We start from the raw sequence: 55,505 nt of genomic DNA, 5'->3' as shown, positions 1-55,505 counted from the left end.
ATCTCAGGTTCATTCGTTTGCATATTTTGTGTATCAACGACATCTATCTCAGGTACGTCCGTTTGCATGTGTTGTGGATCAACGATATCTATCTCCGGTTCATCCGTTTGCATGTTTTGTTGTTCAACAACATCTATCTCCGGTTCATCCGTTTGCATGTGTTGTGGATCAGCTACGTTTACCTCCTCTACAATATGGTGAGTCTGTTCACTATTTTCAACATGATCTATTTCGTTTTCCTGTGTTTCAGCCGTTTGTTCTGTCTGTTTCACAATCACACTCCGCTGCACATGGCGCTGAAGTTTAAATAAATCCAAACGATGAGTATATAATAACGGTTGATTTTTCCCTTCCTTTATTTGTTTGTCCGCCATCCCCAATCCCCCTCTTTACTGAAACGTACGTTATTACAGTTATATTCATACTGGGCGGAGAAGTTTCATTAAAAATCTATTCTTTATCTATCTACATAAGGTACATTCCCTATTTTTTATAAAGTAAAACTTCCATCAGTGGGGGTTTCCTTCATTCCCACTGATGATTAGTTGAACCAATCGACCACATGCCAGCAGTTATCCCCTACCTATCTTCCTTGCTTCTCTCTGAATCTTGAGGTGGGGGTCTTACTGCCCGCGAATAGCGGGATAAACAAGAGGATTAAAAGCTAAGAAAATACCCATATTATGAAAAAGAACACGAAAGAAAAGCTTAATCTATTTACGATATAAGCTTTTCTTCCTAATTTAAGTTATATGTTATAGATATGGTGAACTACTTTTTGAAAGTACAGGTGTTCAACAAGTGTATGCTTCACATGCAGTTTCCGGTTCTCCCTATTGATAACAAATCTAAGGAATTATAGAAAGCAGATATTTCTGTAATTAATAAACAACTCTGACTCTAGGATCATTTTTAAAAGCATTCGTAATGTTTTATAGAGAATATAATAATTTCCAATTTTAGTGTATTGCATGCGATCGCTTTATTTTTTACGGAAGAAGGAAATCGTCTCTTCCAATCCTTGAAGTAATGAAAACTTTGGATCCCAATTTAAGTATTTTCTAGCTTTATTATTTAATAGATAGCTATGAACAATATCCCCTGGTCTTTCCTCTTTGTATATTCTTTTATTTTCTATTTTCATTAAGCTATAGATTATATCCAGCAGTTCATTGACTGAAGTTTGTTGATTCGAGCTAATATTACATATTTGATTGTCAGCATTCCTAAGAGCCAAAAAGTTAGCATATGCTACATCTTTAACAAAGATAAAATCTCTTGTTTGATTTCCATCACCATATATAATTGGACTATCATTCTTTAATAAACGGTCAATAAAAACGGAAATAACACCAGCTTCTCCATTTGTATCCTGCCTTGTACCATACACATTGGAATATCTAAGAATTGTGTACTTTAAACCCGAAAGTTTTGCAAATAATTGAATATATGTTTCACTGGTCAATTTCGATAAACCATAAAATGATACAGGATTACGATCATGATTCTCATCAATAGGTAAATATTTAGGATTACCGTATACAGCAGCAGTTGATGCGTGGATAATTTTTTTCACGTTATACTTTATACAAGATTGTAGAATATTTACAGTCGCCATGATATTTTCACTACAATCGTAAAGTGGCTGTTTTACAGATTCCTGCACAGAAACCTGCGCCGCTTGATGTATTACAAAGTCTGGTTTTTCTATCATAAAAATTTTATCAATATCAGGATCTCGTACATCAAAATGATAAAAAGCAACTCCCGATGGAATATGATACTTATGCCCAGTAGCTAAATTATCAATAACTACTGTCTCTATATTGTTTTCCAATAAGGATTCAACAATATGTGAACCAATAAAACCTGCCCCGCCTGTGACTAAAACTTTCAAATATTTACCCTCCCCAAAAACTATATTTCTTTACATATAAGACAAGTAAAAATCTCTGTTTTTTAATTAATGAAGTTATCATTTCTATAAAATCAATATTGTTACAATTTATGTAAACTTTTTCTACAGTATGCTCTATAGTTCATTAATATCAGCTTAAAGCAGCTAACAAACAATGATGCTTTTGTTTTCCTGTGTTTCAGCAGTTTGTTCTATCTATTTCACAATCACACTTTTCTGCATATGAAGCTGAAGTTTATATAAAGTGAAACTTCCATCAGCGGGGGATTCTTCATCCCCTACTGATGGAAATCTCCCACCAATCGGGCTTTTACGGGCAGTTATCCCCCACCTAGCTTCTTCGCTTCTCTCTAAATCTTGAGGTGGGGGTCTTACTGCCCACGAATAGCGGGATAAATCCGAATGATGACTGTATAATAACGGTTGATTTTTTCCTTCTTTTATTTGTTTACCTGCCAACTTAATAGCCTTATCCGAAAGTCACAGATGTCTATATCGTCTAGTTCATGATGGTGCCTAAACTGGCAATCAAAGCTTTGTTCTGTCTTTGCATATAAAAAGACCTCAATAATCATAAAGAGTCGAGAGGTCTCTATGTTTTCTTATTGCTTACTTAGAGAGACTAGTCAGAAAATGAGGTTGGGTGACAAGGTGAGATCGGATTACAATCGTTGCAATCATTCTTTCTAATACAAACCTTGACAATGTCTTTTTCAATAACTTTCCAGAATACCTCAACAGTGCTTCCTGCTTTATATCCTGGGCGTGTTCCGAAATTTTGTGGTCTTGGTGTACCGTTACATAAAACGGCAAATCCACAAACTTCGAAATGGTCTCCTTCGTTTGCATCATCACGGTCAATGATACATTGGAATGCTCTTTCGTCACAAATGACTTTCTTACATCGTTTTCCTTTTTCATCCACAGCTATGAACGTAATTTTTTTCGCTAGCGAGCCGCAAATGATGACTTTTTCAGGGCAAACATCTTCAACAACAGGCGGTTGTGTGAAAAACACCTCAGTTTTAACGTCATGCCCAACTAATGCAGGCGGAACGAGCTTTGTTTTAAATTCAACGACTACTTGACAGCAAGTTTGCGGGTTTGGAATCGTGCATACAGTTGGCGTTGTTGTTACAGGACCAAAAGAGCCACTTAAACAGATACTATCCTTTCCCTCGATACCTTTGAAATGTAATCCAATGCTTTGGAACTGTGCCTCCGTAAACGATGTAGTGGAACAAATAACAAATGTACCCGAATTACCCGGATTAATTCTTTGTGATTGCGTTTTAAACTTTTGTACAATATCGGAATTCGGGAGACAACCTCTAAGACATTTCCCGCCACTTAAAGATCCTTCATTTCCTGGGCCTGACACCTGGGTAAATGGACCCGGGTTATTCACAGTTAAACCTAAAGAATCTATGAAACCTTTACTGCTCGGACTATTGGTTACTATAATTTCTGCGCACCCAGCATTTGGTCCGCTATTTATGATATTTACTGTAACGGTTGCTCGTAAAAGGGGAGCAGCTGAACATGGACCATTTCCCGTAATAATTGCAACTACTGACATATCAGTTTTACACTCCTTTTTAATAAATTTGAATGTAAAAAAAGAAAAAAATCTATTTCTGTCGAATTCCCCTCTTTTTCAAACTATAGTATGTGTTTACAATAATAATGGTTTGGATAAATTCATCATTGTGAGTCTTTTATTTGGTCCTTCATGATTCTTTCATTCATAATGAACGGGTCTGTTATAAGATGAATTAGTTTTTTCATCTTTCGTTGTTACACTTCGTCGTTCAGTTGCTGATTCTATCCCGTAAAACAAAATAAAACCCCCATCAGTCGAATACTGATGGGGGTTTCTGTCAATAGTTGGTTTATCTTACTTTTTCAATACATACCTTAACAATATCTTTTTCTACAAAATTAAAGGCGACTGAATGATCTTGTCCGCCAAAATTTGCTTCATGCGCGAAAACCTCGCACAAAATACCCTGATGGATAATACGGAATTGATCCCCTTCCTTGATGCCATCCTGTTGAGTAATACCGCATTGATCATCCCCTTCCTTCTTATCATTTTGTTCAATCAGACATTGAAATGGGACATCGTCTTTAATTACATGGTTCTCAACCTCACAACCATCTATTACTGCCGTATAGGTTATGGTTTTATGAATCACACCACAAATAACAACCACTTCCGGACATACCTTTTCAATGTTAGCTACTACCGTTTTAGTGGCACGGGCAGTTCCCCTTTTTGCAGGAGGCACCAGTTGCGTCTTATGCTCCACTATAATTTTACAACATAATTCTTTCCGAGGAATACGGGGTGAAAACGCACAAATACAATGACAACTTAATGTTCTAATAGCTCCATTACAATCTTTCCCTGTAATACACCCATCCTCAGGATCAAATTTTATAAAAGTCAGGGTAATCATTCTAGAGGCTCCCCTTAATAAGAAATCAACCTCAATTCCTGGTATTAAGTTACATAATTGATTACAAAAACCATTCATTTCGAGCACCTCCTTCACTTAAATTTCGGTACTATATTATTTTATGTCATTATCATTGTTGTTGTATGGGCATGCAAATAGGCGGATAAGCCTTGATATAACTAAATGGATCCGCCAATCATTTCTGTAATTGTGCTGACGACTTGTGATGACTTTTTTGATCTTACTGTTTGTATGTTCTAAGGTATGTTAAAGAATCTCAATGGGTTACTGTAACGCTATAGTCGATTTTTACAGTGCGGGAATTGAGAACATTCTTATTAAATTCGCGGAGCAGGAAATACTCTATAACTTTATCTTTAAAAATGTAACATTTGAATTTATAATTTTAATCATTGGATAAAGTGAAACTTCCATTAGTGGGGGTTTTCTTCAGCCCCCACTGATGGTTAGTTGAACCAATCGAGCTTTTACGGGCAGTTATCCCCCACCTATCTTCTTCGCTTCTCTCAATCTTGAGGTGGGAGTCTTACTGCCCGCGAATAGCGGGATAAGTGATAATCTAACTCTTTCCTCCCTACTCTTATTCTCGATGCCAACCGTTATCATTGCCTAGTTTGGTCCTACTAATGAGAAACTGTAACAGAAGTGTACCGTATAACCGATATGAAGGTGCTCTGTATGACATCGGGAACGCCGTAGTACTCCTCTGTTAGAATACAAATTAGCCAATGGAATCAGCATCGCTGCACTGGTTCCATTCCTATTGTCTAATCCCATTCCTTTTGCTACATTAGTAATATTAATATTCAACTGATTACACAACTTTGCTAGTTCATTAATATAAGAGACTTTCAAATTCAAAAATGAGTTCGCTTCATATTTAATCGACTCTACTGCTCTTTGTGTCGTTTCCTTTAAACTTTACATTTAAAAAGCCCTCCTGAATCGTATTTTTTACAATTCAAGAGGGCTTTTTATTTTATAAATATAGTTAATTTATCTTTTCGTACTAACCTAAAATATGATATCCAGAATCCACATGAATATTCTCACCAGTAACACCGCTTGCTAGGTCACTGAATAAGAATAACGCTGTATTTCCTACTTCTTCTTGCGTTACGTTACGACGAAGTGGTGCGCGTTCTTCAATTTGTTTTAAAATGCTGTTGAAATCGCCAACACCTTTTGCTGATAATGTGCGAATTGGTCCTGCAGATACTGAGTTGACACGGATATTATGCTTTCCTAAGTCGTTCGCTAAATATTTTACGCTCGCGTCTAATGATGCTTTTGCAACACCCATTACGTTGTAGTTCGATACAACACGCTCGCCGCCTAGATATGTTAGCGTTACGATGCTTCCACCTTCTGTCATCACTTCTTTCGCTGCTCTTGCTACAGCTGTTAATGAGAATGAGCTAATATTTTGAGCTAACAAGAAGCCATTACGAGATGTATCAACGAACTCACCTTTTAAATCATCACGTTCTGCGAATGCAATGCAATGAGCCAGTCCATGAATAACTCCAACCTCTTCCTTAATCGTTTGGAAGCAGCTTGCAATATCTTCGTCGCTTGTTACATCACATGGTAATACAAGTGATTTTTGTCCTTCTAATGATTCCGCTAAATCACGTACATTTTTTTCTAAACGTTCACCTGCGTAAGTGAAGATTAAGTTTGCTCCTGCATTATGTAATGAACGCGCGATTCCCCAAGCGATGCTTCGTTGGTTTGCAACGCCCATTACGACAATATTTTTTCCTTTTACATTGAGAAGATTCATGTATTTATCCTCCTATATTCATAAATTATAGTTGTTATTAGAACCTGGTACTATTTTTATATTAACATAAAATACTCTAAAGGCAAACAAAAATCACTAGCCCAAATTCACTAGTGATTCTTTGTTTCGCTAAAGAAGCGTTCTAATCCTTCTTCCCAAGATGGCATCTGTGAGAAATCATTTAATTTTAACATTTTATGCTTTAAAGTTGAATATTTGTGAGCCCCTTATTTTTCTTTTAATGGTCGCCACCACTGCACGTTTTGTTTATACCAATGAACTGTTTCTTCGATTCCTTGCTTAAACGTATACATCGGCTGCCATCCTAATTCTTGTTTTACTTTTTTCGCATCAATTACATAGCGGCGGTCGTGTCCTAAGCGATCCGTAACATGATGAATATCATCTTTTCCTTTTTTCAGCAACGCCAAAATCTGCTCAACAACTTCTACATTTGTTTTTTCATTATCTCCGCCAATGTTATACACTTCCCCAATTTTCCCTTTATGCAGTACAGCATCAATTGCACTACAATGGTCATTAACATGAAGCCAATCTCTTATATTCAATCCATCTCCGTATAACGGCAATTTCTTCCCTTCAAGTGCATTTGTAATCATAAGTGGAATTAATTTCTCTGGATATTGATATGGTCCATAGTTATTGGAACAACGTGTGACAATAATAGGTAATTGATACGTTTTGTAATACGATAAAGCAATCATATCCGCACTCGCCTTACTAGAAGAATACGGACTGCTCGGATCTAACGGTGTTTGTTCTGTAAATTTCCCTACTTCTCCTAATGAGCCATACACTTCATCTGTTGAGACTTGCACCATTTTTATATGAGGGTATTTTTTGACCAGCTCTAATAACGTTACCGTTCCAATTATATTCGTATCATAGAAAGGAATAGGATTTTCAATGCTACGATCAACATGTGATTCCGCTGCAAAGTTAACAATGGCATCTACCTTATACTTCTGAACAACATATTCTAAAAGTTCACGATTTTGAATCATGCCTTTTAGAAAAACATAGCGAGGGTCTTGCTCAACAGAACGTAAATTTTCAAGATTACCACTATATGTTAACGCGTCATAATTAATAACATGGTAATTTTCGTATACTTTCAATATATAATGAACAAAATTACTACCAATGAATCCAGCTCCGCCTGTTACTAATATATTCATAGACAACTCTCCTACTAAAAAACAATCTTTACACTCAATAAGCAATGGCAGTAACCGATCTTTTTTTGACAAAATGGGCTCTTTTACCGGCCACGAATGTTCAAATCTTTATCGCTCCAACGCACACCGCTATCGTGTACAGCACTATAATACTCATCAACTTTATACATAACAACTGTATAATGAAGACACCATGTCCGCATTTGGTTAGAAGCACCTACAAAATAACCTGCTTTACGAAATTCAAATGAATGTGAAACATCATAAAGTAAAACTTCCATCAGTGGGGGGGCTTTATCCCCCCACTGATGGTTAACCAACCGGTCTTTTACGGGCAGTTATCCCCCACCTATCTTCTTCACTTTTCTCTGAATCTTGAGGTGGGGGTCTTACTGCCCACGAATAGCGGGATAAAAATTTTATGTTATAACACTCCACACATCTGACATTCCCAACTTAAATCTAAACAACATATTTGCAAACAACAAAAAATCGGCTAAGATGGTAATAGTGTCTTTTTTAATAACAATGAGTCATAGAAAGGAATACAGTACGGTGAAAGATAAAAATTCTCGATATCAAATAGATTACGTCTTGATAATGATTGTACTTGCAATCGCTATAGTAAGTTGCTTTGCCATCGCCAGTGCACAGCCATCCTTGCCACCAAATTTACAAAAGGTTAACTTCGTTGCGCAGCAAATCAAATGGTATATAATTGGGATTATTGCAGTTGTTGCAGTTATGATTATCGACTTCGATCGCTATAAACAAATTTGTTGGTATTTATACGGATTCGCAATGGTTCTTCTTCTTGGACTTGAGTTTCATTTTCCGGGCGCGGTAACAATTAAAGGGGCAACAGCTTGGTACGCAATTCCAGGTATCGGTAATTTCCAACCCTCAGAAATCATGAAACTCTTTTTAATTCTTGTAGTTGGACGCATTATCGTAGACCATAATGAAAAATATACGATTCGAACGTCACGAGAAGATCTACTCTTACTTGGAAAAATATTTGCAGCGAGTTTACCACCATTACTGTTAATCGCAAAAGAACCAGATTTAGGGAATACAATGGTAATTTCAGCAATGCTTGCAGCCATGATTTTAGTATCCGGTATACGTTGGCGCTTTATTTTCGGTTTAGCTGGCATTGTCGCTGGAGTTGCTGCACTACTCGTTTATATTTACTTTGCACACACAGCATTTTTTAAAGCACATATTTTAAAAGAGTATCAGCTAGATCGTTTCTACGGCTGGTTAGCACCTTATGAATACCCAACACAGGGTTATCAATTAACTCAAGCCCTTTTAGCTACCGGATCAGGCGAGTTATACGGAAAAGGTTGGGACGGTGCAGAAGTATACTTCCCTGAACCTCATACCGATTTTATTTTTACAAATATTGCTGAGAAATTCGGATTTTTAGGAGGAAGCGTCGTTATTTCACTCTACTTCCTACTCATTTATCGCATGATTCATATTGCGTTAGAAAGCAATGATCCATACGGAAGTTATATATGTGCGGGAACCGTCGGGATGTTTACATTCCAAGTGTTCCAAAATATTGGCATGACAATCGGGCTACTTCCTATTACCGGGATTACATTACCGCTTTTAAGTTACGGTGGTAGTTCCTTGCTCACCTATATGATTGCGATTGGCTTCATTCTGAATGTACAGTCACGAACAAAGAAATTTATGTTTGATTAAACCATATCCTAGTGGATATGGTTTTTTTCTTGCCCTTGTAGCGGTATACTAATCAAAAAAAGAGTAGGTGATCCAATATGAAGTATGATGTTATCGGAGATATTCATGGCTGTTTAGAGGAGTTTCAATCATTAACAAAACAACTTGGCTATAAATGGGATAGCGGGTTACCTGTTCATCCACAAAAACGACAACTTGCTTTCGTCGGTGATATTACAGACCGTGGTCCTCATTCTCTTCGCATGATTGAAATTGTGTGGGACCTTGTCCTACATAAAAAAGAAGCATATTATGCCCCCGGTAATCATTGTAATAAATTATATCGTTACTTCCTTGGGCGCAAAGTGCAAGTAGCGCACGGCCTAGAAACAACCGTTGCAGAATACGAAGCATTAAGTACACGTGAGCAAAAAATCATACAGAAAAAGTTTATTGATCTTTACGAACAGTCGCCTCTCTATCACGTGCTGGATAACGGAAAACTCGTTGTTTGTCACGCTGGTATTCGCCAAGATTATATCGGGAGAAGTGATAAAAAAGTCCAAACTTTCGTCTTGTACGGTGATATTACAGGTGAAAAGCACCCTGACGGTTCTCCTGTCCGCCGTGACTGGGCGAAACATTATACTGGAGATGCTTGGATTGTATACGGACATACACCCGTACCAGAACCTCGATTCGTCAATCATACTGTGAATATCGATACTGGATCAGTATTTGGCGGAAAATTAACAGGACTTCGTTATCCGGAAATGGAAACGGTGTCCGTTCCTTCTTCAATGCCGTTTGTACCGGAGAAATTTCGTTCTATTGACTAAAAAAAGCTGATGGAATCATTATTCCATCAGCTTTCTCATATCTTCCGGCAACTCCGCATGAAATGTAAGCTGCTTTTCTAATACAGGATGATAAAATGTTAAATTTGTACTATGCAATGCTTGTCTCTTTATTTCATCCGTTTTCCCACCATACAAATCATCACCAAGTAATGCATGGCCGAGATGCGCCATATGTACTCTAATTTGATGCGTCCGTCCTGTTTCTAGTTGAAGTGCCACATGCGTCTTACCTTTCAATCTCTTTTGCACATCGAAGTGAGTAACTGCTCGCTGCCCATCTTCACGGACCATGCGCTCAATAATACTATCATCTTTTCGTGCAATGGGAGCATCAATTGTTCCGCTGTCCTCCGCTATCGTTCCATGAACAATCGCTTCATATGTTCTTTTCACTTGTTTTTGCTGATGCTGCTTTGATAGCAAATGGTGAATAAAACGATTTTTTGCAATTAACATTAAACCAGATGTATCCCGGTCGAGCCTTGTTACAATATGTACTGTACTTGCAAGGTTTTGCTGATCATAATAATGCAAAAGAGCATTAGCTACACTCCCGCTTGGATGCTCTCTTGATGGAATTGTTGACATATACGGCCGCTTATTAATAACAAGAACAGAATCGTCTTCATACACAATCGAAAGTGGGATATTCTCGCTTAGCATTCCTTCACTTCTTTGCTCAGGTGGGAAGTATACTGCTAACTTCTCTCCCTCTTGCAAAACATGACGTACATTTACAGAATGTCCGTTCACTTCAATAGCTCCGCCATGAAACTTTATATCTGTTAACGCTGCTTTAGAAATACTCTTCGCTTTCAAAAACTCTCGAATAAGCATTCCATCATCTGTTTCTGTTATACACCAAGTTAAAGTAAACCTTCTCAACTGCATAACTCTATTCTATTCCTCTCTACCAGTGTTCTTTAAGTGTTCCCAATGTATCCTGAGCCCGATTGGCTCAACTAACTAGCAACGGGAAAAACGTCCGCTGCTAGTTAGTTAAGCTTTACTGATCTGCCACAAAGGAATCACGCACTCGTTTCCAAAATGGAAATGGACGAAACCGCACAAATCGAACCCTTTGATTTGCCACCCGGTATTGAATCGATTTAACATCTTGATGATCCATCGTCAAATGATCAATTGTAATTTGCAAGTTCATTCCAGTAGCTGGTTTTAACACACACGTATGATGCTTCGGTAATACGAGCGGAGATCCAACTGTACGAAAAACTCGATTGTTAATAGACGCCATTTCTGTAATTTGAATGGCTTCCAAGGATGGATGAATAATCGCTCCGCCCAGTGCTTTATTATACGCGGTACTCCCAGAAGGTGTTGAAATACAAAGACCGTCACCGCGAAATGTTTCAAAGTATTCACCGCGAATTTCTACATCCATAACAAGCGTTCCTTCGTTGCTTTTTACCGTCGCTTCATTTAGCGCTAAAAATTGTGATTCTTTACTTCCATTCATGTAACGAATAATGACCTCTAATAATGGATATTCAACAACTTGAAAAGGCGTTTTCGCAATCGCAATGACAAGCTTCTCAACTTCTGTTGGTAACCAATCTGCATAAAATCCTAAATGCCCGGTATGCACACCGACAAACGCTGTTTTGTCTAACCGATTCTGATAGCGATGAAACGCATGCAGCAGTGTTCCATCTCCTCCAACAGAAATTACAATATCTGGCTCTATTTCATCCATTGTAAATTCAAAATTGCATAAGTACTCTGTCATCGTACTTGTAAGCTCATTTGATGATTGATCTCCCTTTGACATAATTGCAAATTTCATCGCCCAACACCCTTTAGATTATTATTCTGTTTCTTTCGCCTCTTGCTTGCGCGAAAAAATCTTTTGTGCTTCTTTGATTTCAAGACGAATCGAAGACATTTCTTCGTCTAATAGATAAGCTGCTTCAGCTGCGCGCTGCAAACGCACTTTAATATCTTCTGGAAAGCGCCCACGATATTTATAATTTAAAGAATGCTCGATTGTTGCCCAAAAATTCATTGCTAACGTTCGAATTTGAATTTCAACTAACACTTTTTTCTCCCCACGAATCGTTTGCACAGGATAACTAATGACAACGTGATAGGAACGATAGCCACTTTCCTTCTTTTGCGTCACATAATCGCGTTCTTCCACAATTTCAAAATCGTTACGTTTTCGTAAAAATTCTACAACTGGCTTAATATCATCAACAAATTGACACATCATGCGAAGCCCAGCAATATCTTGCATTTCTTCCTGCAAACGATCGAGTGGAATATTGCGTTTTGCTGCTTTATCAATAATACTTGCGACGGATTTGACTCTACCTGTTACAAACTCAATGGGCGAATGTTCAGCCAACATTTCAAACTGAGAACGCATTCCTTTTAATTTTACTTTCAACTCTCCTACAGCTTGATGATAGGGAGCTAAAAATTCTTCCCAATTTCGATCCAATGTAACCACCACCAAAACAAATCAGTTTCTTCTATCCCGCTCTAATGGGCAGTATCTTTAGGTGTTTCACGATGCAAAACTGCCCATATGAGCCCGATTGGTTCAACTAACCGTCAGTACGATAATGCCTCCACTGACAGAAGTTTCACTTTACAGAAACACTTTTTCTACTGCATTTACGAGTTCCTCACCGTAATTCGCATTTCCTTCGATATTTTCAATTAAATATTCCAATTCTTCTTTCATTTGTTCTAACTCGATTTCAACGTCATGAATACGAACAAACATTGTTTCATCGTTCTTCATTGCATTTTTTAAATCTTCCCAGCACGTATGCGGGATACTCACGTAAATAAAAGAGGTTTCATTCTCTAAAATATATAAAAATGATAAATTGTCTGAATCTACAAGTACGTGACTACGTGCCTTTAAACCGTCTACACGTAGCTCTGTATTTTCCGCACAAAAAATAAGAGCATCTTCTCTTTTTTCTACGCTCTTAACTTGAATTTTATTTTGCATGCTTTAACTCCTCCATATCATACTTCCTGTCATAATCAACACTTTTATTGTAACATAACATACAACGAAACAAATAAAACATTGAATGAAATTTAGGAAAAAGCGATAATGAGTACCAGATATTTCACAAAAGGAGAGCGCATATGCAACAAGAAATTGAAATCGAATTTAAAAACATGGTCACAAAAGAGGAATTCCATTCTTTATGTCAGGCATTTTCTATTACAACATTCGCAAAACAAGTAAATCACTATTTCGAAACGCCTACATTTTCATTAAAAAATGCTGGCTCTGCACTTCGTATTCGTTGTAAAAATAATACTTATACACTAACACTAAAACAACCGGCAGAGATTGGATTGTTAGAGACGCATCAAGCTTTAACAGAAGAAGAAGCTAAAACAATGATTGAAACAAATAGGTTAATCAAGGGAGCTGTTTCCAAGCAATTAGAAACCCTACAAATTCCTGTTTCTTCATTACAATACATGGGAAGCTTAACAACAGAGCGAGCAGAAACAACATTTGAAGGCGGTACCCTCGTATTCGATCATAGTTTTTATTACGAACATGATGATTATGAACTTGAATACGAAGTAAGCGATGAACAGTTTGGCCAAGCAGCATTTGCTTCTTTATTAAAAGAACATAATATTCCTATCAGACATACAAAAAACAAAGTGCAACGCTTTTTTCTTGCCAAAGGCCAAAAAGAACAATAAACTAGCAAAGGATTGATTAAGAGCTATTTATTTGCTCTTCGTGACAATCCGTTGCTACAATAAAGTAAGTGAAACTTCCATCAGTGGACGTTGTCGCACTGATGGTTACATTCGGGCACAGGTCAGCAGTTAGCCCCCTATCTCCTTTGAATGATTTCTCATGAAGTTGAGGTGGAGATCTTACTGCCTACAAGTAGCGGGATAGATATACATTTGATGGAAAAAGGAGTTACAAGGATGAACAAGCAACCAACGACACCATTTGAAGCAATTGGCGGTGAACAAGGCATTGCAAAATTAGTCGATACATTTTATTCCTATGTCAGTAAACACCCTGACTTATCTCCCATCTTCCCAGACGATTTAACAGAAACTGCTAGGAAGCAAAAACAATTTTTAACACAATATTTAGGAGGACCAAGCCTTTATACAGAAGAGCATGGTCACCCAATGTTACGTGCTCGTCATCTGCCGTTCGAAATTACACCAAAACGCGCGAAAGCTTGGCTCTCTTGTATGGAACAAGCGATGGATGATACCGATGTACACGGACCGATTCGTGATTTTGTATTTGAACGTTTGACGTTAACGGCGCAGCACATGGTCAATACTCCCGAAACAGGTGAAGCTTAATGGAAAAACAGGAAGCAAAACATATTGCATCAATCTCGCCTTCCAAATGTGAGCCTAAGTCTGTAGAAGCATATTTATTTATTGATCCACTTTGCAAAGATTGTTGGGACATCGAGCCATTGATGATTAAACTATGGCTCGAATATGGAAAATATTTTTCACTCCGTCACATTGTTACCGGTAAGGTAGAAGGGGCCATCTCCCCATCACACAAATGGAATAAACCTGCTAATATTCGATTTGTGTGGGAAAAAACAACAAGTTTACACGGATTTTCTTGCGACGGAAAAGTATATACGCACGGGGCTTCATCAACTCCGTATATAACTTCGCTTGCCATTAAGGCGGCAGAATTACAAGGTCGAAAAGCAGGTTCGAAATTTTTACGAAAACTTCAAGAATCCATTTTGCTTGAAAATATATCAAAGCCAGATATGGATATGCTGCTTATATGCGCGAAACAAAGCGGAATTGATATTGAAGAATTTAAACAGGATTTACATTCTGTCAGTGCCGCAAAAGCATTTCAATGTGATTTGAAATTTACAAATGAAATGCACATTACAGAAATTCCTTCTCTCGTTTTCTTTCATGCTAATTCAAATGAAGAAGGAATTAAAATTGCTGGTATTTATTCTTACGATGTATATGTACAAGTATTAAAAGAAATTGTAAAAGAAGAAATTGAACCACAACCACTTCCTTCTCTAGAGGTATTACTAGAGCACGTTCAGTTTATGTCAACAAAAGAAATTGCCTTTATTTATAATTACTCTCAAAATGAAATCGAACGAGAAATGAAAAAATTGCTACTGAAAAGAAAAGTACGTATGATTGATACAAAACGAGAGCGTTATTGGAAATGGATTACAAAAGAAAACGACCTGGTGTAAAACACCAGGTCGTTTTCTTTACGGCTTATAAAAATATTAAAGGGGATGGGAGAAATTTCACGTTCAAACAAAGGGGTATATGTTTGTATGTGAATTCGTTCACATCTATTATATTACAAGATTCGACGTCAGATGACAACCTTTTTTGTCGAATTTCACATTTCTGTCACATTCTAAACGTTTTCATTTCGGAATATAGTATATAAAGAGTATTTGTCCCGCTATTCGCGGGCAGTAAGACCCCCACCTCAAGATTGTGAGGAACTCGAAGAAGATAGGTGGGGGATAACTGCTGGCATGCGCCCGATTGGTTCAACTAACTATCAGTGGGAATGAAAAAAACCCACTGATGGAAGTTTCACTTTATAGGAGGGTTTCCATTGAAAACATCCCATCTTTTATTATTTATTTGTATCGTTTTCCTCTTCTTTTGTTTATACGTCCTATCATTGTTACAAGTATTCCCACTAATTTTATCACTTCCCCTTTTATTTGGAGCAATCGTATTGGCTGTATCATACTTCAATAACAAAAAGCGATTTAAAGGATTTTAAACAAAAACGAGAGTCATACGACTCTCGTTTTTCTTCTACTTCTCTTCAAATAGAAGTGCTTCTAATTCATTTAATTTCTCTTCAAATACTTGCATTGCTTCTTTTACAGGCTCTGATGAAGTCATATCAACACCAGCTTTTTTCAATACTTCAATCGGATAGTCAGAGCTTCCCGCTTTCAAGAACTCATTAATGTAACGTTCTACTGCTGGCTGACCTTCTTCTAAAATTTGTTTTGATAAGGCAGTTGCTGCACTAAAGCCTGTTGCATATTGATATACATAATAATTGTAGTAGAAATGCGGAATACGAGACCACTCTAAACCAATTTCTTTATCGATGACTAAACTATCACCGAAATACTTTTTATTTAGCTCATAGTAAATTTCCGTTAACATATCTGGTGTTACTGCATGACCTTCTTGCACTTTTTGATGAATAACGTGTTCAAACTCAGCAAACATTGTTTGACGGAATACTGTACCTCGGAAACCTTCTAAATAATGATTTAATAAGTATAGACGCTTCTTCTTATCATCTGTCGTTTTTAATAAATAATCATTTAGAAGTGCCTCATTACATGTAGACGCTACCTCCGCAACGAAAATTGAATAGTCACCGTACACATAAGGCTGTGTTTTTCTTGTATAGTAACTATGCACAGAATGACCAAATTCGTGAGCAAGCGTAAATAAATTATTTACATTATCATGCCAGTTCATTAAAACGTATGGATTTGTTCCATAAGCACCAGATGAATAAGCACCGCTTCGCTTCCCTTTATTTTCATATACATCTACCCAGCGATTTTCGTAAGCTTCTTTTAAAATATCAACATACTCTTCCCCAAGTACATTTAATGATTGTAATAACATATCTTGCGCTTCTTTATATGTTACGTTCATTTTCACTTCCGGTACGAGCGGTGTATATAAATCGTACATGTGCAATTCTTCTAATCCAAGTGCTCGTTTACGGATATCGATGTAACGATGTAATAAATGTAAGTTTTCATTTACTGTTTCCACAAGCTGATCATAAACAGACTCAGGAATATTATTATTGCTCAGTGCAGCTTGGCGAGCAGAATCATACTTACGAACATTCCCATAAAAATTATTTCGTTTAATTGCACCATTTAATGTGCTTGCAAATGTATTCTTATATTTTCCATACGTTTCATATACAGCATGAAAGGCATCATGGCGAACACGAGGATCATCACTTTCTAAAAATTGAATGTAGCGGCCATGAGTCACTTCTACCTCTTCCCCATTTTCATCTTGAATAGATGGAAACTTCAAGTCGGCATTATTTAATATACCAAATGTATTACTAGATGCGCCCATAACTTCAGAAGCCTGAGCTAATAACGCTTCTTCTGCTTCTGATAATACGTGAGGACGCTGACGTGTAATTTCCTCTAATGCATGCTCATATACTTTTAACTCTTTATTTTCTTGTAAAAATGAGCGCAATGTCTCTTCTGAAATCGTTAAAATTTCCGGCACAATGTACGCCATACTACTTGATACTTGTGAATATAAGCTTGTTGCACGGTCATTTAACGCTTGATAAGATGAATTTGTTGTATCTTGGTCGTAGCGCATATGTGCGTATGTATACAATTTACCAAGACGCATCGATACTTCATCTTCATACTGCAGCGTTTCTAACAACGCATTTGCCGATTCTCCAAGCTTTCCTTTAAATTCCGTAAGTTTTGGTAGTAACTCTTTCACCGCTTGAAATTCCGTTTCCCACTCTGCATCCGTTTGGAAAATATCTTCTAAGCGCCACGTGTTTTCTACTTCAACTTCACTACGTGCTGGCAGTGCTCTTACTTTTTTTTGTTCAGCCATGTGTAAACCCTCCTTATTCATATCTCCTAGTACAATTCGATTCTTCTTATACAATTCCTTCTGGGTACTTTTTTATTATATCCGTTTTCTCTTGACTCATGTTATACTTTGCTTCCACAAGCATAAGGGCCTCTGCTAAAAATAAGCGATCAAACTTCTGTATCTCTTTTTCTGTTTTTGGCACAAAAAAACATCGTACTTTTCGATATTTGTAAACATCAACTTGCTCAATCTTTCCAATCAAACATAAAAACTGCATATATTCTCTCACTGCCTGTTGCCAAAATGCTTGCGGAAAATACGGTAGTAACCGCCTATGAATCGCTCTATGCCTCTCAACATATTGAAAAATGGTATGCAACGAAAAATATTCTCCTACCGTAAATTTGCCTAGTAGCTCAATTAAAATGTAAGCTTGCCATATGAAAGAATGAGTACGAAATGCTAGGAGCGATGGTAAAGGGACACCAATTTCAGCAGGAAAACAAGATGGGGATATATGATGATGATAAAGAAGCTCTAAAAAGGAGCGCTCACTTCGCTTCCACATATGAATACCATTTGCACGGAGGCGCTGTTTTTTATTCATCCACTCTTTTTCTAAACATTGGATTGATATAGGTGATGTTGTAAGAAGAGTTGTTAATGTAGTCGTATGCAGCGGAAAATAAATTGCATGTGAAAAAACGATAGACGAGGAAAAAGGTAAAAGAAGATTGCATTTAAAAAAAGCTTTTGCATCAGGACAAAAATAAAGGAGATAAGGGTTTGAATGATATTGCACACAGCAGGAATGAAAAGAAGAAAGCGACATCCAATATGTTGCATGACGTTTTAACTGATTTCCTCCCAAGATCCATAATATTTGAATCCCTTCTTTCCAATACCCTTCCGTTCGTTTTAACAACTGCTCTGCTGATAAAGTTGCACATTGATATTCAATAGCGATTTGTCGATTACCAATTGTTACAAACAAATCAGGTCGCTGCTGAATCGTGGCCAAATAATGCTCGATTTTGATAGAACAAACTTGTGACTGAAGCCATCTGTATAACTGCTCTTTTCCCCGTAGGTGGTACGCCGATTCATTTTCAAGCTCGATTTTACAGCTATGTGATTTTTTATGAGCGAAATGCCACTGTTTTTGTTTTCCCAGTTTTAGCTGTACTTCTAAATGACAAATGGGACAGAAAAAGCGCTCGTTCTTCCGTAACATAGTGAGCTGTTTTTCCTTCCATCCATGAAGGAGATGAATTTCTTCCCCATTTTCTCTCTTTGCAACAAACATCAAATCACTTCCTTTCTTCCGTATGGACTATTCTACAATGACGAGCGAATTCCTGCTGTAATGAAAAAAGACTCATTTCCATGAGTCTTTAGAGTAAAGGAGACAATAACCGATATGTCGATTCCACAATCCGCATCACAAGGTGGCGGTTCTTAAAGCGATCAACATAAATTTCATTTGATACCTGCAAATCTCCTTCAAAATCTGCCACAAGCTTGCGAATACTGTTTGTATCATATAAAAAGGCATTCACCTCAAAATTCAAATGAAAACTTCTCATATCCATATTTGCTGTTCCAATTGATGCCAAATCAGAATCAACAATCACAACCTTGCTGTGTAAAAAACCTTTTTCATATTCATATATTTTTACGCCTGCCTCTAATAATTCTGGAAAATAAGAACGAGACGCATAAAATACAGTCCTCTTATCCGGTTTGCTCGGCATTAACAAGCGAACATCAATACCTGCTAAGGCCGCTACTTTTAATGCTGATAAAATATCATCATCTGGAATAAAATATGGCGTCGCAATCCAAATTGATTTCCTTGCTGAAGCAATCATCGCAAAATATAAATGCTTAATCGTTTCCCATTTACTATCAGGTCCGCCCGCAACGAGCTGCACGCCCCCCTGTTCATCTCCCTCTACGATATCGACTTGTAAATAGTCTGATGTTAATATTGCTTCACCTGTCATGTAAAACCAATCTTGTAAAAAGATAAGCTGCAAACTTTGTACCGCTTCACCTCGTAAATATAAATGAGTATCTCGCCAAAACCCAAAATATTTATTTTCCCCTAAATATTCATCTCCAATGTTTAAACCGCCAACGAAGCCTTCATTTCCATCAATGACAACAATTTTCCGGTGATTTCGATAGTTAATTTTGTCATTTAAAATAGGAAAGCGAACAGGAAAAAACGGCACCATCTCAACACCTGCATTATTTAATTCCTCAATATATGTCTTTGACAGTTTAAAACTCCCTACTGCATCGTATAAAAATCGAACTGTCACGCCTTCTTTTGCTTTTTGGATGAGAATGTCTTTAATTTTTGTACCAATTTTATCATCACGCACAATGTAATATTCCATATGGATATGATGCTTGGCCTTTTTCAATCCATCTAAAATTGCTTGAAATGTCTCTTTCCCATTTGTTAATACTCTCGTTTCCGTATGAAAAGAAATATTTAATGCCCCAAGACGGTCTGCTAGCCGAAACAATAATTCTTGATGTTCATGTTTTTTCAATATACGGTCATGATAATACTCATGCCCTTTATATTGTAAAAACGCCTGCTCGTCTAAAAGCGCCTTCTTTTGAAACATTCGTTTTCTCCGAAAATTTTGTCCAAATAGAAGATATGCAAAAAAACCTACTACTGGAAAAATCCCAAGCACAATTAACCAAGTTAATGTTTTCGAGGGATTACGATTTTCTAAAAAAATCACAGATCCAATTAGAAATGCTGATATCGTAAATAGAGTACTTAAAATTCCCAAAAATGAAATATCTTTAATCCCAATTACATCTGAATAAAATGTTACATCAATAAATAGACGTAACGAAATAAACACAACGAATAAACCAATCAAAAAGAAAAATAGCTTCAATATATTTTTCATTTCTGCCCCCTTACCTACACTTTTCATATATACATTTAAAAAGCCGATTTCAATATAAAGAAATCGGCCTACATTCCAGGAGAAAAATGATTACGAATTGTTTCAAGTGCATTTTCAGAAACAATTTGCTTTCCGTATTCATAAACGCGATGAATCGTTAAAGCGGATTCTTCTCCATATTCTAATATTACACTTAAAATACGGTCAATCTCCTCTTCATCGTGCACTACCTCATCAAATTCGACATATAGATAATAGCGGTCTTCAAATGAATATAATTCATCTTTTATCTCTTCAAATATAAGTCGATGACTTAATGAAATAACATGCTCAAAATCGTCGAATTTAATTAAAAAACCGAATATACCATCTTCATTAAAAATCGCTCCGGTTTCTTCTTCTATTTCCTGTTCAAATAACGATTCAATTCGCTCATCAAGGGGAATATCGATAATTTTATCGAGGCCAATTGGTAATTCTAATTTTTGCCCGTCTTTCGAAAGCTGCGCTTTCGTCACAAGTACTTCAATTCCTTTTTCAAGTGCTTGAACTTGAATCCAAAGCGGTCCATCAATAAAAAAGTCGTCATGGTCACGCGCTTCATCCATCATTTCCCAAAACAGCTGTTCACTTCTATCGCGGTTATACCAAATCTCTTCACGGTTAAATCCGCGGTCTTCTATATCAATGTACGAGATATAAAATTTCATCGTATGATCATTAACTCTTTCAATATCCAAAATGCACCTCTCCCTTCCTATTTGGAATGGTTATGAAGGGATTCCCCAATCATATTACAAAAAAAGTTAGAATCTTGTACTCTCATTTTATGATAAGATGCTCCAGAATGGAAATAAAATCACCATATTTTAAAAAAAAACAGTCATTTACCTAATTTTTCATTTGATAAAGTACGCTTCTTGACGAAATAATGACTCCTCCATATTTCAAGAAAGGCATTGGACATGTTATTCATGTAAATGATTGTCCTATATTCTTTTTTCCTGCATATGATGTAAACGAAACAAACTAAAAAAGACATTCCTTCTTCTCTAATTTACAATACATTTACCGTTCATATTAATCACAATCCTTTTCTTACATAGTGATTCTAACTAAAACAAATCTGATTCTAATAGGCAGTGTTTCTGTCTATTAGGACTGAACAAACGGAGGCAAACTGAATGGATTTAGACTTTCTCTCATCCATCCTTATAATCGTTGGTATCGACATTGTACTAGGCGGTGACAACGCGATTGTCATCGCACTCGCAAGTCGCAATTTACCAGAAACAGAGCGAAATAAAGCGATTGTTTTAGGAACTGGTTTAGCCATCATACTACGTATCTTCCTCACAGTACTTGCCGTTTATTTGCTTAACATTCCATTTTTACAATTAACTGGCGGGATTTTACTTACTCTCATCGCAATCAATCTGCTCACAGATAACAATCATGATCTTTCTAGTATTAAGGCAAAGACAACCTTATTTCAAGCCGTACGAACAATCGTTTTCGCAGACCTTGTTATGGGATTCGATAATGTACTTGCAATCGCCGGGGCTGCACATGGAAATATTGCATTAGTTATTATCGGATTACTCATTTCTATTCCTATTATCATTTGGGGAAGTAAACTCATTTTATTATGCATGGAAAGATTTCCTCTTCTCGTTTATATTGGTGCTGCTATCTTAGCTTACACAGCGGGTAATATGGTAGCACATGAAAAATTTTTCACATCATTTTTCGAGAAGAATCCATTTTTCACAGCAAGTATTCCCGTTCTCTTCACGATTACAGTATTACTCGTTGGAATTCTTGTAAACCAAGTAAAGCTGCGAAATACATGAAGTTCAACTACTCAGACGCCTGGTGTCCTGTTATGAAAATGTTTTTGACTGAGCATCGTTGGTCTAATTAGATTTCCCTATTCTTATTTTTCTACTTTAGTAAAATAAAGATTTAGACTGATGACTCAGTTTCTTTCATGAAGAAAATTTTTATTAAAATAAAATATTAGACTAAATAGTAAATATACGATTTTTATATGGGCAATAAGGACCATTCTGAGAAAGCACACTTCATAAAATCGGTATGTATACATTCTTGCATAAAGCTTTTAAAAAAGAAAAAGGGGAATTTTCATGCAAATAATCCGACAATGGAACCAAGAAGATAGTAATTACATTAGACAGAAGGTTATAGAATATAATACTTCACAACTACCAGATGAAGTAAAATCTCCTTCTGAGAATGTAAGCCTTGTGGTAAGAGACGAAGAAGGAAACATAATAGGTGGTATAACAGGAACCATCTTTTGGCGTCACATGCATATTGATTATCTATGGGTAGATAATCAATTACGCCATAAAGGATACGGAACTAAGTTACTACATAAAATGGAAGAGGTTGCAAAAGAGAAGAAATGTAGACTTATTATACTTGATACTTTCAGTTTCCAAGCTCCTGAATTTTACAAAAAACATGGCTATAAAGAATTTGGTCTCATTGAGGATTACCCAAAAGGATTCCGCCAACATTTTTTAGAAAAAAGACTGGAAGCATAACTTTCGATAACAAGAATTATGTAAATGTTATCTCCTTTTAGCAAAATACGACATGTTTTATTCGTACAAAAAAAGGAGCTAATGGCCCACATTCCGCTAAAGCAGAATTGGGAATCAGCTCCTTTTCATATTATATTAATTTACAAGACGTTGCGCTTCGCGTAATTGAAATGTTCTCACTGTACGTGGTAAAAAGCGGCGAATTTCATCTTCGTTATAACCAACTTGTAGGCGTTTTTCATCAATTATAATAGGACGACGAAGAATACCTGGGTAATCACGAATAAGCTTATATAAATCTTGAAGAGGTAAAGATTCTAAATTAATATTCAATTCCTGAAAAACTTTAGAACGAGTTGAAATAATTTCATCTGTTCCACTTTCTGTCATACGTAAAATCTCTTTAATTTCCTCAATCGATAATGGATCAGAGAAAATATTACGTTCTGTATAAGGAATATGGTTTTCCTCTAACCATAATTTCGCTTTTCTACAAGACGTACAACTTGGAGAACTATATAGTGTTACCATACATTACTCACTCTCCTTAAAAAAGTACACATTCTGTACTATTTCACATTTTCATAATTATGTTCAAACAAATTTTGTATCGCTTATGACTACTTGTCTAAAAATAAGGAATTTCAAAACTTGCAAGCGAACCTTTCTAAAAAAACAATTACTTTAAATAAGTAACTTCTATAATCATTATACAATAGAACAAGAAAGAAATATACAGTAAATTTTCTTCATAATATACATAAAAGTTATGTATACGATGTGTATTTTGTAAGAAAAATATGTGTATTCAGCTGATAGGAACACTTGTTCTTCTTCATTTTATCAAACTACATTCCTTCTGTCTACATACATATTTACTTAGGCACTATACTTGGATTTCACATTCTAAAAAACAAAAAGACGTCTTAGTACTTTACTAGGACGCCTTCAACCTGCATTGACTTTATTAAAAATCCCCTTGTGTAACTATTCTAGATAGGACAATGCCGCTCACACTTATTTTATAGGACGATGTTCTTTTATGACACGTAACGATTTCATCTCATAATCCTCGGCACCTTGTACAGGAAGACCTGCTTCTTTATTCTTTCTTGTATATATGAGGTTTTCTTCCGTAATAATCTCGCCAGGAATGAAAATAGGGATGCCTGGTGGATACACCATGACAAATTCGGCGATGATTCTTCCAACCGATTCTTCAAATGGGATCATTTCCGTTTCGGCATAAAAGGCATCACGCGGTGTTAACGCCAGCACCGGGATGTCCGGCAATAACACAGAAGTATTTATATTGAGATCAGCCTGATCTTGAAATGTGGCCGACAGTTCTTTCAATGCATGTACAAGTTTTGCTAGGTCCTCATCGGTATCACCAGGTGTAATGATACAAAGAATGTTATATAGGTCCGAAAGCTCGACTTCAATATTAAATTTTTCACGGAGCCACTTTTCTACATCGTACCCAGTAATGCCAAGCTCTTTTACCGAAATCAAAAGTTTTGTTGGATCCATAGCAACCGCAGCGTTCGTTCCTAAAATTTCACGACCAGCGCAGTACAAATAGTCAATTTCATTTATTTCGGCACGTGTTTGCTCTGCTAAACGAATCGTACGTTCCAATAAAGCTTGTCCCTCAGTCGCTAATCGTTTTCTTGCCACATCCAAAGAAGCAAGCAAGATATAAGAAGTGGATGTCGTCGTTAACATACTTAAAATCGTTTGTACATGCTTCGGTGAAACACGACTTCCTTGCACATTTAAAATGGAACTTTGCGTCAGTGAACTCCCTAGTTTATGCACACTTGTCGCTGCCATATCAGCACCTGCTTGCATAGCAGAAAGAGGCAGCTCATCATGAAAATGAATGTGAGCCCCATGTGCTTCGTCTACTAAAACCGGAATATCACGTGCATGAGCGATGTCCACAATTTTTTTCAAGTCGCCAGAGATCCCAAAATAGGTAGGATTAATCACAAGCACAGCTTTGGCATCTGGATACTGTACTAACGCTTTTTCTACGGATTCAGGTGTAATGCCGTGTGAAATACCGAGATTCGGATCAACCTCCGGATGGATGAAAATAGGTATTGCACCTGAGAAGATAATCCCGCTCATAATGGATTTGTGTACATTGCGCGGTACAAGAATTTTATCACCAGGTCCGCAAACACTCATCACCATTGTCATAATCACACCGCTCGTCCCTTGAACAGAAAAGAAGGTATGATCAGCACCAAATGCTGTAGCTGCCAAATCTTGCGCTTGTTTGATGATTCCTTTTGGCTGATGTAAATCATCTAAGGGAGCGATGTTGATTAAATCTATCGCAAGTACGTTTTCACCAATAAACTCTCTAAATTCAGGATCCATACCTTTTCCTTTTTTATGACCAGGAATATGGAATTGAATTGGTTCTTTTTCTGCATGTTCTACAAGTGCAGTAAACAATGGCGTGTTAGATTGAGAACACATTTTTAGCATCCACCTCTTCATTTATCTAATTTCCCTTTGTTTCCCCATCCATTTTAGAGACTTGAATGGAGAATCAACGGTTTATCCCGTACTAACGGGCAGTAAGACCCCCACTGATGGAAGTTTCACTTTATATTCAGTCTGTATTATGCAAATTAAGATTAGTTTTCCCGTACATAAAGTAGTTAACGTTTGTTATTTTTATCTAAAATAAAAATGATTCATGAACTTTACATGAATCATTTCTATTTATCCCGCTATTCGCGGGCAGTAAGATCCCCCACTTTATTACTTTTTCCATCCAAGTTTGTGCCCCGCACATTCCACAGTAACCACTTGAATAACGATAAAACATATGTTATGCAACCATTTCGGTATACAGCATTCTCCGTGCTTTACTTTTTATATACATAATTATTGAATGTTGTTTACTGTCTCCGCGAATCTTTTAATACCTTCACGAATGAGGTTTGTGTCTCCTCTCCCAAAAGTAAAACGCACATACCCTTTTTCCGAACCAAAAATACTCCCTGGAACAAAGACTATACCCTTTCGTATAGATTCTTCCAATAAATGATATTCATTAATTGAATTCGGTATCTTACACCATAAATGGATGCCACCTTCTGGAACAAGAAATTCAACTTGTTTACCTAAAAATTTATCAAGACTTAAGGTCATTTGATCCCTTCTCTGTTTGAGTTGTTTTCGAAGCATACAAATATGAGCATTAAAATATTCCGATCTCAAAAATTGATTTGCCACCCATTGAGGGAATACACTATGTCCAAAATCCACTTGCTGCTTCCCATCCGCCAGACGTTGAATTACTTGTGAAGGTCCAATAATCCATCCAATTCGTAATCCTGATGCTACAATTTTCGATAATGAACTAACATATAAAACATTTCCATTATAATCCATAGATTTTAAGGTTGAATTTACTTTTCCATTGAAAGAAGTTAAGCTGTAGGGATCATCTTCTACAATAGGTATACCAAAATCGGACGACAATTCTAGAATCTTTTTACGACGTGCCAATGAAAGAACACTTCCTGTAGGATTATGATGATCGGGATTTAAAAATATCATTCGCAATCTATGTTTTTTGTGTAAATCTATAATATCATCCGGATTAATGCCATGTTGATCCATTGGTAAATGAAATGTTTTTAACCCAGCAGATTGGAATAATGGAAGGGAAAAACAATAAGATGGATCTTCAATAGCAACAGCATCCCCCGGCTTAAGCAAGCATTGAACAATAAGATGAAGTGCTTGTTGAGCACCTGACGTAATAAGAATGGAAGAAGGATCAGCATCTATATTTTTATAGTTATCAACATGCCAAGAAATTGTTTCCCTCAATATCTCATTGCCTTGTGGATGATCATAACCTAAATGTCCTGTAAATGTTTGCTCTGAGAGAATGGTACGAAATTGATCGGTTGGAAACAAATCCGGCGACAATTCTCCACCAGCTAAATTAATTAAATCTGTCTTTTGAGTTTCCATACGAATTCGCTGAACTAGTGGCAAATTTGGGAGAAATGAGCCATCCTCTACATATCGGCCCCAGTTTGGGATGCGTTTATGCGATATTCCCCATATATCTGTACTTACACGCGTTCCGCTTCCTTTTTTTCGCTCTACTACCCCGAGCGACTGCAGCTCCTGATATGCAGATACTATCGTACTGCGATTAACTTGCAACTCTTTTGCTAAAGTACGTTCCGAAGGTAACATACTATTTGGTGAAAATTCTCCCGAAGAAATCCCATATTCAATATAGTCTGCAATTTGTTTGTAGACCGGCTTCTTATTCGCACGATCGGGTTTCCATTCCATTTCGTTTCATCCTTATCATCATTTCTTTATTTATAAATTTAATGACATGAATAATTAAAATAAATTTAAAAGTACTACCCTTCTTATAATAAACAAACATCTCAAAAAAATAACCATCCACTTCTATAGTATTTTAATCATCCACTTATCTAAAACAATTCCATATATTAATAAAAAAAGGATTCCCTATAGTTTAGGAATCCTTTTCTTTCTATTTTAGATGGGAGCTTTGCAAATGCTTATAGCGCTTCAGCTGTCGTTTCATTCATCTCCCCTGTTACTAGCATAGAATGTTTTTGAAGGCTATTGGAACGCAGACTATACGCAACTACTTTCTTCTTGTACTGTTTGACTACATCAACGTGATCGTCGTAACTATACATAGAAAACCTAACATCGTTTTTGCCTCTTTTAGTATCAATGATTAATGGCGTCCCACTACTATTTGGAGGAAAATAATATTTCTCTAAAAATAATGCTTCGTTAAAATGATTAATAACTTGAATTTTGTCTTCACCTTCCAAACATTTTCCGTCGATGGTTACGGTGACATTCGCATCATTAAGTTTTGGATGCAATTCAAATTTTTGGGTAAACGATTCCACAACAGAGGTTGGAAGACTCGTCACTATTAATTTAATAGAAAACATAAGAATCAACGAAAGTATAAACCAGGTCGTCATATTTTATCATCTCCGTTACGTTCTAAAATAATATTTTTTGATTTCAATTCTTCTGTTGATTCCACTCTTGAATCATATCTTCGACAACAGCTAATCTAAGATTGGATTTAATAAATAAGATTACCAGCGAAATCAACGCCAAAATATAAAGTGAAACTTCCATCAGTGGGGTTTTTTTCATCCCCCACTGATGGTTAGTTGAACCAATCGGGCTTTTACGGGCAGTAAGACTACAAGATGACAATCGCATACCATGTCACTCCTATGAGAAGACTTAAAAGAAGTACGATATAAATAACAGACAAATTAGTCACATTCTGCTTCGTAGAGTTACCATAATTCTCCTCCGTATTTCTTGCAACTAATACCGTACCAAGGAGTGATCCAATTATAATAATAATGACTAATAAAAATGCAAATTTCATTGGTTTTCACCTCTCTAAAATCAGTCTATTTGAACAGAAAACTTAATAAATAGATTTCCGAAAAATTTTACATTTTCTAGATGAGGACATTTGTCTATACTAAGGGATCATTCTCTAGTAACTATATATAAAAGACACATTCTTTGCTTAAGAACATAACCAATATACTTAAAGAATACTACCTTTCCCTTCTATAATAAGAGATATTTTCCCGAAAAGGTCCATCCAATTTAACTTCATTTTGCTCATCCACTTTACGAGTAAAAAGTATTATGATTCTAAGCAATTGCTATCAGTAAAAAACAAAGTGAAACTTCCATCAGTGGAAGTCTTACTGCCCATTAATGCGGGATTAAAACATATATATCTTTCAGACAATTCTTTCTTTTCTATCTTTTTTCACATACAATACATATATACATATACAAAGGAGGCTTATATATGGGGGCATTTTTTCTTGATTTCGCAATCGTTGCAGCATTAGTCATTGGGATTACCGCAACAGTCGGAATTATCACAAATGGGATTGGAGAAAAATTGTTTGGCGGTAAAGACAAAATGAAATTCGTAGATAAATCCTCTGAAGTGCAAGCTGGTTGGAATAAAGTTGGCGGTAAAGGTATTTATAAAAAACATACGTACTAAAAAATGAAGCAGGATTAGAATCCTGCTTCATTTTTATGCTTATTATTTTTTCTAAACTAACAAGTCTTAAAGTTCTCTTTGATTCAACTAATAATCCATAAGGAATAACGAAGCACCCTCTAGAATCAAAAATTCATTTTACTTACTTTACAGAAGCCCATTTAAAGCTTAACTCTGGACCATATTTATTGATGTAAATATCCTGTATTGTTTCACGCTGTAAATACGCTCTTCCGCGTTGGTATATCGGTGCAATAACTGCATCGTCGAATAACATTTTCTCTGCACTCAATAAATTGTTCCAACGAGCTTGTAAATCTGAGCCATCTTTTTTAGCCTTTGTAATGATTTCATCATACTTCGGATTTGAGTAACCCATTTTATTTTGTGCACCGTTTGTCACAAACATATCAAGGAATGTCATTGCATCTGGGTAATCTGGCCCCCAACCGCTAAATGAGATGTCATAATCACCGCTGCTCTCTAATTTTAATACTTGTGCAAATGGTTGTGTTTTAATATTCACTTTTAAGCCTGGTAGGTTCTTTTCTAATTCACCTTTTAAATACTCACTCATTTTCTTATTCAACTCTAAATCAGAGTTTAATAATTCTAATTCAATTGTGTCTTTTCCGAGTTCTTTTTTACCAGCTTCCCAATACTTTTTCGCTTCTTTCAGATCAACTTTTGCAAGATTTCCATTTTCTTTACGGAAATCCTTTCCATCAGAATTCTTAACAAAGTCTGCTGGAACTAAACCACCTGCTGTTTTTGAACCGTTATTCAACAATGTATTTATCATTGCATCACGCTCAAATCCTAAAGAAATCGCTTTACGAATATTTTTATTTGCTAAAATAGGATTCTTTTCATTTAAGCGTAAGAAGAATACTGTTGGATCGCTTGTCGTTTTAAAATCGCTACCTTTTTTATATTTATCTACAAATTCTGCCGATAAATAAACACGGTCAACTGCGTTTGTTTCATATAAATTTACCGCTGTTGCTGTATCTTTTACGATATTATAGTTGATTTCCTCTAATTTAACTGTTTTATTATCCCAATAAGATGGATTTTTCTTTAACTGGAAGCTTTGCTCATGTTTCCACTCACTTAATACAAATGGTCCATTATACAATGTTGTATTTGCTTCCAATCCGTGCTTCGCGCCTTGTTCTTTCACATATTTCTCATTAAGAGGATAGAACAACGGATATACTGTTAAATCTACAAAATATGGAACTGGATTGTCTAGTTCTACTTCTAATGTATAATCATCAACTGCTTTTACACCTAATTGTTCTGGCGGCAATTGTTTCATATTGATCTTCTCTGCATTCTTCACATCAAACATTATGTAAGCAGATTTTGCAGCTGTCTCTGGATTTACTGCTCGCTGCCAAGAATACACAAAATCTTTTGCTGTTACAGGGTCACCATTTGACCATTTTGAATCTTTACGTAATTTAAACGTATATTTCTTTCCATCTGGTGATTTTTCATACGACTCAGCAACACCTGGAACCAATTTATTATCTTTTCCAAGACGGTATAACCCTTCCATTGTATTGTTCATTACATTTGAAGATGTTCCATCTGTTGTTAATGTTGTATCCATCGTTGGAAGCTCAGCTGTTTCAACCAGGTTAATTACCTGTTTTGCACTGCTTGTGTCCCCTTTTGCTTTTGCTTGCGAATCTTCTTTTGAATATCCGCATCCCCCTAGAATCATGCTTACTGTTAATGTTGATGCAAGTAGCATCGGCACCTTTTTCTTCATGTATTATACCCTCCCCCAAAATGTTAGCCCTTTCATTAAAAAGTACAAAAAGTAATTAAGTTCTAACAATTCATATTATACACACAAATCAATTATTTGTATATTCATTTTATTATCTTATTAAAATTTTCTGTTAATAACAAATGTTTTGTAAGCGCTTTATAACTCTATTTTATTTCACCTTTAATTATTTTTTGATTTATTTAAATTATCAGAATATAATTATTCTGTTTTTATAGTATATGTTTTTTGGTTCAATGATTTAAAAAAGAACGAATGATTTACTCATTCGTTCTTCTAAGGATCTAAAAAAACGAGCACATTTTTCATGTGCTCGTTTTCTCTTATTGATAAATTTCTTTATATTTCTTATATTCAGCTTCTGAGCAAAGAATAAAATGCCCCGGGCGAATTTCTCGCATCTTTGGCTCTTCATTACCATATTGATGCTGAGATGGATCATACACGATACGTTTACGATTGCGCTCATAATCTGGATCTGGAAGTGGAATTGCTGATAATAGTGATTTTGTATACGGATGAATTGGATACTCATATAACTCTTCACTCGTTGCCAGCTCCACAATTTTCCCGTGATACATAACACCGATGCGATCACTAATATATTTTACCATTGATAAATCATGCGCAATGAATAAAAATGTTAGCCCTTTTTCTTTTTGCAATTTTTTCAATAAGTTAACTACTTGCGCTTGAATCGACACGTCAAGCGCTGAAATTGGCTCATCCGCGATAATAAAATCCGGTTCTACTGCTAGCGCTCTCGCAATTCCAATACGTTGACGTTGTCCGCCAGAGAATTCATGAGGGAAACGACTTGCATGCTCACGGTTTAGACCAACTGTTTCAAGCAACTCGTACACACGCTTCATACGATCCTCTTTGTTCTTTGCAAGACCGTGAATATCAATACCTTCTGCGATAATGTCTCCAACGCTCAAACGTGGGTTTAATGATGCATATGGATCTTGGAAAATCATTTGCATTTTACGGTTAAATTTCTTTAATTCAGCACGTGATTTTTTACCGTGCACATTTTCACTATTAAATAATACCTCTCCTGCTGTTGCATCATACAAACGAATAATCGTTCTTCCTGTTGTCGATTTACCAGAACCAGACTCTCCTACAAGTCCGAATGTTTCTCCGCGGTAAATATCAAACGTAACATCATCAACTGCTTTTACAACTCCACCGCTCACATTAAAATATTGCTTTACATTTTTTACTTCAATCAATTTTTCACGATTATTAGTCATGCTGTTCACCCGCTTTCATTTGTCGAATACGTCTTTGGACAATTTCAGGCGGCTCCACATTCGGAGCTTGTTCATGAAGTAGCCACGTCGCTGCATAATGCGTATCACTTACTTTGAATAAAGGTGGTTCCATTTCAAAATCAATCTTTAACGCCTGTGGATTACGCGCTGCAAATGCATCACCTTTTGGCGGTTTTAATAAGTCTGGCGGTGTGCCTGGAATTGCATACAATTCCTCTTCTCCGCCGTCTAAACTTGGCATAGAAGCTAATAATCCCCATGTATACGGATGTTTTGGATTATAGAAAATCTCATCAACTGTTCCAATTTCTACAACTTTCCCCGCATACATAACAGCTACGCGATCCGCCACATTCGCAACAACGCCCAAGTCATGCGTAATAAAGATGATAGCTGCTTCTGTTTTTTGCTGAATGTCTTTCATTAATTCTAAAATTTGCGCTTGAATTGTTACGTCAAGTGCAGTCGTCGGCTCATCGGCGATTAATAATTTCGGGTTACAAGCAAGCGCCATTGCAATAACAACACGTTGTCTCATACCGCCTGAAAATTGATGCGGATACTGTTTTAAGCGCGCTTCCGGATTTGGGATTCCAACAAGATCAAGGAGTTCTAACGCCACTTTGCGAGCGTCTGCTTTACTCATTCCTTGATGCTTAACGAGCCCTTCCATAATTTGGTTTCCAATTGTCATCGTTGGATTCAATGATGTCATTGGATCTTGGAAAATCATTGCAATTTCTTTTCCGCGAATTTGCTGCATTTCTTTTTCTGTTAACTTCGTTAAATCACGACCGTCAAAAATAATTTCTCCGTTTTTAATACGCCCTGGTGGCTTTGGAATTAAGTCCATCAACGCTTTAGATGTAACGGATTTACCAGAACCAGACTCCCCTACAATCGCTAACGTCTCTCCTTTTTTTAAGTCAAAAGTAACTCCGCGCACCGCTTGTACTTCACCAGCATGCGTGTCAAAAGAAACATGTAAATCTTTTACTTCTAATAATGTTTTCATCATTCGCTCTCCTTTCTTCCTTATTTACGCATTTTCGGATCTAACGCGTCGCGTAAACCGTCTGCTACTAAGTTAAATGCTAAAATTAACATACTAATTACGGCCGCTGGAATAAACATCATATGCGGATATGTTTGAATTGACTTATACCCATCACTTACTAGAGAACCTAATGATGCTAACGGTGGCTGAATTCCAAGACCAATGAAACTTAAGAAAGCTTCTCCAAACACTGCACTTGGAATTGTGAACATTGTCATAACAATGATAGAACCCATTAAGTTTGGCACTAAATGTTTTACAATTAATTGTGTATTTGTTGCTCCAAGTGTACGTGATGCTAATACATACTCTTGATTTTTCATTTTCAATACTTGTCCACGAACAACACGTGACATTCCAATCCATCCTGTAAGAGCCATTGCAAATGTAATCGATAAAATACCAGGATCCATTATAATTACCATTAAAATTACGATAATTAAGTACGGAATACCATTTAATATTTCAACAAAACGTTGCATTAAATTATCAACGCGGCCCCCGTAGAATGCGGAAATACCACCATATGCAACCCCGATAACTAAATCAATTGCCGCTGCTAATAATGCGATATATAAAGATACTCGTGTTCCTTCCCACGTTCTTGTCCAAATGTCGCGGCCAAGATCATCTGTACCAAACCAGAAATACTCTTTAATATCTCGTTTTTCATATTGGTCTACACCGTATTGATCCACACCATCAAACGGCAGCCAATGAATATTCTCTAACACCGGTATTCTCGGCGGCATTTTCGCACGGTTTAAATCTTGATCTTTATAAGAATATTTACTCATCATCGGACCAAAAATCGCTAATAACGCAATTATAAGAAGAATAACCATTCCAAAGACTGCACCTTTATGTTGAAACAGACGTCTTCTTACATCCTCCCAAAATTTTATACTCGGACGGGCAATGACTTCATTATCAGTATTGCTGCGATTTGCTGGCTGAAATAAATCTGGAGATATTTTTTGGATATCTTTCATTATTTTTTCCCTCCCGCTAAACGAATACGAGGATCAACTATACCGTATAGTATATCGACAATAAATATAACAAAAATGAAAACTGCACTATAGAAAAGGGTTGTACCCATAATAACTGTGTAGTCGTTCAATGTTATAGACTTAACGAACTGTTCCCCTAAACCTGGTATAGCAAATACTTGCTCAATAACAAGTGTTCCTGTCATCAAGTTAGCAACCATTGGACCTAAAATTGTAATAATCGGAATAAGAGCATTTCGTAACGCATGTTTTACAATGATTACACCTTTACTAAGCCCTTTTGCTTTTGCTGTTAAAATATAATCAGCCTGCATAACCTCAATTAATTCTGTACGTGCAAAACGAGCAATTGTAGCTGTTACACCTACAGATAACGCAATCGTCGGTAGAATTGTGTATTCAAATCCTTTCCAAAATGCTACCGGCAGCCATCCTGCTTGTACTGCTACATAATATTGTAATAATGCTGCAAAAACGAATCCTGGTACAGACATTCCGAGTACCGAAATGAATGTCGCCCCGTAATCAGCCCACGTATTCGTACGAAGAGCTGCAACAATACCTAGTAATAATCCCATAAAAGTTCCTAAAACAATCGCTTGAAAACCTAATTGTGCTGATGGACCAATACGACTTACAACCATATCTGTTACTGGACGGTTATCATACTGGAATGACACCCCTAAATCTCCTTGAACTAAATTCTTCATGTAGTGCACATATTGTACTGGTAGAGGATCATTTAAACCATACTCTTCTAAAATGATTTCCCTTTGTGCTGGCGATAACTTCTCTTGGTTTTTAAGCGGAGAACCCGGCAATAATTTCATTAAAAAGAATGTTAATGTTGTGATTAAAAATAATGTAATAATCATGTACGCGAAACGTTGCAATGTATAACGTCCCATAACTAGCACCTCCCCATTTTCTCAAAAGCAATAAGATAGTTTAAAATATTCTTACTATTATTGATTTAAAATAAGAGCATATGCCCATCATAGGCATATACCCGTTGTAACCGATGGAGTAAAGTATATTATTGTTGGACAGAAGCCCACTTGTAAAAAAACTTGCCGCCATAATTACGTTTGACAACATCTTTTACAGCGCTTTTTTGCATATATGATGTTCCCTTTTGGAACACAGGAGCAATAACTGCATCCTCTTGAATTAAAACTTTCTCAAGTTCATTCCAACTCGGTATAACTCTTCCATTATATCGTTTAACACGTTAGAAGATTCAGAATATTATAACGAAAACGCATCCATTGTCGGAATTTCAGATACTTCTGTTAAATTCAGCTCTTACTTCCCATTGTTATTACTTGTTGCTTTCCCTTCGCTTGCTTTTTCTCTTTTTATCCGCAAGCTCCTAGCATGCTAACTATTAATGTCGATGCAAGGAATAATAGCAGCTTCTTCTTCATGTTGTATTGCCTCCCCTAAGTGCACCCCCTATGCCCTCACTATGTAAAAATGCAGAATTGAAAGAATAATCTCCAAGTTTCTACAATTTTCATTATACATATAATAAGGCAATTGTGAATATAGTTTTTTATTTTTTTGTTAAAATTTTTAAACTAAAATGTTTTTTTTGTATCTTTTGTAAAGATAGAACTTAACATTGTAGTTATCTAGTTGCAACAAAATACGAAATTATGTATATTTTTCTAAAAATTCTTTATAGTACTCATTATAACTTTTATAGTATAATAATTCTAGTAATTTTTTTGTGGAGGTGAAGCATTTGAATACGCTTTTTTCACGCATTAGTATATTAACAGGCATCACAATCACGATTTCTTGTGCATGTGCTTTTATCCTTTCTACTTCCTTTTTGTTGAATTTTGTCAATATTATGTTTTATATCGCCTTAATTTTTATTATTATCGGAGGATTTCTATTTTTATTTCAGCGTGGTTTTTTCAATGTAACAATGTATGCTTTTAAAAAATTAGGTCGATCAAATAAAAAAATTGAATCTTTAATTGAAGGCGAAGAAAAGCGTGATCCGAAAGAAATATTGTACCGCACATATTCTTTGGCATGGACATATCCTATCGTTATTACCGGTATCATATTAGGAGCACTGTCAACAATCATTAGCTTCACTGTTCTTATATAGTTTGCAAACCACTCATTGTGTGTTATAATAGTGCGAAAATATTTACTTACAAATTTATATGCATGCGATGAGAAAGAAGAGTACATATTGAAGCAATTTCAGAGAGCTTGTGGTCGGTGAAAACAAGTAATTGTACAGTATGGAATGGGCTTTTGAGCACCAAACCGAAACGTTTTAGGAGTAGGCTTTGGCGTTACATCCAACGTTACAATGGATAAAGAGATTTTGCTTTAGCAAAATAATTAGGGTGGTACCGCGGTCCATTCGTCCCTATTTTTAGGGATGAATGGGCTTTTTTGTATTCAAAAAGCGGAAGCGGCTCGTTCAGAATTACAAGGCGCTAGAACTCTAGGCCGAAATATTGAAAGATGAAAACTATACAACTTTTTAAGGAGGACATACATATGTCAGTTATTTTTTCAGGCATTCAGCCAAGCGGAACAATTACACTTGGTAACTATTTAGGAGCAATGAAGCAGTTTACAGAACTGCAAAATGAACATGATTGCTATTTCTGCATTGTAAACCAACATGCAATTACTGTACCGCAAGACCCAGTACAGCTTCGCAAAAATATTCGCAGTCTAGCAGCATTATACTTAGCATGTGGCATCGATCCTGAGAAGTCTACATTATTTGTACAATCAGAAGTTCCGGCACACGGTCAGCTCGGATGGATTATGCAATGTACTGCGTACGTGGGTGAATTAGAACGTATGACACAATATAAAGATAAGTCACAAGGAAGAGAATCTGTTCCGGCTGCTTTATTAACATACCCACCATTAATGGCAGCAGACATTTTACTATACAATACAGAGATTGTTCCAGTTGGGGATGACCAAAAACAACATATTGAGTTAACGCGCGATTTAGCAGAGCGTTTCAACAATCGTTATCGCGAAGTGTTTACAATTCCAGAAATTCGCATTCCAAAAGTAGGCGCACGCGTTATGTCATTAACAGAACCTACGAAAAAAATGAGCAAATCAGATCCAAATCCAAAATCTATGATTAGCTTACTTGACGATCCAAAAACAATTGAAAAGAAAATTAAAAGTGCTGTAACAGATTCAGACGGCATCGTAAAATTCGATAAAGAAAATAAACCAGGTATTTCAAACTTATTAACTATCTATTCTTCTTTCTCAGGTAAAACAGTGGCAGAGTTAGAAGCAGAGTACGAAGGAAAAGGATACGGTGACTTCAAAGGCGACTTAGCACAAGTTGTTGTAGAAGCAATCCGTCCAATTCAAGACAAATATAATGAACTCATTAATTCTCCTGAATTAGATGAAATCCTTGATCAAGGTGCTGAAAAAGCAAACCGCGTCGCAATGAAACAGCTTCGTAAAATCGAAAATGCAATGGGATTAAGCAGAAAACGAAGATAAAGAAGAAAAGTGAAAGCGGCTTGTTCAGAATCGTAGGACGTTGGAGCCCACGATCGAGAAGTGTTCTTTACTTCGACCGAGGGGGCGAAACGACCGGAGATTCTAGCCGCTGGAGCTAGACATCTAGAAAAGCGAAAGCGACTCGACTACTTGCATGCTGAACATTATCGAGAGGTCTTTATCCCGCATTAACGGGCAGTAAAGGCTGGGGAAGAAAACTGCCCGTAAAAGCCCGATTGGTGAGAGCTTTCCATCAGTGAGAAAAGCATCACTGATGGAAGTTTCACTTTATATTCTGTCGAAGCGCCGATATCTTTGTGAACACACAAAAAGGGAATGATCCGAAAAAGCACCTTACGTGCCTTTTGGATCATTCCCTTTAATTTACCTTTTGCTCATTTTCCATTTCCCACAACTTTTCAAAGAACGGTTGTCCTCTCACAAGTCGTTCACAAAGCTGTTCATGTTTATCTGACCAGCCATACTTTGCTTCTTCATATAAACGGTTCCATACTTCTTCAAATGTCAGGTGTTGCACAGATGGATATGCTGCTGGATCCCATTCTGTATACCAATAGCGAATCTCCGCTGGGTTCTTCGTTGTATGTAGTTGATCTAGCGTCATAAAGAGCAGTTGTTTTAATTGTCTTTCTTTCCGTGTTAGCCCATTCATCATATGCGGAGAAGGTGATAAAATATGATGTTCCTTTTGTGATGCCTCCACTTCAAAATCATATGTTTCTGCCTGTACGTTTTCTACCATTTCATACACCATTTGCTCTTGTCTTGGAATCAGTCGACTTTTGCGTATTGGAATATTGTATCCAATTGTATCAATTGCAATAATTCCTTTTCCATCTGATACAACAAAACAATACTCTTGCTGCAGTCGTTCATGGTTTTTTCGAATATACGCCTTATGATGTACGTCTTCCAATAGTTTTGGCGGAAGCTCTAGCAATTCGTTCTCGATGTAATGATATAATGCGGAATCTACTTTTAATAATGGTACTTGATCTAACAATTCGATCGTATCATCCTTCCGCCATTCATAGAAATGACAGACGTTATACCCGTTTTCTTCACCTTCAAACCAATTTACCCATACATCATGCAGATATAACATTGCTTTCCCCTCACTTCACAACTGTTTGTAGCTCTCATTATGGTCATCTTTCGTAAAATTTATTCCAATGGAGGAAATATATTCTTATTATTAATTTCTTCATTGTCTCTCACCTTTCATTCTCGTAAAGTAAAACTTTCATCAGTAAATATCATCCCCGCTAATAATGAGTGAAAAAGTTAATACCATGCCATCTATCTTCTTTATTTTCTTTAAATCTTAAGATGGATACTTACTACCTATTGATACGTGATGAAGTGAAACTTCCCTCAGTGGGGGGGTTTTTCATCCCCCACTGAGGGAAAGCTCTCACCAATCGGGCTTTTACGGGCAGTTGTCCCCCACCTATCTTCCTCGCTTCTCTCTAAATCTTGAGGTGGGGGTCTTACTGCCCGTTAATGCGGGATAAAATAAAAAAACTTAGCTACAGCTAAGTTCATACATCATTCTTATGAGTCAAAAGAAACTGCCTCTTTTAAAATGGTTTTAGCATCCATTTCTAGTAAAGCATTTGTATTGTATTTCTTATGCTCTACACAATCCTTTACGATATGAGCTCCTACAGCATACCCAAGCATTTTCGGATAGAGTCTCCATCCATTTAACAACACATCATGCTCCCTTGTACCTCGCTTCAAATCACACCTATCTAGTATATACCGATGCCAAAACATAATCGCTTCTTCTTTACTATAATAAGACACCCAAGGAGCATGGTAAGAATCTCCATACCTTTCATACACAGCTTGTTCTGCTAATCCTTCCATAATCATCGTATCCAAAATGGTATACTGTTCTTCTATCACCTTGCTTTCATGAATACGACATATGTGGTGATATTCATGGGTAAGCAATGCCTTTAACTCAGCAATCGAATTTTGTGAACTTACAAATAAAAATAAAGCATTTCGCATTGCTAATCCTGTTTTTCCGTTATATTCTCGCTGAACCGTACGATTATACGGATCAGATAATAAAATAAATACCGGTATATCAGGTCCTTTCAACCATTTCCGTAATTCTTTGTACTCTACTGCCAATTGCTCCCATACTCGTTCTTTTTGTAATATGTCAATTTCTTTCTCTCCATCTACTACTGGGCGAAACATTCCCTTTGAAACAAGAAATCGATACAAAGGTTCTTTTTCGAGCGGAATATATTTTGTTAACTTCTCACAAATTTTTTCTGGTCGCCAGTAATACTCGCGCATCAATTCTGCCGTTCGAAACACTCCCATCTCTCTCCCCCCTTTGTTTCATACATATGCAGCTATGCGAAAGAAAGCAAAAAAAAAGTGCAGATTTTCATCTGCACTTTTTTTTATTATTTGTATGCTTTAAATACTAATGCTGCGTTATGACCACCGAAACCTAATGAGTTACTTAATACAGCACGTACCTCTTGTTGTCTTGCTTTATTTGGTACACAATCTAAGTCACACTCTGGATCTGGTGTTTCATAGTTAATTGTTGGCGGAACAATACCATCTGTAATTGTTTTAACAGATATAATCGCTTCTACCGCACCAGCTGCACCTAGTAAATGTCCTGTCATTGATTTTGTTGAGCTTACTGCTACTTTATATGCATGCTCACCAAACACTTCTTTAATTGCCATCGTTTCATACTTTTCATTTGCTTCTGTACTTGTACCGTGCGCATTAATATAATCGATCTCTTCCGGCTGTAATCCAGCGTCAGCTAATGCCTGACGCATTGCACGAACACCGCCTTCACCGCCAGGAGCAGGCATTGTAATATGGAATGCATCACCTGTCGCACCATAACCAGCGATTTCTGCGTAAATATGAGCACCGCGTGCTAGTGCATGCTCTAACTCTTCTAAGATAAGGATACCAGCACCTTCACCCATAACAAAACCGCTGCGATTTTTATCAAACGGACGGCAAGCCGTTGCCGGATCTTCATTAAATGTTAATGCTTTAGCAGAACTAAACCCTGCAAATGCTATATTTGTTAGCGGTGCTTCTGCTCCGCCTGTAATCATTGCATCCGCATCACCGCGCTGAATTACTTTAAATGCATCACCGATTGAATTCGCTCCTGATGCACAAGCTGTTACTGAGCACGTATTAATCCCTTTTGCCCCAGTAGCAATCGATACTTGACCAGCTGCCATATCCGGAATCATCATCGGTACGAAAAATGGACTCACGCGGCGTGCACCCTTTTCCATATATACTTTAAATTGTTCTTCGTATGTTTCCATACCGCCAATTCCAGATCCAACCCATACTCCGATACGCGGAGCATTCTCTTCTGTGATTTCTAATTTCGCATCTTCTACAGCCATTTTTGCAGCTGCAACAGCATATTGTGTAAAGCGGTCCATACGACGCGCTTCTTTCTTATCGATATATTTCTCGACTTCAAAGTCGTTAACTTCCGCTGCTACTTTTGCCGGAAATTGCTCTGCATCTAAGCGTGTAATACGTCCAATTCCAGATACACCTTGCTTAATGTTGTTCCATGCAGTTTCTACATCATTTCCTACAGGAGTAACTGCTCCTAATCCTGTAATTACAACACGCTTTTTTTCCATACAAAATACACTCCTTTTCTCTCAGTCCTTATTTACCCCAACGAAGAGCAACTGCTCCCCATGTTAATCCGCCGCCAAAACCAACTAATATGATAAGATCACCATCTTGAATGCGTCCATTTTGTAATTCTTCTACCATAGCAATTGGAATCGAAGAAGCTGACGTATTCCCAAACTTAGAAATTGTCGTACTCATCTTCTCCTGTGGTAAATTTAATCGCTCTCTCGCCGATTCCATAATACGAATATTTGCTTGGTGAGGCACTAAAAAGTCCACATCTTCTTTCGTAAGGTTTGCTTTTTCTAAAACACGAAGGCAAGAATCACCAAGTTGACGAACAGCAAATTTAAAGACTTCTCTGCCATTCATCATAACATATTCATCACGATAAAGGTGTTTACCACCACTTCCATCCGCTCCTAATTCAAATGAAAGAATACCTTTTCCTTCTGAAACAGCTCCCATAACGACAGCACCTGCTCCATCACCAAATAAAACTGCCGTATTTCGGTCATTCCAATCTACAATTTTAGATAACTTATCGCTACCAATTACTAATATATTTTTATAAGTTCCAGTTTGAATAAATTGTTGTGCGGTAATCATTCCGTACATAAAACCAGCACAAGCTGCACCTAAATCCATAGCTGCTGCATGCTTCGCTCCAATTTGTTCTTGAACTACACAAGCAACCGCCGGAAACGAACGATCCGCCGTTACTGTTGCAACTAAAATAAGATCAATTTCTTCCCCGTTCATCCCTGCATTTTCAAGTGCTTTTTTTGCAGCTTCCACAGCCATATGTGAAGTATCTATTGTATCATCGGCAATTCGTCTTTCTTCAATTCCCGTTCTTGTACGAATCCACTCATCAGATGTATCCATCATTTTCTCTAAGTCGTGATTTGTGACAACCTTTTCCGGCACATATCTCCCGATCCCTAAAATGCCTACGTTCACATCGCAACCCTCCGTTTTATATCAATTATTATGACTTGGTACTAATTTTAAATGATAAGTTCCCTTTTGTCTATAATATTAATTTGTTATTTTATAATACAACGCAAGTCTTTCACGGAAATCATGCAATTCAGGATACGATTTTAAGTTAGACAACATCCCTTGAATAACTGGAACCCGCGGATGATTCGTTTTCATTTCTGACTCTAGCACATCTAGTGTAACTAGTAATTCATCATTTCCTAATTGGTCTACTAGCGTACGTTTTAACGTAATAATTTCATTTACAAATGATTCTTCCATATGTCCGTTCATTACATTCCCATCGCACAAAAAATGATTGAGTTCTCGTTCTAAAATAACCGGTTTTTCATTTGAACGTTGTAACCCAGCTACGATATCATCCATTCTTTTTAATATAAATCTCACTATATATGCTATATCTACATTTACCACATTAAAGATAACCGACTCCAAATACCCATGCGATATCCCTTCTAGCATAATAATTACATCAATAAGATAAGAAGCAATCTCTTCCCCGTATATAGCAAGTAAACCATCGCGGTGAAAAGCATGTGATTCTAATCTCATTCTTGTCATAAATGCTTCTACTTCTTTATTAAAAGGAATCGCATTTTCCCTCATACACATAATAATGAATTCTCTTTTTTGTTGTAATTCGTAAAACTGGCAATGTAATTGTTTTTCAAATTTCTCACGTGGAGGTAATGATTCTTTTTCAATATCCATCATTTTATTTTGAATCCGGTCGTAGTAATACTCCAACGTGGCCAATACTAAAGTGTCTTTCGATTTAAAATGCAAATAAAATGCGCCTTTGGAAATACCGCATTCTGTTGCTATTTCTTGAATAGACGTCGCACTAACACCCTTCATTGCAAATAATTTAATTGCTGTTTCAATAATTAACCGTTCTTTTTCCTTCATCTTTTTCTCTCCTAAAAAAACACTCTTATTCGCATTATGACTCATCGGTCAAAAATTGCAAGTATTTCTCAACACTTTATCCTGTATTAACGGTCAGTAAGACCCTCACCTCAAGACTCAGAGAAGATAAAGAAGATAGATGCGGGATGAAGAGTCCTCCGTTGCTAGAAGTCTCACTTTGCTTCAGTCCTTTCAGTTGACTGTTGACCGACCAGTCAGTTATACTTTGTTCGTTATGACCAATTAGTCAGTTTCGATAAAAAGGAGTGTACAGATGAAGAAGATTATTAACTTTTCGTTAAATAACAAGTTCGCAGTCTGGTTATTAACGATCATTATTACGATTGCAGGAATCTATTCTGGTCTTCGCATGAAGCTAGAAACAATCCCGGATATTACCACACCACTTGTAACAGTAACAACTGTTTATCCTGGTGCTACTCCAGCTGAAGTAGCAGAAAAGATTTCGAAACCAATCGAACAACGACTGCAAAACTTAAATGGGGTAAACGTTGTAAGTTCCTCTTCTTTTCAAAACGCATCTTCTATTCAAGTAGAATATAATTTTGATAAAAATATGGAAAAAGCAGAGACAGAAATTAAAGATGCACTCGCTGACTTACCTTTACCAGAAGGCGTAAAAGAGCCGAAAGTTTCTCGCCTTAGCATCAACGCTTTTCCTGTTATGTCATTAAGTGTGACAAGTAAGAATGAGTCTCTTGCACAGCTGACAAAACGAGTGGAAAAAGATATTGTTCCAGGCTTAGAAGGACTAGACGGCGTTGCTTCTGTTCAAATTTCAGGTCAACAAGTTGAAGAAGTACAGCTTGTCTTCAACGAAGAGAAAATGAAAGAATTAGGGCTAAGCGAAGATACAGTTAAGAACATGATTAAAGGTTCTAATGTTTCTATGCCGCTAGGACTATATACATTTAAAGATAAAGAAAAATCAGTTGTTGTAGATGGCAACATTACAACATTAAGCGCTTTAAAAGAAATGAAAATCCCGCTTATCCCTTCTACAAACCAAGGAAGTTCACAGGGACCAACTCAGGCGCAGCAGCCTAATATGAATTCCGCTGCAATGGGACAAGGATTGGCAATTCCAACTGTAGAATTGCAAGATATTGCCGACATTAAACAAGTTGGGAAAGCAGAGTCCATCTCGCGTACAAACGGAAAAGATGCAATTAGCCTTCAAATTGTAAAAGCTGCTGATGCGAATACCGTTGACGTTGTAAATGCTGTAAAAGATAAAGCACATGACTTCGAAAAGAAATTTGATGACATCGAAATTATTTCAACATTTGACCAAGGTGCACCAATTGAAAAATCAGTAAGCACAATGTTAAGTAAAGCTATTTTTGGTGCTATTTTCGCTGTTATTATCATCATGTTGTTCTTACGTAACATTCGAACAACGCTTATTTCCGTTGTTTCAATTCCACTTTCTTTATTAATTGCAATTTTACTATTAAAAGAAATGGATATTACATTAAATGTTATGACGCTTGGGGCAATGACCGTCGCTATCGGCCGCGTTGTTGACGATTCAATCGTTGTTATTGAAAATATTTACCGGCGCATGGCTTTATCCAACGAAAAATTAAAAGGAAAAGACTTAATTCGCGAGGCAACGAAAGAAATGTTCGTTCCGATTATGTCATCTACAATCGTAACCATCGCGGTCTTCTTACCGCTCGGTCTTGTTAAAGGAATGATCGGTGAACTATTCTTACCGTTTGCTTTGACAATTGTTTTCGCCTTATTAGCTTCTCTTCTTGTAGCTATTACAATCGTTCCGATGATGGCGCATTCTTTATTTAAAAAAGAAAGTACCAAAGAAAAACAGCAACATACTCACGAAGAGCGACCAAGTAAACTTGCTAATGGATATAAACGCCTTCTAGAATGGGTATTAAACCATAAAATTATTACATCTAGCATCGCGGTTTTATTATTAGTAGGAAGCATTGCTCTTATCCCAATTGTAGGCGTAAGTTTCTTACCATCTGAAGAAGAAAAAACAGTAATTACATCTTATAATCCAGCACCTGGACAAACATTACAAGATGTCGAAAGCGTTGCAACAAAAGCAGAAGATTACTTTAAGAAAAAGAAAGATGTAAAAACGATTCAATTCTCACTTGGCGGAGAAAACCCGATGAGTCCAGGTAACTCAAACCAAGCATTATTCTTTGTTCAATATAAAAACGATACAAAGAACTTTGAGAAGGAAAAAGAAAAAGTTGTTAAAGACCTGCAAAAGATGACAGACAAAGGAGAATGGAAAAACCAAGACTTCTCATCTAGCGGAAGCAGTAATGAAATTAAGTTATATGTATACGGCGACAGCTTACAAGAGATTGAACCTGTCGTAAAAGACATTCAAAATATCATGAAAAAAGATAAAACGTTAAAAGATATCGACTCTAGCCTTGCAAAAACATACGATGAATACACATTAGTCGCAGATCAAGAGAAATTAAGTAAGCTTGGGCTAACTGCTGCACAGGTAGGCATGGGACTTTCCGGCTCTCACGAACGCCCTGTCTTAACAACAGTAAAAGAAGATAACAAAGAGATGAACGTGTATGTTGAAGTTAAAAAACAAAATTACGAAAACATCGATGATTTAACAAATCGAAAAATCCAAACACCACTTGGCACAGAAGTGGCTGTAAAAGATGTTATGACCGTAAAAGAAGGTGAAACATCTAATACAATAACAAGACGTGATGGCCGCGTATATGCAGAAGTAACTGCAAAACCAACAACAGATGATGTAGCAAAAGCTTCTAGAAACATTCAAGAAGAAGTAAATAAGTTGGATTTACCATCTGGCATCGATGTTTCGATGGGCGGCGTATCTAAAGATATTCAAGAATCCTTTACACAGCTAGGCTTAGCCATGTTAGCTGCGATTGCAATTGTATACTTCGTTCTTGTTGTAACATTCGGCGGAGCACTAGCACCATTTGCGATTTTATTCTCGCTTCCATTTACAATAATCGGTGCCGTTGTTGCCTTATTAATTTCCGGTGAAACATTAAGCATCTCTGCAATGATTGGTGCCCTCATGTTAATCGGGATCGTCGTCACAAACGCCATCGTATTCATTGATCGTGTCATTCATAAGGAACGTGAAGGGTTTACAACACGCGAAGCATTACTAGAAGCTGGTGCAACAAGGTTACGCCCAATCTTAATGACAGCTATCGCAACGATTGGTGCCTTACTTCCACTTGCATTAGGCTTTGAAGGAAGCGGCCTTATTTCCAAAGGTCTTGGCGTAACAGTAATCGGCGGATTAACAAGTTCTACGCTATTAACGTTATTAATTGTACCGATTGTATATGAAGTAGTAAGTAAATTCAAACGAAAAAATAAAGTAGCCGAATAAAAAGCGAGACCTTTCCATCAAGACGGAAAGGTCTCTTTTACATATTCATTTTTCGACCGGTAAGTCACTTCTATGAGAATACAACATGACCGCTACTTGCTTTCTCCTTTTGTTTTAAGCCTTGCATGTGGCAGGAAAAGGCCCTGAACGTTTCTAGGCATAGCCAGATGCTCTTGCCCACCTAAAAAGAAAGCGGTTTTTATGTTGGTTTTTCAATTGGTATTTATATAGAAGTTATATTACTCTCCTGCGTCCGCTTTCCCAAGCTCATAAGCTTCACTCATAACCTTCATTAATAATTCCAATACAGGCTGTGCTTTTGCCATATCCAATGCAATACCGTTATCATCTAAAATTGCCTTTGCTTCCGGCAAATGTTTCATTGCGATTTGTAAAAACTGCATGTTTTTTTCGTTCATATTTTCTCATCCTTTCAACATCAAAGCTTTCTTCTCTAGTTTACCATGTGTTGCTGTCCTCATATAACTCCTTATATTGTTTTATATGAGAAATTTGACGTTGTAATCCGTCTGCTAATGCCATCTGATTTATAACAATCTTCTCTGTTTCCTCACCGTTTTGGCACTCTTTATGATGTATTTGAATTTCACCTGTTTCCTGTAATAGCTCAATGCCCTTTTGCCACTGATTTTCTTCCCCGCTGCAAAGAGAGTATATTTTGATCCCCGTCCTTTTTCGACCAAATTCATATAAACATCTAGCAACATCTTCAACATACAATAGGTCATATGCACATTCTTCTACGGGAACAGAAATAGTCTGTTGCTTTATTTGCGAAAGAATTAAATGCTGGTATGTCATAAACAACGGTTGCCACGGTCCATATACTGTCGGGACACGTAGTATGCAATAATCTGCACCACCCTTTTTTACTTCTCTCTCAATTTTTGAAAAAAGCATACTATTTTCATCATTGCTGCAAGCCTGATTCGATTCTATAGAAGATAAAACGATTAATTTTATTTCTTTTCTTCTGCAAAAACTCTCAAATCGCTTTACATATTGCAATATAGTACGTTCGTTTCGAAAATGCTTTTGCTGATTTGGCTCACATAAGCAAAAATACGCAGCATTAATATCCGCTTCCTCCAACATTGCCCATCCTTCATCACCCCGCAACGAAAAATACGTAAATAATGCATTACGGCCAATTAAACATAATTTTTCTTCATTCATCTTGGACATACTGTTCATATTATCAAAATCAAATGCGTATACTTCAACTTCTTCTTCAAGAAACTTTTGCACAAGATGATAGCCTATAAATGTTAACGCCCCAACAACAATTACTCGTTTCATTTTCTCTCCCTCCTCAAATGCACGAAAAGCTCCTTATGTATAGGAGCTTTATAAATCTTCATACCACTTAAAAAACTGACACGCATTTTGCGCTACTTTATATTTTATATCTTGTAGATGAAAGGATAATAAAGTTGGGCAATTCTCTTGCAAACGTTTCTTTTCATATTCCCTAAGCAACTGTTTTCGTTCTTTTTTTTCTTGAATAGAGACAAATATTTTTACCGGAACAGATGATGCTAAATACGGAAATGCTTTCCTTTCAATTTTCTGTTCTAGATCTGATTCTGTCGCATCATATGCTTGCATCAATTCACGAATTAACCGCTTATAAAAAAATTTGTGCTCTTTTTCAAGTTCAACATGTGCCGGTAAGTGAATACATGGATTAAACATGAGAACAGATCGAACACACTCTGGATATTGTTTCATCATTTGCAGGGCAACAAGCGCTCCCATTCCTTCTGCTATTATATGAATCTTTTCGTTCAAAATCTCCTTCTTCATGACAACATGATACAATCGCTTCGCCAAACGAACTGCCTGTTCATTCCCCCAATGTCTCCCAAATAAATTAGAAGAAAAAATCGTATAACCTTCCTTTCGCAATTCATTTAACAAGTGTAACCGACCTGCATGCTGAAGCCATAAACTTGTACCATTCTCAATAAAATAATTGTAATCACCTAGCAGTAATATACCGAATCCATTCGGCTTTTCCGGCAAGTGAATCACACATGGCTCTTGTTCTAAAAAGAAAAAACGTTCCGTAATACTCATACCTCTCCCGCCTTATATCACAACATCAAACTTACTCTTTTATAATGTATGATGCTAATGGCAATTTGCTTTGCAAAAACATCAAATATTTTTTTATATTCTTTTTAGAGTTATGTTACAATAAAAATAAATTGAACGAATAGAGGTGTGAAAAGATGCGTGTAATTTGGGCCTTTATCTGGTCGTTCCTGCTTGTGCAAATGATGAGCTACGTACTAAGCTCTATGACGCCAGGCGTTACATACGATTTCCAACAAGCGTCTATTTTTTCTGTAATTCTTACTGTACTTATAGTCGCACTGGGAGCATTAATCCCAAACGAGCCTGCACAGCAGCATTAATAAAAAAGAGTCCGGGAAATGATCCGGACTCTTTTTTTTAATCAACTTCTACAATTAACTCGTTATTTAATACATCAATTAATACATGACTATGATCTGTAATTGTACCTGCAATGAGTTCACGCGCTAACTTCGTTTCAATTTGACGCTGTACGTAGCGCTTTAACGGACGTGCACCGTACATTGGATCGAATCCCGATTCTACAACAAACTCTTTTGCTGCATTTGTTAATTCAACCGTAATATGACGGTCTGCTAAACGGCTTTGCAGCTCTTTCACAATTTTATCGACAATACCTTTTATCTCATTTGTTGTGAGTGGTTTAAATAAAATAATTTCGTCCACGCGATTTAAAAATTCCGGACGGAAATGACCGCGAAGTTGTTTCATCACAAGATCTCTTGCTTCATCTTGAATAGAACCATCTTCTCCTAATCCTTCTAGTAAATATTGTGATCCGATATTGGACGTCATAATAATTACTGTATTTTTAAAATCAACTGTACGTCCTTGCGAGTCTGTAATACGCCCATCATCTAACATTTGCAGTAAAATATTAAACACTTCTGGGTGCGCTTTTTCAATTTCATCTAATAAAATAACCGAATATGGTTTACGGCGCACAGCTTCTGTTAATTGTCCGCCCTCTTCATACCCGACATATCCAGGAGGCGCTCCGATTAAACGTGATACTGCATGTTTTTCCATATACTCCGACATATCGATTCGAATGATTTGTTCTTCGCTATCAAATAATGACTGTGCCAGTGTTTTCGCAAGTTCTGTTTTCCCAACACCTGTAGGTCCTAAGAAAATGAATGAACCAATCGGACGATTTGGATCTTTAATACCAGCACGGGCACGTAACACCGCATCTGCCACAAGACCGACCGCTTCTTCTTGTCCGATAACACGCTCTGATAAAATTTGCTCTAAACGAAGCAGTTTTTCACGTTCTCCTTCTACGAGCTTTGCAACCGGAATACCAGTCCAACGCGATACGATATTTGCAATTTCTTCTTCACTTACTTCTTCACGAAGAAGACGGTTATCTTCCTGCTTATTGGCATTTGCTTCTTCCGCTGCTTTTAGCTCTTTTTCTAGAGCTGGAATTTTGCCGTGACGAAGCTCTGCCGCCTTATTTAAATCGTAATTCCCTTCCGCTTCTTCTAACTCACGGCGCAAACGCTCCAGACTTTCACGTAAATCCCGTACTTTATGAATTTCTTCTTTCTCTTTTTGCCATTGCGCTCGCATTCCGCTCGCTTTTTCTTGTAAATCGGATAACTCACGCTGCAATGTTTGCAGACGCTCCTGACTTCCGCGGTCCGTTTCTTTACTAAGCGCAGCTTCTTCAATTTCTAACTGCATAATACGACGTGTTATTTCATCCAGTTCTGTTGGCAGCGAATCAATTTCTGTACGAATTGTTGCACATGCTTCATCAACTAAATCAATCGCTTTATCCGGCAAAAAGCGATCGGAAATATAACGATCTGATAACATCGCTGCGGCTACAAGAGCACGATCATGAATATTAACACTGTGATAAATTTCAAAACGTTCTTTTAAACCGCGCAAAATGGAAATCGTATCTTCAACCGTTGGTTCTTCTGCTAATACTTGCTGGAAACGACGTTCTAATGCCGGATCTTTCTCAATATATTTCCGATATTCATCAAGTGTCGTCGCTCCGATGCAATGCAGCTCCCCGCGCGCTAACATTGGTTTTAACATATTCCCGGCATCCATTGCTCCCTCTGTTTTCCCAGCCCCCACAATGGTATGAAGCTCGTCGATAAATAATAAAATCTTTCCTTCACTTTTTTTAATTTCATTTAAGACTGCCTGCAAACGCTCTTCAAATTCACCGCGGAATTTTGCACCCGCAACAAGCGCACTCATATCAAGCGCAAAAATAGTTTTATCCTTTAATCCTTCCGGTACATCTTTACGGACAATACGCTGTGCCAATCCCTCAACAATTGCTGTTTTCCCAACACCAGGTTCACCAATTAATACAGGATTATTTTTCGTTTTACGCGATAAAATGCGAATAACGCGCCGAATTTCACTATCACGTCCAATAACCGGATCAATTTTTCCTTGCCGTACTTCTGCTACTAAATCACGGCCATATTTTTGCAAAGCTTCATATGTTACTTCTGGATTTTGACTCGTCACTCTTTGATTCCCCCGAACTTCTGTTAATGCTTGTAATAACGCTTCTTTCGTAATACGAAGCGATGTAAACAACTGACGTATATCATTCGTTTTCTTTTCATCACAAAACGCAAGAAGAATATGTTCTACTGAAATATAATCATCTTGCAGATGCTGCGCTTCTTCTTCAGCTCTTACAAGCAGTTGCTGAAGTGCACTGGTAACATATACTTTCCCTGCTTCAATGCCGCCCCCTGTAACAGAAGGCTTTCGCTTTAACAAGCGCTCTGCCTCTTGCATAAGCTGATCTATATTTACATCCATCTTTTGAAAAATACGGATTGCTAATCCATCTTGCTTTTGAAGAAGCGCAACTAAAAGATGTACAGTATCAATTTCTTGATGATGATGCTTAGTAGCAATTGATTGTGCACTCATAATCGCTTCTTGAGTTTTTGTCGTCATTCGATTTAAGTCCATTACAGCCACAGCTCCTTTACACTTTGACTTTTTTTGACCTTTGATTTGATTATACGACAAATTACCTATTGTATTCAACGAAGATGACTTTATGACAAGCTTATTTTTTAAATCCATTTCGCCATAATAAATCCCGCAGCTTATAACTGCGGGATTTGTTATGGTCTTCTTTTATATGTCCATTGTCTGTTTTGATTTGTAACTCCTGGAAATTTATCTCCAGCAGAGAGCTTTACCATTTTTGGATCCTTAACCATACTTCCTGTTTCACCAATTTCAACGTATATGCCGTCGTTTGGTGCTTTTTGACCTGCTCGGAATCGATGACTTTGTCCCATATCCATTCTCCTTCCATTCCATCACTACATCTTTAGTATGTCCCATTTTAGAAAACCTTTTCTGTTATGTTTAGGAAACCATGCTCATATAATGAAATTACACATTTTAGCAGGAGATACATCAGTATATGTAGAAACAAAAAAAACTGGCCATAACGACCAGTATCAAAGGAGAGTCAAACAACTTATTACGAGAAGATTACACTCTCATTATAAACACGATAATCTGTTCATTGTAACCCTTTTCACAAATTGTACAAAATGAAAGAAACATTATTCGAACTTTCAGAAAACAACTTGACTTTTCCATTTACCAGTGACAAATAGTGGACAGCACAAGAATATAGGAATTAAGATGAATATAATACACAAAACTTTTTATAAAAGGTGAGAGACGCATGAAAAAACAACATTTAATTGCATTAGATTTAGATGGTACTTTACTTACAGATCAAAAAATGATTTCAGCGCGTACAAAACAAACTATTGCAAGAGCAAAAGAACAAGGTCATATCGTTGTTATTTCAACCGGTCGTCCATTTCGTGCGAGTCATGCATATTATAAAGAACTTGGATTAAATACACCAATCGTCAATTTCAACGGTGCATACGTCCATCACCCAATTGATAGGAATTGGGGAACACATCACTCTCCGCTTGAACTTGCTACTGCGCAAGAAATCGTTCGCGCATGTACGGATTTTGGGGTAGAAAATATTTATGCGGAAGTGATTGATGATGTATATGTAAAACAAATTGATGCAGATAAAAAACATATTTTCGAATTTGGTTCACCTAAAATTTTCACAGGTGATTTACTCGACATTTTACAAGAACACCCAACTTGCTTATTAATCGATGCACACGAGTCAAAATCAAATTCTATCCGCCAGCATTTAACGGATATGCATGCAGAGGTAATCGATCACCGAAAATGGGGCGCTCCTTGGCCGATTATTGAAATTGTAAAAAGCGGGTTAAATAAAGCAATTGGCTTACAAAAAATTTCAAGTTACTACAATATCCCAAAAGAGCATATCATCGCATTTGGTGATGAAGATAACGATTTTGAAATGATTGAATTTGCCGGACACGGAATTGCAATGGGGAACGCCATTCCAGAATTAAAATCATTAGCAAATCACGTGACATTATCAAACGAAGAAGACGGAATTGCTCTTTATTTAGAGGAGGTACTTGGATTGTAAGGCGAAAATTCCCTGCTTATAGTATGACGCCAAGCGCACATACTATAGGAGACACAGTAAATGTGTCAATGTTTTTCTGCTAAAAGGGGGAATTACGAATGGGCAAAAAGAATAAGTCAAAACGTTTCGTACAACAAGGGGCAGATTCTGTTATGCAGCATGACGCAAGATTCCCATACCGTGGTACACTAGCTGAAGCAGAAAAAGAACGAAATAACTCTTCTCTTGGAGGGTTCTAATGAGTAACTTACTGTTCCAACAAGCACGAGATGCTGTTGCACAAGCTGTATCTTGTTCAAACCATAGCGAACAACAAGCACTTGCTGATAAAGCGAAAAATGCTTTACTGTCCGCTTATACCAATTCTTCTACTGCCGAAAGAGTACAATTACGCGAAATGCAAGATGAACTTCAAAGCATTTCAGCAACGGAGTAAAGTGAAACTTCCATAAGTGGGGGGCTTTTCATCCCCACTTATGGAAAGCTCTCACCAATCGGGCTTTTATAGGCAGTTATCCCCCACCTAGCTTCTTCGCTTTTCTCTGAATCTTTAGGTAGGGAGCTTACAGCCCGCGAATAGCGGGATAAAACTTAACCGAGCAACTCCGACTAGACGAACGAATAAAAGAGGACCCAATATGGTCCTCTTTTATTACTCTTTACGGAACAATCCAAACACTCCAACCGTTTGGATAACGTTTGTGAATGCACCTGGATCTACTTTTTTTATAACCCTTTCTAACTCATACAACTCGTAGCGAGTAATAACAATCATTAACATTTCTTTATTTTCATTCGTAAACCCACCTATCGCTGGAACAGTCGTAATCCCTCGAACCAATCGTTCATGAATTGCCTTTCGCACTTCCGCTCCATTTTTCGTTACAATAAATGCAGTAATTTTCACATGGCGCGTATGGATGGCATCAATAATACGTGAAGATACATATAATGTCACTAGCGTATAGAGCGCCTTTTCCCAGCCATATAAATAACCGGCCGCTATAATAATGATGGCATTAAAAAAGAAAAAATACGTTCCAACTGGCTTATCTTTTACTCTGGATAAAATCATCGCAATAATATCTAAACCACCAGTTGAAGCTCCCCACTTCAAAGCAATCCCTACCCCTAACGCGGAAATGATTCCTCCAAAAATGGCATTTAAAATAATATCATGAGAGATCGCTTTTACTGGCACTATTTCTAAAAATAGCGTCATAAATACAACGCTTAAAAAACTAAATACAGTAAATGACTTCCCCACTTTTTTCCAAGCCAAAATAACAACCGGAATATTAAATAAAGCAAAAAGAAATCCTGTCGAAATATGAATTGACATAAAATCCGCTAACACTTGCGAGAGTAATTGTGACAATCCAGCGAAACCGCTGGCGTACACTTTCGCTGGTGTTAAAAATAAGTTCATTCCAATTGCATTCAGCAAACCAGCAACGATAACAACGACTAACTTTTTCACAAGTTCACTATAGTTCAGCTTTAAGTCCATATCTCCTAGCCCACCTTTATATGAATTGCATTGTATACATAGTCTTAACGAAAACGGAAATGATAAACGTACAACTGTTATGAAGGGAGTTGAATCCTATGCCTCACACAAGCGACAACGACAAAAAAGCGCGTGATAACAACGCCAAACGCACACAAAAAAATGAAGAACAGCAAAAAAATATACAGCAAGGAAAACTTGCTTACTCCAAAAAGACTGATCATCTATAAAGTGAAACTTCCATCAGTGGGGTTTTTTTTCATCCCCCACTGATGGTTAGTTGAACCAATCGGGCTTTTACGGGCAGTTGTCCCCCACCTATCTTCCTCGTTTCTCTTTGAATCTTAAGGTGGGGGGCTTACTGCCCGTTAATGCGGGATAAAGTGAAACTTCCATCAGTAGGCAATTTTCTAACTGACAGTTAGCAGAACTAATTTAGTTCTTATAATTCAGTCTTAAACCCTCTGTTTCATTTAGATAATTCCTCCTCGTACATCAACATTTTCGTTGATGTACT

General features: G+C 37.0%; 55 protein-coding genes, 1 pseudogene and 1 other annotated feature. Of the genes and pseudogenes, 16 read left to right on the top strand and 40 right to left on the bottom strand.

Annotated elements, in window-relative coordinates; translation table 11 throughout:
* The 10 genes and pseudogenes from CN326_RS03510 to CN326_RS24920 all read right to left on the bottom strand — a co-directional run.
* On the bottom strand, positions 1-374 hold a 374-nt coding region (locus CN326_RS03510), incomplete at its 3' end, for a hypothetical protein (protein WP_141524958.1).
* Between the two features lie 608 nt (positions 375-982).
* Positions 983-1,897: an NAD-dependent epimerase/dehydratase family protein gene (locus tag CN326_RS03500; protein WP_098306237.1), complete on the bottom strand. Its 915-nt coding sequence runs from the start codon at positions 1,895-1,897 to the stop codon at positions 983-985.
* Positions 1,898-2,113: 216 nt separating this feature from the next.
* Entirely contained in the window at positions 2,114-2,377 is a 264-nt protein-coding gene (locus tag CN326_RS24485) for a hypothetical protein (protein ID WP_176524521.1), read from the bottom strand.
* A 163-nt stretch (positions 2,378-2,540) separates the two neighbouring features.
* The gene (locus CN326_RS03490; protein WP_098306235.1) at positions 2,541-3,497 is read right to left on the bottom strand and encodes a hypothetical protein; all 957 of its coding nucleotides are present in this window, start codon (positions 3,495-3,497) and stop codon (positions 2,541-2,543) included.
* 313 nt (positions 3,498-3,810) lie between these two features.
* Positions 3,811-4,458: a hypothetical protein gene (locus tag CN326_RS03485; protein WP_098306233.1), complete on the bottom strand. Its 648-nt coding sequence runs from the start codon at positions 4,456-4,458 to the stop codon at positions 3,811-3,813.
* A gap of 552 nt (positions 4,459-5,010) precedes the next feature.
* Positions 5,011-5,286 (bottom strand): hypothetical protein, encoded by a 276-nt coding sequence (locus tag CN326_RS24925; RefSeq protein WP_255258084.1) that lies wholly within the window; start codon positions 5,284-5,286, stop codon positions 5,011-5,013.
* A 124-nt stretch (positions 5,287-5,410) separates the two neighbouring features.
* Positions 5,411-6,187 (bottom strand): enoyl-ACP reductase FabI, encoded by a 777-nt coding sequence (gene fabI / locus CN326_RS03475; RefSeq protein ID WP_098306231.1) that lies wholly within the window; start codon positions 6,185-6,187, stop codon positions 5,411-5,413.
* Between the two features lie 110 nt (positions 6,188-6,297).
* A pseudogene (locus CN326_RS03470) lies at positions 6,298-6,405 on the bottom strand (dTDP-4-dehydrorhamnose reductase); the annotation flags it as partial.
* A gap of 9 nt (positions 6,406-6,414) precedes the next feature.
* A complete protein-coding gene (gene rfbB / locus CN326_RS03465) occupies positions 6,415-7,386 on the bottom strand; it encodes a dTDP-glucose 4,6-dehydratase (protein WP_098306282.1) in 972 nt (323 codons plus the stop codon).
* A gap of 83 nt (positions 7,387-7,469) precedes the next feature.
* Entirely contained in the window at positions 7,470-7,667 is a 198-nt protein-coding gene (locus CN326_RS24920) for a glycosyltransferase (RefSeq protein WP_218007841.1), read from the bottom strand.
* A 274-nt stretch (positions 7,668-7,941) separates the two neighbouring features.
* Between CN326_RS24920 and CN326_RS03450 the strand changes: the two genes are divergently transcribed.
* Together CN326_RS03450 and prpE are read left to right on the top strand one after the other, a co-directional pair.
* Complete coding sequence (locus CN326_RS03450) at positions 7,942-9,102, top strand: FtsW/RodA/SpoVE family cell cycle protein (protein ID WP_098306229.1); 1,161 nt, start codon at positions 7,942-7,944, stop codon at positions 9,100-9,102.
* Positions 9,103-9,179: 77 nt separating this feature from the next.
* Positions 9,180-9,920, top strand: a complete 741-nt coding sequence (gene prpE, locus CN326_RS03445) for a bis(5'-nucleosyl)-tetraphosphatase PrpE (protein WP_098306227.1) — start codon at positions 9,180-9,182, stop codon at positions 9,918-9,920.
* An 18-nt stretch (positions 9,921-9,938) separates the two neighbouring features.
* On the opposite strand, the gene CN326_RS03440 is transcribed toward prpE, so the two are convergent.
* The 4 genes from CN326_RS03440 to CN326_RS03425 form a co-directional block, all read right to left on the bottom strand.
* A complete protein-coding gene (locus tag CN326_RS03440; protein WP_098306279.1) occupies positions 9,939-10,826 on the bottom strand; it encodes an RluA family pseudouridine synthase in 888 nt (295 codons plus the stop codon).
* Between the two features lie 121 nt (positions 10,827-10,947).
* On the bottom strand, positions 10,948-11,745 hold the full coding sequence (locus tag CN326_RS03435) for an NAD kinase (RefSeq protein WP_098306225.1): 798 nt from the start codon (positions 11,743-11,745) through the stop codon (positions 10,948-10,950).
* Between the two features lie 21 nt (positions 11,746-11,766).
* The gene (gene yjbM, locus CN326_RS03430) at positions 11,767-12,402 is read right to left on the bottom strand and encodes a GTP diphosphokinase (protein ID WP_098306224.1); all 636 of its coding nucleotides are present in this window, start codon (positions 12,400-12,402) and stop codon (positions 11,767-11,769) included.
* 150 nt (positions 12,403-12,552) lie between these two features.
* Complete coding sequence (locus CN326_RS03425) at positions 12,553-12,924, bottom strand: UPF0738 family protein (protein ID WP_098306222.1); 372 nt, start codon at positions 12,922-12,924, stop codon at positions 12,553-12,555.
* A gap of 143 nt (positions 12,925-13,067) precedes the next feature.
* Here CN326_RS03425 and CN326_RS03420 point away from each other — a divergent pair, with 143 nt between their 5' ends.
* The 3 genes from CN326_RS03420 to CN326_RS03410 all read left to right on the top strand — a co-directional run bounded on the left by CN326_RS03420 (position 13,068) and on the right by CN326_RS03410 (position 15,172).
* Positions 13,068-13,646: a CYTH domain-containing protein gene (locus CN326_RS03420; protein WP_098306220.1), complete on the top strand. Its 579-nt coding sequence runs from the start codon at positions 13,068-13,070 to the stop codon at positions 13,644-13,646.
* Positions 13,647-13,883: 237 nt separating this feature from the next.
* Positions 13,884-14,279 carry a globin domain-containing protein gene (locus CN326_RS03415; RefSeq protein ID WP_098306218.1) on the top strand — a complete coding sequence of 132 codons (396 nt, stop codon included), beginning with the start codon at positions 13,884-13,886 and terminating at the stop codon, positions 14,277-14,279.
* Complete coding sequence (locus tag CN326_RS03410) at positions 14,279-15,172, top strand: ClpXP adapter SpxH family protein (RefSeq protein ID WP_098306216.1); 894 nt, start codon at positions 14,279-14,281, stop codon at positions 15,170-15,172. Before CN326_RS03415 ends, CN326_RS03410 begins: the two co-directional genes overlap by 1 nt.
* Before the next feature lie 589 nt (positions 15,173-15,761).
* Here CN326_RS03410 and pepF read toward each other — a convergent pair.
* From pepF to mecA, 4 genes are all read right to left on the bottom strand, one after another.
* Positions 15,762-17,588, bottom strand: coding sequence for an oligoendopeptidase F (pepF, locus tag CN326_RS03400; RefSeq protein ID WP_098306212.1), 1,827 nt, complete (start codon positions 17,586-17,588; stop codon positions 15,762-15,764).
* A 46-nt stretch (positions 17,589-17,634) separates the two neighbouring features.
* Positions 17,635-18,876 carry a competence protein CoiA gene (locus CN326_RS03395; protein WP_098306210.1) on the bottom strand — a complete coding sequence of 414 codons (1,242 nt, stop codon included), beginning with the start codon at positions 18,874-18,876 and terminating at the stop codon, positions 17,635-17,637.
* An 88-nt stretch (positions 18,877-18,964) separates the two neighbouring features.
* On the bottom strand, positions 18,965-20,509 hold the full coding sequence (cls, locus tag CN326_RS03390; RefSeq protein ID WP_098306208.1) for a cardiolipin synthase: 1,545 nt from the start codon (positions 20,507-20,509) through the stop codon (positions 18,965-18,967).
* A 68-nt stretch (positions 20,510-20,577) separates the two neighbouring features.
* On the bottom strand, positions 20,578-21,249 hold the full coding sequence (mecA, locus tag CN326_RS03385) for an adaptor protein MecA (RefSeq protein WP_098306206.1): 672 nt from the start codon (positions 21,247-21,249) through the stop codon (positions 20,578-20,580).
* Positions 21,250-21,693: 444 nt separating this feature from the next.
* On the opposite strand from mecA, the gene CN326_RS03380 reads away from it, so the two are divergent.
* Positions 21,694-22,362, top strand: coding sequence for a TerC family protein (locus CN326_RS03380; protein ID WP_098306204.1), 669 nt, complete (start codon positions 21,694-21,696; stop codon positions 22,360-22,362).
* Positions 22,363-22,656: 294 nt separating this feature from the next.
* Positions 22,657-23,079, top strand: coding sequence for a GNAT family N-acetyltransferase (locus CN326_RS03375; protein WP_098306202.1), 423 nt, complete (start codon positions 22,657-22,659; stop codon positions 23,077-23,079).
* A gap of 135 nt (positions 23,080-23,214) precedes the next feature.
* Here the strand turns inward: CN326_RS03375 and spx are convergent, their stop codons facing one another.
* The 6 genes from spx to CN326_RS03345 form a co-directional block, all read right to left on the bottom strand.
* Positions 23,215-23,610: a transcriptional regulator Spx gene (spx, locus tag CN326_RS03370; protein WP_020059817.1), complete on the bottom strand. Its 396-nt coding sequence runs from the start codon at positions 23,608-23,610 to the stop codon at positions 23,215-23,217.
* 486 nt (positions 23,611-24,096) lie between these two features.
* Complete coding sequence (locus tag CN326_RS03365; protein WP_098306200.1) at positions 24,097-25,572, bottom strand: aminotransferase class I/II-fold pyridoxal phosphate-dependent enzyme; 1,476 nt, start codon at positions 25,570-25,572, stop codon at positions 24,097-24,099.
* 414 nt (positions 25,573-25,986) lie between these two features.
* Positions 25,987-27,420: a MocR-like pyridoxine biosynthesis transcription factor PdxR gene (gene pdxR, locus CN326_RS03360; protein ID WP_098306198.1), complete on the bottom strand. Its 1,434-nt coding sequence runs from the start codon at positions 27,418-27,420 to the stop codon at positions 25,987-25,989.
* A gap of 239 nt (positions 27,421-27,659) precedes the next feature.
* Positions 27,660-28,103, bottom strand: coding sequence for a YfmQ family protein (locus CN326_RS03355; protein ID WP_098306196.1), 444 nt, complete (start codon positions 28,101-28,103; stop codon positions 27,660-27,662).
* 43 nt (positions 28,104-28,146) lie between these two features.
* Positions 28,147-28,353: a hypothetical protein gene (locus CN326_RS03350; protein ID WP_098306194.1), complete on the bottom strand. Its 207-nt coding sequence runs from the start codon at positions 28,351-28,353 to the stop codon at positions 28,147-28,149.
* Entirely contained in the window at positions 28,334-28,528 is a 195-nt protein-coding gene (locus CN326_RS03345; protein WP_098306192.1) for a hypothetical protein, read from the bottom strand. The genes CN326_RS03350 and CN326_RS03345 overlap by 20 nt, the downstream gene beginning before the upstream one ends.
* Before the next feature lie 441 nt (positions 28,529-28,969).
* On the opposite strand from CN326_RS03345, the gene CN326_RS03340 reads away from it, so the two are divergent.
* A complete protein-coding gene (locus CN326_RS03340) occupies positions 28,970-29,173 on the top strand; it encodes a hypothetical protein (protein ID WP_098306190.1) in 204 nt (67 codons plus the stop codon).
* Positions 29,174-29,315: 142 nt separating this feature from the next.
* On the opposite strand, the gene CN326_RS03335 is transcribed toward CN326_RS03340, so the two are convergent.
* The 5 genes from CN326_RS03335 to opp3b all read right to left on the bottom strand — a co-directional run bounded on the left by CN326_RS03335 (position 29,316) and on the right by opp3b (position 35,232).
* Positions 29,316-30,953, bottom strand: a complete 1,638-nt coding sequence (locus tag CN326_RS03335; RefSeq protein WP_098306188.1) for a peptide ABC transporter substrate-binding protein — start codon at positions 30,951-30,953, stop codon at positions 29,316-29,318.
* A gap of 344 nt (positions 30,954-31,297) precedes the next feature.
* Positions 31,298-32,233, bottom strand: coding sequence for an ABC transporter ATP-binding protein (locus CN326_RS03330; protein WP_098306186.1), 936 nt, complete (start codon positions 32,231-32,233; stop codon positions 31,298-31,300).
* A complete protein-coding gene (locus CN326_RS03325; RefSeq protein ID WP_098306184.1) occupies positions 32,226-33,269 on the bottom strand; it encodes an ABC transporter ATP-binding protein in 1,044 nt (347 codons plus the stop codon). Before CN326_RS03325 ends, CN326_RS03330 begins: the two co-directional genes overlap by 8 nt.
* 20 nt (positions 33,270-33,289) lie before the next feature.
* Positions 33,290-34,306: an oligopeptide ABC transporter permease gene (opp3C, locus tag CN326_RS03320; protein ID WP_098306182.1), complete on the bottom strand. Its 1,017-nt coding sequence runs from the start codon at positions 34,304-34,306 to the stop codon at positions 33,290-33,292.
* Entirely contained in the window at positions 34,303-35,232 is a 930-nt protein-coding gene (gene opp3b, locus CN326_RS03315; protein ID WP_098306180.1) for an oligopeptide ABC transporter permease, read from the bottom strand. Before opp3b ends, opp3C begins: the two co-directional genes overlap by 4 nt.
* An 839-nt stretch (positions 35,233-36,071) precedes the next feature.
* On the opposite strand from opp3b, the gene CN326_RS03305 reads away from it, so the two are divergent.
* Both CN326_RS03305 and trpS read left to right on the top strand, forming a co-directional pair.
* Entirely contained in the window at positions 36,072-36,449 is a 378-nt protein-coding gene (locus CN326_RS03305; protein WP_429717211.1) for a DUF3899 domain-containing protein, read from the top strand.
* Between the two features lie 58 nt (positions 36,450-36,507).
* Positions 36,508-36,724: a binding site (T-box leader), on the top strand.
* 129 nt (positions 36,725-36,853) lie between these two features.
* A complete protein-coding gene (gene trpS, locus CN326_RS03300) occupies positions 36,854-37,843 on the top strand; it encodes a tryptophan--tRNA ligase (RefSeq protein ID WP_098306178.1) in 990 nt (329 codons plus the stop codon).
* A gap of 379 nt (positions 37,844-38,222) precedes the next feature.
* Here trpS and CN326_RS03295 read toward each other — a convergent pair whose 3' ends face one another.
* The 5 genes from CN326_RS03295 to CN326_RS03275 form a co-directional block, all read right to left on the bottom strand.
* Positions 38,223-38,969: a YjbA family protein gene (locus tag CN326_RS03295; RefSeq protein WP_098306176.1), complete on the bottom strand. Its 747-nt coding sequence runs from the start codon at positions 38,967-38,969 to the stop codon at positions 38,223-38,225.
* A 449-nt stretch (positions 38,970-39,418) separates the two neighbouring features.
* Entirely contained in the window at positions 39,419-40,207 is a 789-nt protein-coding gene (locus CN326_RS03290; protein WP_098306174.1) for a DUF2268 domain-containing putative Zn-dependent protease, read from the bottom strand.
* Between the two features lie 86 nt (positions 40,208-40,293).
* On the bottom strand, positions 40,294-41,532 hold the full coding sequence (fabF, locus tag CN326_RS03285) for a beta-ketoacyl-ACP synthase II (protein WP_098306172.1): 1,239 nt from the start codon (positions 41,530-41,532) through the stop codon (positions 40,294-40,296).
* A 28-nt stretch (positions 41,533-41,560) separates the two neighbouring features.
* Complete coding sequence (locus CN326_RS03280; RefSeq protein ID WP_098306170.1) at positions 41,561-42,493, bottom strand: beta-ketoacyl-ACP synthase III; 933 nt, start codon at positions 42,491-42,493, stop codon at positions 41,561-41,563.
* 78 nt (positions 42,494-42,571) lie between these two features.
* A complete protein-coding gene (locus tag CN326_RS03275) occupies positions 42,572-43,444 on the bottom strand; it encodes a TetR/AcrR family transcriptional regulator (protein WP_098306166.1) in 873 nt (290 codons plus the stop codon).
* Positions 43,445-43,718: 274 nt separating this feature from the next.
* Between CN326_RS03275 and CN326_RS03270 the strand changes: the two genes are divergently transcribed.
* Positions 43,719-46,847 carry an efflux RND transporter permease subunit gene (locus CN326_RS03270; protein ID WP_098306165.1) on the top strand — a complete coding sequence of 1,043 codons (3,129 nt, stop codon included), beginning with the start codon at positions 43,719-43,721 and terminating at the stop codon, positions 46,845-46,847.
* Between the two features lie 239 nt (positions 46,848-47,086).
* Here CN326_RS03270 and CN326_RS03265 read toward each other — a convergent pair whose 3' ends face one another.
* Genes CN326_RS03265 through CN326_RS03255 form a run of 3 tightly spaced genes read right to left on the bottom strand, consistent with a single transcriptional unit; the run spans position 47,087 to position 48,947 of the window.
* The gene (locus CN326_RS03265) at positions 47,087-47,266 is read right to left on the bottom strand and encodes a ComZ family protein (protein ID WP_098306163.1); all 180 of its coding nucleotides are present in this window, start codon (positions 47,264-47,266) and stop codon (positions 47,087-47,089) included.
* A 40-nt stretch (positions 47,267-47,306) separates the two neighbouring features.
* On the bottom strand, positions 47,307-48,167 hold the full coding sequence (locus tag CN326_RS03260; RefSeq protein WP_098306161.1) for an NAD-dependent epimerase/dehydratase family protein: 861 nt from the start codon (positions 48,165-48,167) through the stop codon (positions 47,307-47,309).
* A 48-nt stretch (positions 48,168-48,215) separates the two neighbouring features.
* Positions 48,216-48,947 (bottom strand): alpha/beta fold hydrolase, encoded by a 732-nt coding sequence (locus CN326_RS03255; protein ID WP_098306159.1) that lies wholly within the window; start codon positions 48,945-48,947, stop codon positions 48,216-48,218.
* Positions 48,948-49,102: 155 nt separating this feature from the next.
* Here CN326_RS03255 and CN326_RS03250 point away from each other — a divergent pair, with 155 nt between their 5' ends.
* The gene (locus CN326_RS03250) at positions 49,103-49,288 is read left to right on the top strand and encodes a YjzD family protein (protein ID WP_098306157.1); all 186 of its coding nucleotides are present in this window, start codon (positions 49,103-49,105) and stop codon (positions 49,286-49,288) included.
* 37 nt (positions 49,289-49,325) lie between these two features.
* Here CN326_RS03250 and clpB read toward each other — a convergent pair whose 3' ends face one another.
* Together clpB and CN326_RS03240 are read right to left on the bottom strand one after the other, a co-directional pair.
* The gene (gene clpB / locus CN326_RS03245) at positions 49,326-51,932 is read right to left on the bottom strand and encodes an ATP-dependent chaperone ClpB (RefSeq protein ID WP_098306155.1); all 2,607 of its coding nucleotides are present in this window, start codon (positions 51,930-51,932) and stop codon (positions 49,326-49,328) included.
* A gap of 158 nt (positions 51,933-52,090) precedes the next feature.
* Positions 52,091-52,270, bottom strand: a complete 180-nt coding sequence (locus CN326_RS03240) for a YjzC family protein (RefSeq protein ID WP_035437288.1) — start codon at positions 52,268-52,270, stop codon at positions 52,091-52,093.
* 398 nt (positions 52,271-52,668) lie between these two features.
* Between CN326_RS03240 and CN326_RS03235 the strand changes: the two genes are divergently transcribed.
* The 3 genes from CN326_RS03235 to CN326_RS03225 all read left to right on the top strand — a co-directional run bounded on the left by CN326_RS03235 (position 52,669) and on the right by CN326_RS03225 (position 53,914).
* A complete protein-coding gene (locus CN326_RS03235) occupies positions 52,669-53,478 on the top strand; it encodes a Cof-type HAD-IIB family hydrolase (protein WP_098306153.1) in 810 nt (269 codons plus the stop codon).
* A gap of 98 nt (positions 53,479-53,576) precedes the next feature.
* A complete protein-coding gene (locus CN326_RS03230) occupies positions 53,577-53,717 on the top strand; it encodes a hypothetical protein (protein ID WP_020059838.1) in 141 nt (46 codons plus the stop codon).
* A complete protein-coding gene (locus CN326_RS03225; RefSeq protein ID WP_098306151.1) occupies positions 53,717-53,914 on the top strand; it encodes a DUF3813 domain-containing protein in 198 nt (65 codons plus the stop codon). Before CN326_RS03230 ends, CN326_RS03225 begins: the two co-directional genes overlap by 1 nt.
* 216 nt (positions 53,915-54,130) lie before the next feature.
* On the opposite strand, the gene CN326_RS03220 is transcribed toward CN326_RS03225, so the two are convergent.
* The gene (locus tag CN326_RS03220) at positions 54,131-54,988 is read right to left on the bottom strand and encodes a YitT family protein (protein ID WP_098306149.1); all 858 of its coding nucleotides are present in this window, start codon (positions 54,986-54,988) and stop codon (positions 54,131-54,133) included.
* A 98-nt stretch (positions 54,989-55,086) separates the two neighbouring features.
* On the opposite strand from CN326_RS03220, the gene CN326_RS03215 reads away from it, so the two are divergent.
* Positions 55,087-55,218 carry a DUF3941 domain-containing protein gene (locus tag CN326_RS03215; protein ID WP_098306147.1) on the top strand — a complete coding sequence of 44 codons (132 nt, stop codon included), beginning with the start codon at positions 55,087-55,089 and terminating at the stop codon, positions 55,216-55,218.
* The last annotated feature ends 287 nt before the right edge of the window (positions 55,219-55,505 follow it).

The organism is Bacillus sp. AFS018417 (assembly GCF_002560985.1).
Lineage (GTDB): Bacteria > Bacillota > Bacilli > Bacillales > Bacillaceae_G > Bacillus_A > Bacillus_A rhizoplanae.
The sequence above is the reverse complement of the archived record's forward strand: the minus strand, read 5'-3'. Positions and strand labels throughout refer to the sequence as shown.

Coding starts and splice junctions, on each gene's coding strand:
- CN326_RS03350 (WP_098306194.1), bottom strand. CDS start 28,353: ATGCGATTGTCATCTTGTAGTCTTACTGCCCGTAAAAGCCCGATTGGT.
- CN326_RS03340 (WP_098306190.1), top strand. CDS start 28,970: ATGGGGGCATTTTTTCTTGATTTCGCAATCGTTGCAGCATTAGTCATT.
- CN326_RS03330 (WP_098306186.1), bottom strand. CDS start 32,233: ATGACTAATAATCGTGAAAAATTGATTGAAGTAAAAAATGTAAAGCAA.
- CN326_RS03235 (WP_098306153.1), top strand. CDS start 52,669: ATGAAAAAACAACATTTAATTGCATTAGATTTAGATGGTACTTTACTT.
- CN326_RS03345 (WP_098306192.1), bottom strand. CDS start 28,528: ATGAAATTTGCATTTTTATTAGTCATTATTATTATAATTGGATCACTC.
- CN326_RS03490 (WP_098306235.1), bottom strand. CDS start 3,497: ATGTCAGTAGTTGCAATTATTACGGGAAATGGTCCATGTTCAGCTGCT.
- CN326_RS03410 (WP_098306216.1), top strand. CDS start 14,279: ATGGAAAAACAGGAAGCAAAACATATTGCATCAATCTCGCCTTCCAAA.
- CN326_RS03270 (WP_098306165.1), top strand. CDS start 43,719: ATGAAGAAGATTATTAACTTTTCGTTAAATAACAAGTTCGCAGTCTGG.
- CN326_RS03420 (WP_098306220.1), top strand. CDS start 13,068: ATGCAACAAGAAATTGAAATCGAATTTAAAAACATGGTCACAAAAGAG.
- CN326_RS03240 (WP_035437288.1), bottom strand. CDS start 52,270: ATGGGACAAAGTCATCGATTCCGAGCAGGTCAAAAAGCACCAAACGAC.
- clpB (WP_098306155.1), bottom strand. CDS start 51,932: ATGGACTTAAATCGAATGACGACAAAAACTCAAGAAGCGATTATGAGT.
- spx (WP_020059817.1), bottom strand. CDS start 23,610: ATGGTAACACTATATAGTTCTCCAAGTTGTACGTCTTGTAGAAAAGCG.
- CN326_RS03375 (WP_098306202.1), top strand. CDS start 22,657: ATGCAAATAATCCGACAATGGAACCAAGAAGATAGTAATTACATTAGA.
- cls (WP_098306208.1), bottom strand. CDS start 20,509: ATGAAAAATATATTGAAGCTATTTTTCTTTTTGATTGGTTTATTCGTT.
- CN326_RS24920 (WP_218007841.1), bottom strand. CDS start 7,667: ATGGAAGTTTTACTTTATGATGTTTCACATTCATTTGAATTTCGTAAA.
- CN326_RS03275 (WP_098306166.1), bottom strand. CDS start 43,444: ATGAAGGAAAAAGAACGGTTAATTATTGAAACAGCAATTAAATTATTT.
- CN326_RS03260 (WP_098306161.1), bottom strand. CDS start 48,167: ATGAAACGAGTAATTGTTGTTGGGGCGTTAACATTTATAGGCTATCAT.
- opp3b (WP_098306180.1), bottom strand. CDS start 35,232: ATGGGACGTTATACATTGCAACGTTTCGCGTACATGATTATTACATTA.
- CN326_RS03225 (WP_098306151.1), top strand. CDS start 53,717: ATGAGTAACTTACTGTTCCAACAAGCACGAGATGCTGTTGCACAAGCT.
- CN326_RS03380 (WP_098306204.1), top strand. CDS start 21,694: ATGGATTTAGACTTTCTCTCATCCATCCTTATAATCGTTGGTATCGAC.
- prpE (WP_098306227.1), top strand. CDS start 9,180: ATGAAGTATGATGTTATCGGAGATATTCATGGCTGTTTAGAGGAGTTT.
- CN326_RS03335 (WP_098306188.1), bottom strand. CDS start 30,953: ATGAAGAAAAAGGTGCCGATGCTACTTGCATCAACATTAACAGTAAGC.
- CN326_RS03485 (WP_098306233.1), bottom strand. CDS start 4,458: ATGAATGGTTTTTGTAATCAATTATGTAACTTAATACCAGGAATTGAG.
- CN326_RS03415 (WP_098306218.1), top strand. CDS start 13,884: ATGAACAAGCAACCAACGACACCATTTGAAGCAATTGGCGGTGAACAA.
- pepF (WP_098306212.1), bottom strand. CDS start 17,588: ATGGCTGAACAAAAAAAAGTAAGAGCACTGCCAGCACGTAGTGAAGTT.
- rfbB (WP_098306282.1), bottom strand. CDS start 7,386: ATGAATATATTAGTAACAGGCGGAGCTGGATTCATTGGTAGTAATTTT.
- CN326_RS03325 (WP_098306184.1), bottom strand. CDS start 33,269: ATGAAAACATTATTAGAAGTAAAAGATTTACATGTTTCTTTTGACACG.
- fabI (WP_098306231.1), bottom strand. CDS start 6,187: ATGAATCTTCTCAATGTAAAAGGAAAAAATATTGTCGTAATGGGCGTT.
- CN326_RS03295 (WP_098306176.1), bottom strand. CDS start 38,969: ATGTTATATCTGCATGATGTATGGGTAAATTGGTTTGAAGGTGAAGAA.
- CN326_RS03220 (WP_098306149.1), bottom strand. CDS start 54,988: ATGGACTTAAAGCTGAACTATAGTGAACTTGTGAAAAAGTTAGTCGTT.
- CN326_RS03255 (WP_098306159.1), bottom strand. CDS start 48,947: ATGAGTATTACGGAACGTTTTTTCTTTTTAGAACAAGAGCCATGTGTG.
- CN326_RS03425 (WP_098306222.1), bottom strand. CDS start 12,924: ATGCAAAATAAAATTCAAGTTAAGAGCGTAGAAAAAAGAGAAGATGCT.
- CN326_RS03215 (WP_098306147.1), top strand. CDS start 55,087: ATGCCTCACACAAGCGACAACGACAAAAAAGCGCGTGATAACAACGCC.
- CN326_RS03355 (WP_098306196.1), bottom strand. CDS start 28,103: ATGACGACCTGGTTTATACTTTCGTTGATTCTTATGTTTTCTATTAAA.
- CN326_RS03230 (WP_020059838.1), top strand. CDS start 53,577: ATGGGCAAAAAGAATAAGTCAAAACGTTTCGTACAACAAGGGGCAGAT.
- CN326_RS03435 (WP_098306225.1), bottom strand. CDS start 11,745: ATGAAATTTGCAATTATGTCAAAGGGAGATCAATCATCAAATGAGCTT.
- CN326_RS03265 (WP_098306163.1), bottom strand. CDS start 47,266: ATGAACGAAAAAAACATGCAGTTTTTACAAATCGCAATGAAACATTTG.
- trpS (WP_098306178.1), top strand. CDS start 36,854: ATGTCAGTTATTTTTTCAGGCATTCAGCCAAGCGGAACAATTACACTT.
- fabF (WP_098306172.1), bottom strand. CDS start 41,532: ATGGAAAAAAAGCGTGTTGTAATTACAGGATTAGGAGCAGTTACTCCT.
- CN326_RS03250 (WP_098306157.1), top strand. CDS start 49,103: ATGCGTGTAATTTGGGCCTTTATCTGGTCGTTCCTGCTTGTGCAAATG.
- CN326_RS03365 (WP_098306200.1), bottom strand. CDS start 25,572: ATGTGTTCTCAATCTAACACGCCATTGTTTACTGCACTTGTAGAACAT.
- CN326_RS03290 (WP_098306174.1), bottom strand. CDS start 40,207: ATGGGAGTGTTTCGAACGGCAGAATTGATGCGCGAGTATTACTGGCGA.
- CN326_RS03395 (WP_098306210.1), bottom strand. CDS start 18,876: ATGTTTGTTGCAAAGAGAGAAAATGGGGAAGAAATTCATCTCCTTCAT.
- pdxR (WP_098306198.1), bottom strand. CDS start 27,420: ATGGAATGGAAACCCGATCGTGCGAATAAGAAGCCGGTCTACAAACAA.